Origin of the sequence: Bacillus sp. R86525 (assembly GCF_042466195.1) — a bacterium.
Classification (GTDB): Bacteria; Bacillota; Bacilli; order Bacillales; family Bacillaceae_G; genus Bacillus_A; species Bacillus_A nitratireducens.
Map to the genome: position 1 here is coordinate 4,433,989 of NZ_JAXHPX010000007.1, position 57,671 is coordinate 4,491,659.

At 36.7% G+C, this 57,671-nt stretch carries 43 protein-coding genes and 4 pseudogenes (2 of these 47 only partly in view); 8 read left to right on the top strand and 39 right to left on the bottom strand.

Annotated elements, in window-relative coordinates; translation table 11 throughout:
* The 4 genes from SJY24_RS25670 to SJY24_RS25685 all read right to left on the bottom strand — a co-directional run.
* Window positions 1–378: the 5' portion of a PspA/IM30 family protein gene (locus SJY24_RS25670; protein WP_377866657.1), read on the bottom strand. 282 nt of this gene lie to the left of the window's left edge; the window shows 378 of its 660 coding nt (coding positions 1–378); the start codon lies at window positions 376–378; the stop codon falls past the left edge of the window.
* A 2-nt stretch (window positions 379–380) separates the two neighbouring features.
* Window positions 381–926 carry a hypothetical protein gene (locus SJY24_RS25675; protein WP_377866658.1) on the bottom strand — a complete coding sequence of 182 codons (546 nt, stop codon included), beginning with the start codon at window positions 924–926 and terminating at the stop codon, window positions 381–383.
* A gap of 382 nt (window positions 927–1,308) precedes the next feature.
* The gene (locus tag SJY24_RS25680; RefSeq protein WP_377866659.1) at window positions 1,309–2,739 is read right to left on the bottom strand and encodes a YfcC family protein; all 1,431 of its coding nucleotides are present in this window, start codon (window positions 2,737–2,739) and stop codon (window positions 1,309–1,311) included.
* 151 nt (window positions 2,740–2,890) lie between these two features.
* Complete coding sequence (locus tag SJY24_RS25685) at window positions 2,891–3,649, bottom strand: gamma-glutamyl-gamma-aminobutyrate hydrolase family protein (protein WP_377866661.1); 759 nt, start codon at window positions 3,647–3,649, stop codon at window positions 2,891–2,893.
* 327 nt (window positions 3,650–3,976) lie between these two features.
* Between SJY24_RS25685 and SJY24_RS25690 the strand changes: the two genes are divergently transcribed.
* Together SJY24_RS25690 and SJY24_RS25695 are read left to right on the top strand one after the other, a co-directional pair.
* Window positions 3,977–6,010 (top strand): sigma 54-interacting transcriptional regulator, encoded by a 2,034-nt coding sequence (locus tag SJY24_RS25690; protein ID WP_377866662.1) that lies wholly within the window; start codon window positions 3,977–3,979, stop codon window positions 6,008–6,010.
* 169 nt (window positions 6,011–6,179) lie between these two features.
* Window positions 6,180–7,067: a DMT family transporter gene (locus SJY24_RS25695; RefSeq protein WP_000776046.1), complete on the top strand. Its 888-nt coding sequence runs from the start codon at window positions 6,180–6,182 to the stop codon at window positions 7,065–7,067.
* 170 nt (window positions 7,068–7,237) lie between these two features.
* On the opposite strand, the pseudogene SJY24_RS25700 reads toward SJY24_RS25695, so the two are convergent.
* Window positions 7,238–8,006: pseudogene (locus SJY24_RS25700) on the bottom strand (TSUP family transporter).
* A 109-nt stretch (window positions 8,007–8,115) separates the two neighbouring features.
* Between SJY24_RS25700 and SJY24_RS25705 the strand changes: the two are divergent.
* Window positions 8,116–8,901, top strand: a complete 786-nt coding sequence (locus SJY24_RS25705; RefSeq protein WP_097865309.1) for a TrmB family transcriptional regulator — start codon at window positions 8,116–8,118, stop codon at window positions 8,899–8,901.
* 88 nt (window positions 8,902–8,989) lie between these two features.
* On the opposite strand, the gene dnaB is transcribed toward SJY24_RS25705, so the two are convergent.
* From dnaB to SJY24_RS25775, 14 genes and pseudogenes are all read right to left on the bottom strand, one after another.
* Window positions 8,990–10,276, bottom strand: coding sequence for a replicative DNA helicase (gene dnaB, locus SJY24_RS25710; RefSeq protein ID WP_377866663.1), 1,287 nt, complete (start codon window positions 10,274–10,276; stop codon window positions 8,990–8,992).
* Entirely contained in the window at window positions 10,273–11,136 is an 864-nt protein-coding gene (locus SJY24_RS25715) for a DnaD domain-containing protein (RefSeq protein WP_377866664.1), read from the bottom strand. Before SJY24_RS25715 ends, dnaB begins: the two co-directional genes overlap by 4 nt.
* Window positions 11,137–11,318: 182 nt before the next feature.
* A complete protein-coding gene (locus SJY24_RS25720) occupies window positions 11,319–11,645 on the bottom strand; it encodes a nucleoside triphosphate pyrophosphohydrolase (RefSeq protein ID WP_377866665.1) in 327 nt (108 codons plus the stop codon).
* Window positions 11,646–11,747: 102 nt separating this feature from the next.
* Window positions 11,748–15,080, bottom strand: coding sequence for a DEAD/DEAH box helicase family protein (locus SJY24_RS25725; protein ID WP_377866666.1), 3,333 nt, complete (start codon window positions 15,078–15,080; stop codon window positions 11,748–11,750).
* Between the two features lie 26 nt (window positions 15,081–15,106).
* Window positions 15,107–16,267 carry a restriction endonuclease subunit S gene (locus SJY24_RS25730; protein ID WP_377866668.1) on the bottom strand — a complete coding sequence of 387 codons (1,161 nt, stop codon included), beginning with the start codon at window positions 16,265–16,267 and terminating at the stop codon, window positions 15,107–15,109.
* 1 nt (window position 16,268) lies between these two features.
* Window positions 16,269–17,735 (bottom strand): type I restriction-modification system subunit M, encoded by a 1,467-nt coding sequence (locus SJY24_RS25735; protein ID WP_377866670.1) that lies wholly within the window; start codon window positions 17,733–17,735, stop codon window positions 16,269–16,271.
* 57 nt (window positions 17,736–17,792) lie between these two features.
* Window positions 17,793–19,646, bottom strand: coding sequence for an N-6 DNA methylase (locus SJY24_RS25740; RefSeq protein WP_377866671.1), 1,854 nt, complete (start codon window positions 19,644–19,646; stop codon window positions 17,793–17,795).
* Between the two features lie 247 nt (window positions 19,647–19,893).
* Window positions 19,894–22,332 (bottom strand): DUF2357 domain-containing protein, encoded by a 2,439-nt coding sequence (locus SJY24_RS25745; protein ID WP_377867312.1) that lies wholly within the window; start codon window positions 22,330–22,332, stop codon window positions 19,894–19,896.
* Window positions 22,307–24,609, bottom strand: a pseudogene (locus SJY24_RS25750) (MrcB family domain-containing protein); the annotation flags it as partial. The pseudogene SJY24_RS25750 and the gene SJY24_RS25745, both read right to left, overlap by 26 nt.
* A 698-nt stretch (window positions 24,610–25,307) precedes the next feature.
* On the bottom strand, window positions 25,308–26,792 hold the full coding sequence (locus SJY24_RS25755; RefSeq protein ID WP_377866672.1) for a reverse transcriptase domain-containing protein: 1,485 nt from the start codon (window positions 26,790–26,792) through the stop codon (window positions 25,308–25,310).
* A gap of 364 nt (window positions 26,793–27,156) precedes the next feature.
* Window positions 27,157–27,471, bottom strand: a complete 315-nt coding sequence (locus tag SJY24_RS25760) for a hypothetical protein (protein ID WP_377866673.1) — start codon at window positions 27,469–27,471, stop codon at window positions 27,157–27,159.
* 303 nt (window positions 27,472–27,774) lie between these two features.
* Window positions 27,775–28,728: a tripartite tricarboxylate transporter substrate binding protein gene (locus tag SJY24_RS25765; RefSeq protein ID WP_377866674.1), complete on the bottom strand. Its 954-nt coding sequence runs from the start codon at window positions 28,726–28,728 to the stop codon at window positions 27,775–27,777.
* Window positions 28,725–29,402: a response regulator gene (locus tag SJY24_RS25770; RefSeq protein WP_377866675.1), complete on the bottom strand. Its 678-nt coding sequence runs from the start codon at window positions 29,400–29,402 to the stop codon at window positions 28,725–28,727. The genes SJY24_RS25765 and SJY24_RS25770 overlap by 4 nt, the downstream gene beginning before the upstream one ends.
* Before the next feature lie 19 nt (window positions 29,403–29,421).
* Window positions 29,422–31,010 (bottom strand): annotated as a pseudogene (locus SJY24_RS25775) (ATP-binding protein).
* A 225-nt stretch (window positions 31,011–31,235) separates the two neighbouring features.
* Here SJY24_RS25775 and SJY24_RS25780 point away from each other — a divergent pair.
* The 4 genes and pseudogenes from SJY24_RS25780 (at window position 31,236) to blaIII (ending at window position 35,900) form a co-directional block, all read left to right on the top strand.
* Window positions 31,236–32,558 carry an MFS transporter gene (locus SJY24_RS25780; RefSeq protein WP_377866676.1) on the top strand — a complete coding sequence of 441 codons (1,323 nt, stop codon included), beginning with the start codon at window positions 31,236–31,238 and terminating at the stop codon, window positions 32,556–32,558.
* 193 nt (window positions 32,559–32,751) lie between these two features.
* A pseudogene (tnpA, locus tag SJY24_RS25785) lies at window positions 32,752–33,051 on the top strand (IS200/IS605 family transposase); the annotation flags it as partial.
* Window positions 33,052–33,056: 5 nt separating this feature from the next.
* Window positions 33,057–34,136: an RNA-guided endonuclease InsQ/TnpB family protein gene (locus tag SJY24_RS25790; protein ID WP_377866677.1), complete on the top strand. Its 1,080-nt coding sequence runs from the start codon at window positions 33,057–33,059 to the stop codon at window positions 34,134–34,136.
* Window positions 34,137–34,952: 816 nt separating this feature from the next.
* Window positions 34,953–35,900, top strand: a complete 948-nt coding sequence (gene blaIII, locus SJY24_RS25795) for a class A beta-lactamase BlaIII (protein ID WP_377866678.1) — start codon at window positions 34,953–34,955, stop codon at window positions 35,898–35,900.
* Window positions 35,901–36,117: 217 nt separating this feature from the next.
* On the opposite strand, the gene SJY24_RS25800 is transcribed toward blaIII, so the two are convergent.
* The 17 genes from SJY24_RS25800 to SJY24_RS25880 all read right to left on the bottom strand — a co-directional run bounded on the left by SJY24_RS25800 (window position 36,118) and on the right by SJY24_RS25880 (window position 53,689).
* Window positions 36,118–36,276 carry a hypothetical protein gene (locus SJY24_RS25800; protein WP_002087303.1) on the bottom strand — a complete coding sequence of 53 codons (159 nt, stop codon included), beginning with the start codon at window positions 36,274–36,276 and terminating at the stop codon, window positions 36,118–36,120.
* Window positions 36,277–36,420: 144 nt separating this feature from the next.
* The gene (locus SJY24_RS25805; RefSeq protein ID WP_002150223.1) at window positions 36,421–36,582 is read right to left on the bottom strand and encodes a hypothetical protein; all 162 of its coding nucleotides are present in this window, start codon (window positions 36,580–36,582) and stop codon (window positions 36,421–36,423) included.
* 288 nt (window positions 36,583–36,870) lie between these two features.
* A complete protein-coding gene (locus SJY24_RS25810) occupies window positions 36,871–37,395 on the bottom strand; it encodes a hypothetical protein (protein WP_212089386.1) in 525 nt (174 codons plus the stop codon).
* Between the two features lie 269 nt (window positions 37,396–37,664).
* Window positions 37,665–38,636 carry an ABC transporter ATP-binding protein gene (locus SJY24_RS25815; RefSeq protein WP_377866679.1) on the bottom strand — a complete coding sequence of 324 codons (972 nt, stop codon included), beginning with the start codon at window positions 38,634–38,636 and terminating at the stop codon, window positions 37,665–37,667.
* Window positions 38,629–39,621 (bottom strand): ABC transporter ATP-binding protein, encoded by a 993-nt coding sequence (locus SJY24_RS25820; RefSeq protein WP_377866680.1) that lies wholly within the window; start codon window positions 39,619–39,621, stop codon window positions 38,629–38,631. Before SJY24_RS25820 ends, SJY24_RS25815 begins: the two co-directional genes overlap by 8 nt.
* Window positions 39,622–39,648: 27 nt before the next feature.
* Window positions 39,649–40,500 carry an ABC transporter permease gene (locus tag SJY24_RS25825; RefSeq protein ID WP_001065299.1) on the bottom strand — a complete coding sequence of 284 codons (852 nt, stop codon included), beginning with the start codon at window positions 40,498–40,500 and terminating at the stop codon, window positions 39,649–39,651.
* Between the two features lie 6 nt (window positions 40,501–40,506).
* The gene (locus SJY24_RS25830; RefSeq protein WP_377866681.1) at window positions 40,507–41,457 is read right to left on the bottom strand and encodes an ABC transporter permease; all 951 of its coding nucleotides are present in this window, start codon (window positions 41,455–41,457) and stop codon (window positions 40,507–40,509) included.
* A 181-nt stretch (window positions 41,458–41,638) separates the two neighbouring features.
* Complete coding sequence (locus SJY24_RS25835) at window positions 41,639–43,228, bottom strand: ABC transporter substrate-binding protein (protein WP_377866682.1); 1,590 nt, start codon at window positions 43,226–43,228, stop codon at window positions 41,639–41,641.
* A 202-nt stretch (window positions 43,229–43,430) separates the two neighbouring features.
* On the bottom strand, window positions 43,431–44,408 hold the full coding sequence (locus SJY24_RS25840) for an ornithine cyclodeaminase family protein (RefSeq protein WP_377866683.1): 978 nt from the start codon (window positions 44,406–44,408) through the stop codon (window positions 43,431–43,433).
* Between the two features lie 19 nt (window positions 44,409–44,427).
* Complete coding sequence (locus SJY24_RS25845) at window positions 44,428–45,480, bottom strand: proline racemase family protein (protein WP_377866684.1); 1,053 nt, start codon at window positions 45,478–45,480, stop codon at window positions 44,428–44,430.
* A 254-nt stretch (window positions 45,481–45,734) separates the two neighbouring features.
* The gene (locus SJY24_RS25850) at window positions 45,735–46,196 is read right to left on the bottom strand and encodes a VOC family protein (protein ID WP_000483908.1); all 462 of its coding nucleotides are present in this window, start codon (window positions 46,194–46,196) and stop codon (window positions 45,735–45,737) included.
* Between the two features lie 142 nt (window positions 46,197–46,338).
* Window positions 46,339–47,541, bottom strand: coding sequence for an L-2-hydroxyglutarate oxidase (gene lhgO, locus SJY24_RS25855; RefSeq protein ID WP_377866685.1), 1,203 nt, complete (start codon window positions 47,539–47,541; stop codon window positions 46,339–46,341).
* 57 nt (window positions 47,542–47,598) lie between these two features.
* Entirely contained in the window at window positions 47,599–48,537 is a 939-nt protein-coding gene (gene glaH, locus SJY24_RS25860; protein WP_377866686.1) for a glutarate dioxygenase GlaH, read from the bottom strand.
* Between the two features lie 531 nt (window positions 48,538–49,068).
* Window positions 49,069–49,422 (bottom strand): DUF3870 domain-containing protein, encoded by a 354-nt coding sequence (locus SJY24_RS25865; protein ID WP_377866687.1) that lies wholly within the window; start codon window positions 49,420–49,422, stop codon window positions 49,069–49,071.
* Window positions 49,423–49,454: 32 nt separating this feature from the next.
* Entirely contained in the window at window positions 49,455–50,897 is a 1,443-nt protein-coding gene (locus tag SJY24_RS25870; RefSeq protein WP_377866688.1) for an aldehyde dehydrogenase family protein, read from the bottom strand.
* Between the two features lie 21 nt (window positions 50,898–50,918).
* Window positions 50,919–52,247 (bottom strand): 4-aminobutyrate--2-oxoglutarate transaminase, encoded by a 1,329-nt coding sequence (gene gabT, locus SJY24_RS25875; protein ID WP_377866689.1) that lies wholly within the window; start codon window positions 52,245–52,247, stop codon window positions 50,919–50,921.
* A gap of 17 nt (window positions 52,248–52,264) precedes the next feature.
* Complete coding sequence (locus SJY24_RS25880) at window positions 52,265–53,689, bottom strand: amino acid permease (RefSeq protein WP_377866690.1); 1,425 nt, start codon at window positions 53,687–53,689, stop codon at window positions 52,265–52,267.
* A gap of 321 nt (window positions 53,690–54,010) precedes the next feature.
* On the opposite strand from SJY24_RS25880, the gene SJY24_RS25885 reads away from it, so the two are divergent.
* A complete protein-coding gene (locus SJY24_RS25885) occupies window positions 54,011–54,226 on the top strand; it encodes a YflJ family protein (protein ID WP_001036193.1) in 216 nt (71 codons plus the stop codon).
* A gap of 145 nt (window positions 54,227–54,371) precedes the next feature.
* On the opposite strand, the gene SJY24_RS25890 is transcribed toward SJY24_RS25885, so the two are convergent.
* The 3 genes from SJY24_RS25890 to SJY24_RS25900 form a co-directional block, all read right to left on the bottom strand.
* The gene (locus tag SJY24_RS25890; RefSeq protein WP_377866691.1) at window positions 54,372–55,325 is read right to left on the bottom strand and encodes a TRM11 family SAM-dependent methyltransferase; all 954 of its coding nucleotides are present in this window, start codon (window positions 55,323–55,325) and stop codon (window positions 54,372–54,374) included.
* Window positions 55,326–55,485: 160 nt separating this feature from the next.
* Entirely contained in the window at window positions 55,486–57,075 is a 1,590-nt protein-coding gene (locus SJY24_RS25895) for an N-acetylmuramoyl-L-alanine amidase (RefSeq protein ID WP_377866692.1), read from the bottom strand.
* A gap of 221 nt (window positions 57,076–57,296) precedes the next feature.
* Window positions 57,297–57,671 carry the end of a M42 family metallopeptidase gene (locus SJY24_RS25900; protein ID WP_377866693.1) on the bottom strand. The gene runs 675 nt beyond the window's last position, so the window shows 375 of its 1,050 coding nt (coding positions 676–1,050); the start codon falls outside the window, past its right edge — the gene reads right to left on this strand; it ends in the stop codon at window positions 57,297–57,299.

Consider the following 57,671-nt stretch of genomic DNA (forward strand, 5'->3'; position numbering starts at 1 on the left):
TTGCAGTTTGTCAATTTGTTCATAAAGCGTCGCTGTTTGCTCTTTTGTTATTTCGTACTGCTGGCGGTATAACTCCGCTTTTTTCTCATTCACAATTTTTTCTTGCAAAGCTAACTGCGCCATATGATCTTCTTCACGTGATACGGCAAGTTCCGCTTGGCGCGTTCTCTTCGCGATAAGAGCATTCGTTTCTGAAATTAATGCTTCATATTTCTTTTCTAAATAATATTGATGCGAAAGTGCTTTTTCCGCCTTCGTAATTTGCTGTTCTGTCTCGCGAAGATATTGCTTTAACATACTAACCGGATTTTCTATCTTATCCAACGTTTGATTTACATCCGCCACTACAATATTTTTAATACGTTTTAAAATACCCATTATTACTTCTCCTCCTTACGAATACTTCTTTCCCATTGATCTAAAATATCTACTTGTTGGTGCACTTGAAAATCGCTGTATACATCTATATGAGTTGCTAATCTTTTTTCTTTTAATTTTTTATATGTCCAACCAATTATCGCAACAACTGCAAGCACCGGAAGAACTGGTAATACACCAATAACTAGGAGCAATATGCCTGTCCACTTTTTAACCATATTCACTTCAGACTTACGAAGCATGTACCAGCCGAAAAGAACAAATCCAAACGCTAATAAGAATGGTATAAAGAATAAACCTTCAAACTCTTTTTCATGGTGTTTTTCATGATGCTGATCTCGATCAAAGTTGTTAAATTTTTCTTTTTGCGTAACGAAAGCTTCTCTTTCTTTATCGTGAGAAACTGTATATGCTGCTTGCTTATGTTTCTCATGACCCCACCTTTCAAACTTCATACTATGTAATCCAAACAATAGTAATCCCAGAAGTAACGGAAGGATCAAAACCCATTTTAACCAACGCAATTTTTTACGTTTATTCTTTTTCATCTGTTCACCACCATCTATCCTTCGCTTTGAAATAAGTAAAAAATGTATGACCTCCCTTTACCTTTGATACATACGATTGTAAAACGTAGACGTGAGAAGAAAATGAAGGAAGCATGATGAATATATGAGAAATATATAAGAAATTTCTCATAATGATTTCAAAACGAAAAAACCTAACTTCTCCATATTAAAATAGAGAAATTAGGTTCTTTTTCATTCTTTCTATTCCCTTTCAAAAATCACTTCCCAATCTTCTTCAAATCCGAACTCTCAATAATCGAATGAGCATATCCATCTTTCCCAACTCGCACCATCGCTCTTCCTAATTGTTCTGAAGTAATTCTGCTTCCGAGTCTCTTCAATTTTATATTTATAGTCTTTATTAAGATGGACCATAACCGATAAGATGAGCAATTATAACTGCTATTAAACCGATTGAGTATTCAATTAGAATTAAAGGAAGAATCCACCTTGCCCACCTTGTCCATGAAATTCCTGCAATTGCTAATCCAGCCATTAGCGTACCACCTGTCGGAAAAATAATATTTCCAATACCATCGGCGAATGAAAAGGATAATACTGCTGTTTGGCGTGTAATGTCCAATAAATCTGCAAGTGGCGCCATGATAGGCATTGTCAACATCGCATGGCCACTACCTGATGCTAAAATAAAATGAATCGCTACTTGGAAGTTGTACATTCCAACAACACTTAAAAAAGGAGACACATGTTTCATTTCTTCCGATACTTGATACAGTAGCGGGTCTATAATATGCCCTTGATTCAATACAACTAAAATAGCGCGTGATACACCAATAATTAAAGCGCCACCGATTAACGATGCCGATCCTTGTGCGAAAGATTCTACAGTATCATCAAGAGATATCTTGCCAAGGATTGCAATTATTATAGTTAAAATAATAAATAAGGCTGCAATTTCTTTTATATACCACTCGTACTTAATAACACCGAATACAAGAATAATATAATTGATTAAAAAGGCCGTTAATATCCATTTATGTCTTTTTGTTAACTTTACTTTCGCTGTTAATAAGCTTTCTTGCTCATTTGTATCGAATTTTCCGTAAATTCCGTTTGCAGGATCCCTCTTTACTTTCATAGCATGACGATAGACGAATGTAACAGCAATTACATATATGACTACGAATAAAATGAGGCGGAATCCCATCCCCGAATACATAGGAAGACCCGCTATCCCTTGCGCAAGCCCAACTGTAAACGGATTCATAATTGCAGTTGTAAATCCGACGGACGCTCCTACTAGTACCATCGCGGTTCCTGTTATCGTATCAAATCCAACCGCAAGAGCTAGCGGGATGAATAGAGGTACATACACTAAAGCTTCCTCAGCCATTCCCATTAATGACCCGCCAAGTGCAAAGAACAGCATGATAATAGGAATCATTAACTTCTCACGATTAGCGAGTTTTTTTGCCATCGTTGAAACAAGAGCCTCAACCGTACCTGATGCCTTTAATACACCAAAAAACCCTCCGATAATAAGAATAAAAAAGATAATATTAGCAGCTTCTACCATCCCTGTAGGAATAGATTTTACTGTATCAAAAAATCCAAGTGGCGTTGATTCAATCCATTTAAATGAATTTGGATCTACTGTTGTATACCCATTTTTTTCAATCTGTTCATATTTTCCGGCCGGCAATATATGTGTAATAACAGCCGCAATAACTAACAAGACAAGTAACATTGCAAATACGTTTATTTTCCATTCTTTTTTTTCCTTTTTTTCTTCTGGCTCGAATGAAACTGCCTTCTCTGATACTTGACTCATATACCAATCCCCTTTGCAATAAAGTGAAACTTTAATCATTGGGGATTCGTTCATCCCCCAATGATTATTACTTTTACAAGCAGCCGGCAGTCTGGTTTCCCCACTACCATGACGTACCAAGCTATCCACCAATTCTTTTATTTATAACACGCTAGGATTTAACTACCTTTTTACTAATTTCATTTACAAATTGGTTAAATAAACGTTGCTGTAGAGCATCCCTTTCCGACATCATTTCTGGATGCCATTGAACCGCTGCTACATAACGATGAGCTTTGGATTCAATAGCCTCTATCACACCATCAAAGGACCATGCGCTCGCCTCAAAATCTTTCCCTAATGTTTTCACTGCTTGATGGTGAAAAGAATTAACCATTAAAGATTTTTGGCCAATAGCCTCATAAACTTTTCCCTCTTCCAAAAGATCTACGGAATGAGAGCCTTGCCATTTACGGAACTGTTCTCGAACATGGAAATATTCTGGCCCCATCTCGTGCTCTAAGTCTTGATAAAGAGATCCACCAGCTGCAACATTTAACACTTGTAATCCTCGGCAAATTCCTAGAATAGGAATATCTTTTTCTAAAGCCTGCTTTGCCAAATTTAATTCAAAATTATCTCGTTCTTCCTCTACAGTACCTATATACGATTTTGGAGTATCACCGTAATAAACCGGATTGATGTCCGCGCCACCAGCCAATAACAATCCATCTAATTGATTAAGTGTGGACTCAATTTGATCAACTTCCTCAATTGGAAGTAGAACAACCGTTGCACCTGCTCGTTGAATTGAACGAATATAGTCATAAGAAAAGATAGCCATATCTTGACCTGGTAGCCCTCGTAAGCCCTCCTTCCCTATTTCACTATGATCAACATAATACCCAGTAACACCAATTAGTGGTTTCATTTTCTCTCACCTCATAATTTAAATGGTTTCGTTGTCTTTCTCTGCTGAAATTGTATCCTCTTAACCTCCCTTTTCTAACAAGTGGTAAAGAATTAAATATGTAAATTACGACTCTACTCATTTCACTATTTCTTTACACACCATTGATATAAGCAAATATCATGCCAACATTAAAATTAAAGTGATTATTTACATATTTTTAAATATTTTGTCGTTTTATTGGTGTTTGCTGTGTTGAAATGTATTATAATTGGTTATTAATTGGTTACATAATAACCAATTAATAACCAACTTTAGACCAATTACATTCAACTAAAGAGGTGCTCTATGAACAAATTTGAAACCAACCACATTGTATTGATCACCGTTTTAAAAGAAACACGAAAAGCCCTACATCAACAACTAACGGAGATGGTAGGTGACCTCATAGATATCGAAAGTTTTTCTGTAGAAGAAAGTATTCCAAAAGTATTTCATTCTACATTAATTGTATTACCGAATACATTTACGATAGAAACGGTGAAAGACTTTATTGGGGAAAACTGCGAAGTAATAATAGCAAAACGAACATTAAATTATGAAAACGTGGACCAGCTTTTATTTTTACCAGAAGGAACACAAGCTCTATATGTGAATGATAATCATGAAACAGTATACGAATCAATTGAAACGATGCGTCAATTGGGGCTGAACCACATTGAATATGTCCCATACTATCCTGGAAAAACAAATATACAAATGATCAAGCTCGCAATTACACCTGGCGAACTTGAAATTATCCCTGACTTTGTAGAAAAAGTAATTAATATTGGTCATAGATTAATAGATATTACTACAATCATGTCTATTCTAGATCGATTTCATTTAATGGAGGAATCAGGTAACCACGTTTCTGAAAGATACTATCGAAAAATAGTGGATTTAACAAAGAATTTAGCTAAAGCTCATCGACAACTTCATCAAGTTATTGATGGTGTTGGTGACGGCATACTAGCTATTGATTATGAAGGAAGAATTGTTGTCTTTAATGAATTCTTGGAAAGCATGCTGAAAATAAAAAGCAAACATGCTATCGGTCATCCGATTGATGCCATTATTGATAATATTGATTTAGCAAACTTCATCCTTTCAAATAAGCAACAAGAAAGCGGAATATTTGTTGTAAACGGCTTGGATGTAATAGTGGAACGTCTACATATAAATGATCAATCGATTATTGTTACTTTTAGAAATGCCCTTAAGACTATCGGATTTGAACGGAAATTAAGAAAAGAATTTGTCAAAAAAGGTTATGTAGCAAAATACAATTTTCATAATATCGTTGGCATTAGCTCTCCGATCCAAGACACGAAACAAATTGCCAAAAGGTTAGCTAAGACGGATTTAACTGTATTAATTGAGGGTGAAAGTGGTACCGGAAAAGAGTTATTTGCAAGTGCTATTCATAACGCTTCCCAGCGAAATAGCGGCCCTTTTCTTGCTGTTAACTTTAGTGCTTTATCGGATGATTTAGTCGAGAGTGAATTATTTGGTTATGAAGACGGAGCGTTTACCGGAGCAAAAAAGGGCGGAAAAATGGGATTATTTGAACAAGCAAATGGCGGCACTATTTTTTTAGATGAGATTGGAGATATTAGCCTGAAACTCCAAGCACGACTACTTCGAGTATTGCAGGAAAAAGAGATCATGCGCGTTGGCGGAAGCCAAATTATCCCGATAGACGTCCGGATTATTGCAGCAACCAATAAAGATCTACTAAAAATGATTCAAGAAAATGTGTTTAGAGAAGACTTATACCATAGGCTTAAAGTACTCTTTATACACCTTCCCGAATTAAGGGCGCGCCGAAATGACATTGAATTATTGGCTAAACATTTTGTTGCGCTATCCGATCCTAAAGTCAAAATTGAACAAGAATTAATTCAAGAACTTCAAGGATATCCATGGTACGGAAATGTAAGAGAACTTAAAAATACGATAGATTATATGCTTGCTGTCCGTACCGGAAACCAAATAACAAAAAATGATTTACCTAATCAACATTATTTCCAAAAGCCTCCACATCAGAAAACAGATAGCGACCAAGCCGAGAGTATACCGTCCTCTTCTTCAAGTTCAAACGCTCTTGATCAAGAATCACTTTTCATCCTTACCCTCATCATGAATTATGAAGAAAAAGGAAAGGCAATTGGACGAAGAATTATTTCTGAAAAGAGCCAAGAATTCGAAATAAACTTATCTGAAGCACAAGTGAGACACCGATTGAACTTCCTAAAAATGAAAGGATATGTGCAAATAAAAAGAGGTAGAGCAGGAATTAATTTAACAGGAAAAGGTTTGGAGATTCTACGTAATCTTTAGTCAAGGTTCAGATTTTCAGATACATAAAGGCTGTTTTATAAACAGCCTTTTTTTTGATGGAATAAAACGTCGATAAATTTAAGTTACAAATATTCAGAATTAATATTAAAATGAAGAATGGGGATAGGGGTATGGGATTTAAAATTTTATACATAACGAGGGAATAGAAATGAAACTACAATTAAAAGCGGATTTAGGACTACTACTAGTTACATTCTTTTGGGGTGCATCCATCTTACTTACAAAGGTTGGACTCGAAGGCATAGAAGAATACAATTTAATCGCATTACGATTTATTATCGCCTTTCTTTTATCAGGTTTAATATTTTACAAACATTTATTCAAAATCGATTTTAAAACTGTAAAATATGCATTTATACTCGCTTCTGTCTTATTTATCGTTTACATTTTCGCGACTTTCGGCACAAAGTACACAAGTGTTTCTAATGCTGGATTCTTACTATGTCTCACAGTCATTTTCATTCCGATATTATCAGCTATATTTTTAAAACACATTCCAGAAAAGAAAGTGATAGTAGGAATCATTTTAACGATAATAGGAATCGGCTTATTAACATTAACGAGCGAATTCAAGATCGGTAACGGCGATATATTTTGCATACTGTCTGCCTTATTTTATGCCATTCACGTCATCATCACTGGCAGCGTAACGAAACATGTGAACTCCATTGCACTTGGCGTCATCCAACTCGGTTTCGTCGGCCTATTTAGTCTTATTTTTTCATTCATTATAGAAACACCAAAGCTTCCTAGCACAACCAACTCATGGCTCATCATCTTAGCCTTAAGCATATTTTGCACCGCAGTTGCTTTCATCGTACAAGTTATCGCCCAGCAATACACGACGCCTACACATACCGGACTTATCTTCTCATTAGAACCTGTCTTTTCCGCAGGCTTCGCTTTCGTTTTCACCGGTGAAACACTTACCGGAAAAGGATACTTAGGCGCGACGCTTATATTAGTGAGTGTGTTGATTGCTGAGGTTGATTTTAAGAGTGTATTGCGGCCTAATTATAAGAAAAATATGGAATAGTTATTTCGCTACAGTACATAAACATACCCCGAAAATATTCGTTTGTATTATTTTCATCCTCTTACCTTAATTTTTTTAGATGCTATCTTCGAATAAGGTAGCATCTAAAAAAATGTTACAAGGAACTATTATATTTTTGTAGCCTGCATAGTTAACCTTTTCTACATTACTTACTGCACATAGTCATACAGATTTTTCGCTAACAATAAACAAGTTACTGTAATGAAAAGAGCACGAACATACCCGCTACCTTTTTTTATAGCAAATTTGGAGCCAACAATCCCTCCAGCAATTTGAGCAATCCCCATTATAAAACCATACGCATAGTTTACTTGTCCTACACACATAAACATCAGCAATGCCCCAATATCACTTCCTAAATTAAGAAACTTCGCATTACCTGCTGCTTTTAAAAAATCATACCCAATAAACAAAAGAGCAAACATTAAAAATGAACCTGTGCCAGGACCTAGAAATCCATCATAAAAACCAATAACAAAAACAAAAAAAATAAAAATAATGAAGTGTCGACCAGAACAATTTCTTATGAGTGGAAATACTGCCCCAATCCTTTTTGAATATCGTATAAATAGCAACCACTCCAAGCATTATCAGCATCAATGGCTTCAGTACTTCTGGGTTCATTAAATGAACGGTCCATGCCCCTATTATGGAACCGATGAAAGTGAGTGGAACTAATTTAAACGCCGATTTCAAATCAAGGTTACCAGAACGATAAAACACAATATTACTAGTTGCACACCCCATTGTCGACGCTAGTTTATTCGTAGCTACTGCACTTGCTGGATTCAGTCCTGTAAATAATAAAGCTGGTAAAGCAATCAGTCCACCACCGCCTACAACTGAATCAATAAATGAAGCTAAAAATCCAAAAACAATCAAAATAATTAATACTGATGGGTCTAAATAAAAATCCATATTATCAACCTTTCTTTAGTCACTATTGGAATAGTAACTAATAATTTGCTAAATGTAAAGAGTTATTGTAACGTTGAAATATAAAAACAAACATCGGAGGACAAAAAAAGTGGACTACATAGTGCAACAGCTTAAGAAAATGGGTTTTAATGAATATGAAGCTAAATCTTATGTATCTCTTGTTAAACAGGGGCCTGTCACAGCCTACCAAGTGAGTAAGGATTCAGGTGTCCCAAGAGCACGAATTTATGAGATTTTAGGTAACCTTGTAGAAAAAGGAATTGTCATGAAAGAAGAAATAAATGACACCACTCGCTATTCACCTCTACCTGTTGAAATCTTTTTACAAAAGGCTCAATCTGAATGGCAGTCTACTTATGAAGGAATCAGTGACTCATTAAAAAAACTAGAAACTTCCGAGGAAAAAACGGATAATCGAGTGATTACTTTAAAAGACAAAAAAACAATCATTAGCTATTGTCAGACATTAATAAAAAAAGCAGAACAACGTATTGTCATTTCAATGTGGGATGAGATGTATGAAGCATTAAAAGAGGAACTATCTGCGGTATCTGATAAAGTTACAGTACAAGGTATTACCCTGCATGTTGAAAATCCAATTAAAAATTTAGAAGCCCATCGTATCACACCCTATACAGAAACTTGCTCTACAGAACATTGGTTTATTTTATCCATAGATTCTAAAGAGATGATTTATGGACCATCACTTGAAGAGCGTAACGTTGCTTTTTATACAGATGATCCAGTTCATATATATCTATTAGAGGATTATGTATGGCATGATGTGCTAGTGAATCGACTTGTCCAACGTAGCCAAGACGATTTGGAACAATGGATTACTACAGAGAGAAAATCCTTTTTTATGGGGAAATAACAAATATATTCAAAAAATAAAGCATAAGTGAATTCAATGGAAAACTTATGCTTTATTTTATATGCAAAGTAATACTCAAGTCTTTTCACTATTTCCCCTCTACAAACCGCCCAAACTCCTTCAAAAATCTCAACTTAAAACTTCCCACAGGCCCATTCCGGTGCTTCGCCACATGAATCTCCGTCATCTCTTTCTGCATCGTTTCCTTATCATAATAATCTTCACGATACATAAGCATAATGACATCCGCATCTTGCTCAATTTGTCCCGTCTCTCTTAAATCAGATAAAAGAGGTCGCTTATCTTGACGTGCTTCTACCGAGCGAGACAACTGCGACAACGCTACTACACAAACATTTAATTCACGCGACAATACCTTAAGCTTACGAGAAATTTCACTAATCTCTTGAAATCGATTGCCCTTATGCTTCGGATCACCCGTAATAAGCTGCAAGTAATCTACAATAACTAAAACCTTCTTATCAACATGCTTCCTCTTTAACTTACGAGTTTGCATCCAAATATCTTGCACTGAAATGCCTGCGTTATCGTAAATTTCAAATGGTAATTCCCCGATTTCCGCAAACGCCTTACTCACCTTTTCCCAGTCCTCTATCGCAAAACGATGCTTCGGATTTTTCAGCCTACCTCCTGACACTTCACCTACGCAAGACGCCATTCTTTTCAGCAATTGCTTACTACTCATCTCTAACGAAAACAATCCAACCGCCGCTCCAGACTTCGCCGCATGCATTCCAACATTTAGCGCAAACGCAGTCTTCCCCATAGAAGGACGCGCACCAAGAACGACAAAATCACCTTCCTGCAATCCGCACGTCATTTTATTTAGCGATGTATAACCAGTCTCAATACCAGTAATCTCTTTCGCATCTTGATGAAGCTCTTCATATAAATCAACTAGCGCATCCTTCAAATCAAACTCACATACACAGTCCTTTTCCTCTAACTCACAAAGTGCCGTAATCGTCTCACCAATAATTTTCTCATTCTTCTCCGCAATAAGACGCTCTCCCATCTTGTGCCCGAGAACACCCGCCTGATACATTTTCCAGGCACCACGAACAAGCCCCTCATAATAAGAGAAATTGGCAGTTGTAGGCACACCATCCATTAACCCTATAAAATACTCCATTCCCCCGATCCCCTCTAAAAACTTCGGATCTACCCTAGAAATGAACGTCACAAGATCAATCGGTTGCCCCTCTTCTTCCATTTTTCGCATTAACTGAAATATAGACTTATGCACCGACAGAGAAAAATACTGCTCCGTCAAACGGCACTCCTTAATAAGCTCTCCATCAATTAATAGAGAACCTAATACCGTCTTTTCCGCCTCCACATTTTGAATACTCATGGCCGCCACCCGCGCTCCGCTAAAAAGCGCTGCAACTCTTCCTCAGATGGCGCATTCTTCTCCCACTCCTCACACCTCGCCAAAAACTCCTCCGTCTCCCCCGTACTAACAGACGAATCCTTCTTCCTAAAGCTCGCCGTATCCGCCTCAACCTCAGAAACTTTCGTAAATCCTTTCCCGTGCCACCCTCTCAAAATCCCCTTCACATAAGCAACCGTCCGCTTATTATTCTCAAACGCAATTTGAAGAGCCTTCAGCACAAGATCCTCTGACAAATCTTCCATCCATGCACTTAATTCCTCCACAGTATGCGGAGACAAACTACCGAAATGTTGCTCATAAAAAGAAAACACGCGACTTCCCGTCTCTTCCTCTATAACCTCTTCTCCCGCCTCTGTCTCCTCGCAAACTGGTTCTACATCATCCACAGCCAAATCACTCGGCATACCGAAATGCGCTAAAAGCATCGGAACATTCAGCTCCTCCTCTACGCACTTCTGAAGAAACATATGTACAAACTCCTTATTCTTCACACCCTTCAGCTCACGAAGAACGCACTTCTCCACATTCGTATTCGTCACCGGATTATAACGAAGCCAATTCAAAACGAATAACTCCCGCGTATCCGCATCATAAAGAATCTTCCCATAATCAATGAAGCGCTGCACAAGCTTATCAACAGTCTCCCGATTATAACCCGTCTCCATCTCAGCTAACCGCTTCGGAAAAGGAAAAATCCCACACTGCGTCGTCTTCGAACAAGTTAACAAATACACATAAAAATACCGCTCCTCCGGCGTCAAATCCAAAACAAAATCATCCTGCCAAAAATTCACCTGCACAGTACGATACACCGCCATCCCAATTCCTCCCGTCTCCGTTCAAAAATGAAAACCTCTTCATAATATATATGGGAGGATGGCCGGGTTTTTGGCGTGTTATTTCAAAATTTTTTTCGACTCCTACTACGGTGTTTGTTGGTGTTTTTGTTTTGTTGTGTTTTTTCTTAGTGATTTATTACTTGGTAGGGGCTTGTAAGGGGCTAGTTATCGGTTACTTCCATTAGAAAGACTCGATCTGAAAAGCCGCCTCGTTCTTCTGCTTTCTTTTTACGGATGTTGTTTATTTCTTCTAGTGTTGTGCCTTCGTGTTCGGCTAGGGCGTTTATTAGTTCTAGTAGGTCGGAGAGTTCTTCTAGTTTATCGGGTTTTGTTTTTGCTTCTAGGTATTCGGTTAGTTCTTCTTGTGTTTTCTTGCAGAGTTCCTCTATGTATTCATCTTCGTTTAAGATTCTTGTTGTGGGTGTTTTTCCGTTGGATTTTATTATTTGTGGGATATTGTTTCGGATTAGTTTGTTGTAGGTTGGCATGGGATTTTCCCTCCGTTTGGTTTTTCTTCTATTATAATGGAAAAGCAGTTTAACTAGGTGTTAAACTGCTGGATTGCTTCTTTTATATAGTTTTCATTATATTTATGAAATAAACTCCGAGTTCTTGTTAATCCGATCAATAACACTAATAATTTTCTTAACATCCCCCATATTGCTTTTAAATAATGAAGTAATACTTCCTAGTGTTCTAAATGGATCCTCCTGAAGTACTTGTTTATCAAGTATCCCATTTTTCACAACATAATCCACAATTAATTCAACAAATCTTGCTTGTTGAATATTCAAACGCTCCTCAGATAAAAACTCCGAAAACTCTTCCATTGCCGCCTGCCTATCTAATCCAACAATATTACGAACTAATCTTGTAATTGGTGTATTTCCAAAATCTTTTACATATTGTTCTTTTGAACCTAAATCGTGCCATAAGATCTCTTCTAATGTTTCAACATCTCGCTGCGTTAGTTCTTTATTATGACGCAATTTATAAATGGCTATTTGATCCTGATGTTCCTTTAGATAATATTCTACTTTCTGACGATAGCTTTGTAAATCATTCACATCTAATATAGAACTATTTTCGGTCTGTTCAATAATTTCATCTTTGAAGTCTGTATAATAAATTTTTTGTTGTTCTCTCTCAATAAATTTGATTAAATCTCGTAATGCCTCACGCACTTCTTCCAAATCTCGAAGGGAAGCTTCTTGCCAAAAAGTTTCATCTTTGACCTTTTGAATGATACCTCTTTGTTCTACTACTTGCGGGATTGAACCTAATTTCGATAATGCTTCTGCTGTACTCATTACTCGTACAATCGGCTTTGTTGCATTACTTGAATTTAATTTGGCTATTTCAATTGTATACATTAATAAATCAAATCGTTTAGCTAACTCATCATCATCATACGGCGTAACTAAAGGAGATACATGCTCTTTAATCTCATTTGTTTGAACAGCAGATAACGCGTTCCAATTTTTCTTTTCCTTGTACTTATGAATATATTGGATATGTTGACGTACTCGAAAATTCTCATCGTTTAACGCTTTTACATCTGTAACTAATTGCTCTACCGTTCCCTGTCTAAATTCTTTATACGGACTAACTTGATATTCAACATCTTGCAATTCGCGCACAATATCGACTTTTGAATTAAATAATTTTTCTGTTAAAGTTTTCGATAGTTTCGCCTCTGTCCCGTGTTGATTAGCACGAAAATACTCAAAATTACTACACCAATCAAATATTAAAAAATTCTCTTTATCTTGCCCTAACCCAAATAAATCCTCACATAATCGTGTGCCTCGCCCAATCATTTGCCAGAACTTTGTTTTCGAGCGAACTTTTTTAAAGAACACTAGATTGACAACTTCCGGGACATCAATTCCTGTATCTAACATATCGACAGAAATAGCAATCTGCGGCATTTTTGAAGTCACTGAAAAATCATCAATTAACGATTGATAGTACTTCACACTATAATCAATGACCTCTGCGAAGTTACCACCATACTCAGGGAACTTCAAATCAAATCTTTCTTTAATTGCTAGCGCATGCTGATGATTTTTAGCAAAGATAATGGTTTTCCCGATTTTATCTCCACCCTCTATATGGATACCATTCGCCATTAAGCTTTCTAGAACCATATCAATCGTATTTGCATTAAACAACCAATTATTTAACGCTGAACTGTCAATATCACGTGCATTATACTCATCTTCAAAAACATCTTCAAATTCAGCCTTTTCCTCGTCAGAAAGATCGTCATACACAATACCTTCTTCTAAAAATTTGGTTTTCGTTTCCAATGTTTTGTAGTCCACTAAAAACTTTCCTTTAACTGCTTCTGATAATTCATAAGCATATGTTGGAGTTCCATTTTCCAAATTAAAAATGGAATATGTATTCTTATCGACTTCATTTTTTGGTGTTGCTGTTAATCCAACTAACATGCCATCAAAATAATCAAAAATACTACGATACTTTTGATAAATACTTCGGTGGGATTCATCAATAATAATCAAATCGAAATGGCCTACTGTAAATAAACGTTTGCCGTCTTTTGTTTTTGTTTCATCAATCGCGTTCATCATCGTAGCGTATGTTGAAAAAATCATTCGGCTTTCTTCTGGATTCGCTTTATTTTCAAGTAAATTACATAACGATAAATTTGGCATTAGAGCATTAAAGTTACGCATTGCTTGTTTGACTAAAGCTGTACGGTCCGCTAAAAATAAAATATTTTTCACCCAATTATGCTTTGTTAAAACATCAACAAGTGAAATAACTGTACGCGTTTTCCCACTTCCCGTTGCCATGACAAGCAGCGCTTTTCTTTGATTACGTTCAAACTCTTCACAAACGGAAAGAATAGCTTCTTTTTGATAATGGCGATTGGTAATAACATCACTGATTGCAATATCTTTCAATGGTTTACGTAATACACGGCGATCAATAAGTAATTGTACTTCTTCTTTGTTATAAAAACCGGATGTTTTTCTTGCACTATAATGATCATGCCAAATATAGGTTTCATAGCCATTCGTATAGAATATAACTGGTCGTAATCCCTGCTCTTCTTCAATACAATCTGCATAGAGCTTGGCTTGTTGACGCCCCTCTTTCGGATCTTTCGACGTCCGCTTTGCCTCTATAAGTGCAATAATTTTACCGTTTTCACCACGCAGTACATAATCAACAAAGCCTTCACCTGTCTTGTTTGGCATACCTTTTACTGGATACTCTTCATCAATATCTTGATTAAACTGCCAACCTGCTAATTTTAAATCTAAATCAATATACATTTTACGTGTATCATATTCACTGATTTCATCCAACGCAAATTCTGTTTCTTTTGTATGCTCAACACGTTTAGCCGTGAACTGACTGCGTAGCGTTGCATTCTCTTTACGTAATTCTTCTAAATCTTTATCTTTCGCACTTAAACGCTCATATAAATTTTGTAGTTCTTCTGGGCGATCACGTTTTTCTAAACTTGTATGTAGAAGCACTTCATTAAAAATTGGTGCTGTATATTCATCAGCATAGCAATAGTCAATCCATGACACAAATTGATGAAGATGATGAAGCGACAGTACTGCTTCATCATGTGTAATATTGGCATTCGTATGAATTGCTGTATTCCCTAGCTTCACCACATATTTCATCATTGGTAATAACTCTTCATCAATGATACCTAGGAAGTTACGATCATGAATTAAACTTGATAAATTATCACGATACGGTACAGCGACATCATTATCAACTTGATATACCCATTTCACAGCAAGTTCAAGCGCACGACGTGTCAAAATAGCACACGTCGCAGGGCTTATAAGCATTGCATTTTCTGCTTCTGCACAAGCTTTCGCAAAACTCGTAAACTGTTCTTTTTCTTTTAGAAACCCAAAGTTCATCATTAACTTATCCCCTTACTGCTAATTTTTTATGTTTGTTCTTGAAAAAGTTCACCCTTAAAAACTTTTGATAATAGGCTTTCATACTGATCATGTAATAACTCTAAACTTTCTTTTAGTAAAACCTCTTGCTTGTTCACCCTAATTATAAATTTTTCAAATTCTTGTTGTAATTCTAAAGGAGGAATAGGAATATCTAAACTTTTTATATCATCGTTTGATATATTAGCCTGTCGGACTCCTCTACTTAGTTTTGTTAGTTGATTTTTATATTTTTTGTTCTTAAAACAATATTTTAAGTATTCTTTACTTAAATTAGTTCTTATTTCCAACTTTGCAACTCGCTGATTTAATAGGTATCTAGAATACTCATCTGGTATTTCACATATATTCCCATAATCATCTTTTCCTACAGTGCCAGTTAAGGTAATCAATAAATCTTTTGGATATACAAAAAATTTATTGTATTTATCCGTAAATTCAGCAGGTAAAAATGCTAGTGTTTTCGAGTCAAAATATCCCTTATTAACAGTCCCTATTTTAATTACAGGAATTCCTTCTGCTACAAAATCTTTACTTTTGAATGCGTACCCTCCTATAACATCAATAACACTTCCTAATTTTGAATGACTAAATTTTTTTGTATTAGTAACTGGGTCCCCAAACATTTCTAAAAACACACTTTTTTTTAATTCATCTAATGCTGCAATTTGGAATTGGCGTTTTTTTATTAAATCTAGAGAACTATTGATTACTTTTACTATTTTTTTTTGAATTTCTATATCTATTACAGGTAAATCAATATCTTCTAATGCTTTTCTGGAAATATGAGGAATCGTTGCTCCGGTAGCCGTTTGTTGAAAGTAATCAAATTTCGACTGTAAAAGTATTGCCACAAAAGGTGCTAATAATTTATCTGTTTTTAAAGTCATTTTTGCAAGCGTACTTCCTACCGCACCAACTAATCCTGCTCCAACCGTTCCTGCATTAGCCCCATCCCAAGCAATCAAAATATCTTCTTCTTCTGCCACAACATTTTTTTCATTGGGCAAACAATACTTTAACATATCATTATGTCGTAAATCCTCTATTTGAATACAACGAATACTGTTTTTTTGATATTCCGAAATTTGTTCTATTTTCTTCCCTTTTTGTATTGTAAAAACATCTTTTAATTTGATGTATTGCATCTTAATGCTCCTTCTTTAACATTCTTTTTAATCCCTCTAATTGAACTAAAATTTCGGCTTCTAGTTGCTCCATATCACTAATAATTTCTAATGGCTCTCTATATTCAATTTCCTCATACTCAATCTCTTTATATTTATTAATTGAAAGGTCCCAATCCTTTTCTTTAATTTCTTTAAATGGCACAAAGAATGACTTTTCTGTGCGCTTACGCTCTTTTTCGGTTTCTAAATTATTGTAACGTTTAATTATATCTGGGATATCGTTCACTTCGATTTCGTTACGTTTATCATCTAATGAATAGCCATCTGCTTTCATATCATAAAACCATACGTTATCCGTACCACCAGCATTCGTTTTTGTAAAAATCATAATCGCTGTCGATACCCCTGCATAAGGCTTGAACACACCACTTGGCATCGAAATAATTGCTTCTAATTTATTATTCTCAATAATTTCTTTTCGAATTTCTTTATGAGCTTTTGAACTACCAAATAACACGCCGTCTGGTACAATTACTGCTGCACGGCCACCTGGTTTTAAAATACGTAAGAATAATGTCAAGAATAACAATTCGGTTTTCTTTGTTTTTGCTACGGCTAGTAAATCATTTGAAACGGCTTCATAATCTAATGAACCTTTAAATGGCGGATTCGCTAATACTAATGTATATTTCACTTTCTCCTTATTGTCTTCCGAAAGTGAGTCACGATACGAGATATTTGGTGCATCTACCCCATGTAGCATCATATTCATTGCACCGATACGTAACATTGTTGTATCCATATCATTACCATGGAACATATCGTGATGAAAATGTTCTTTTAAGCCCTGTACAAGGAATAAATCATTGTGATTTTTACGTAAGTATTCACTTGCTGCAACTAAAAACCCTGCCGATCCCATTGCTGGGTCAATAATTACATCTTCTGGAGTAGGCTTCATTAGCTCCACCATCATTTTAATGATATGACGCGGTGTACGGAATTGACCGTTTGTGCCAGAAGTTGCTAATTTTGATAATAGGTACTCATATACATCACCTTGTGTATCCCGATCTTCCATTTGGATACCATCAATGGCTGATACAACACGTTGCAAAGTAGATGGTTTGTTAATTTGAAAAATAGCATCTTTCATATAAGTAGAAAATGCGGATTCATCTTGTCCACCAAGCTCTTTGATGAATGGGAAAATTTCTTGCACCATCTTATTGTACATATCTTCCGCATCACCTAAATTTTTAAATACATTCCACCGAAGATACGGCTTACCTTTTGGAAAAATTCCATCATGTTCTAACCTTAACAGCTCAGCATCTTGTTCTTTTGCTAATTCTCCCTCATCTAAACCCTTCATAAATAACAAGTATGTTACTTGCTCAATGTTTGTTAAAGGGTTAGTACTGCCCTCAGTCCAAAGGGTTGTCCAAATTCCATCAATTTTATTTTTCAATTCACCTGTAATCATGTCATTCCCGCCTTTTATCAATTAATAATATAGTACACTGTACATTTGAAATCAGATTTATAGAATTTCAAATGTATCTTGTAAGCCCATTTTCTGAAATGCTTCAAGCTTTAACTGCTTTTGACGTTTTTCCAATTCTTCTATTTTTTTAGTAATATTGATAGTTTCTTCTTCATATTTCCTAACAATCTCTTCTTGTTCCTCAATGGATAACACTGGAACTAGAAGATTATTTATATCTTTTATTGGTAAATTTGGAACTGTAGACCCTACCATATGCTTAACAAAATAAAATTGTACAATTGGTGACTCTAAGTATAATTTCAAAAACATCGGAAGTAACGAGTTACTGCAACGAATACCAACAAAATTTTGGGACATTAATACATCAGCTCTATTTGATTTGAATATCGCCACTTTACGATTCACACCACGAATTGATAATAAGACATCATCATTTACAATACGATTATTATCAATTTTAGCATTATTTCGGATATTATATTTATTCAATTTATCAAATTGAATATCACCATTTACAATATCTGAAATCTTTAATACTCCATATTCTCCATTTTCGCTTTCATCTTTCGGTGAAACATTATATCCTCTGTACAACTGCGCCATATCTTTTAGAGGTGATGTTTTAACATCATTTAAAGCATCTAGATTCAACTTAACATTTCCGAATTCTTCAAGCTCTATTTCTTCTTTGTACACATAAGTTTCTGGTGATAATTGCGCGTTTTTCACTTCATTATTCATTACAAATTTACTGAATGATTGTTTCTCTAAACCTTGATTTATAATATCATCTAGCAATTGTAAATTAGCATCATCAATGTAAGTTTCTCTTCGACTTGAAGTACCAAGTTCACTTGCATTAATCATCAAGATTTTCTCCTTACGATTTGCCGTCTTATCCTTGTTACAAAGTAACAAGACAGACTCAATCGAAGAATATGAAGCTAATAGATTACCTGGCAATAAAACAATTGCTTCAATTAAATCTAAATCAATTAATCGCTGACGTATTTTTTGTTCTGGACCACTTCTAAATAAAGTTCCAGCTGGCAACCAAAACGCTGCTTTCCCTGTTGATTTTGTCGCACTTAAACCACAACTCACAAACGCAAGATCTCCTTGCGAACGAGATGGAATACCATATACATAACGTTTAAATGGATCATTGTTCATTGCTGATATTTGTACTTCAGATAATTTTAATCCCCAAGGGGGTGACATCGATACAAAATCAAATTGCTGCATCTGATTTCTTTCTTTTTTCATGGGTTCTTCTAGCACATCCGCCACAGTGATATTTGCCTCAACATTTAGCAAGTGCAATCTAATCTCTAAAATAGCTGCAGTTTCCAAGCTCACCTCCTGTAAATTCAATTCAACGTTTGGATATTTCTTCATGAGTGAAGTTGCTGAGATACCGTACCCAGCGGTTCCATCATAAAACGTCAAAAAATCTTGATAATTCGATTTAAAATAATTCTCCACAATATGATTAGTACTACGAGGTGTTGGAAGAAACATGGAATGGGTATGGTTATCTAAACAAATACATGCATCCATTATCTCATACACCTTATTATTAATTATCCCTTTATCTAAAAGAAGTAAAATATCACTTATATGTCTAGAAGATACGTGTTGAATCCATGTATGTACTCGATCCCACATACATTTTTTCATATGCTCTTCAAAACCTAATTGCTCGATAAATTCTTTTATTTCATCCTCCATATTTTGACTTTGTACTAGCTGCTTTAAAGTATGTGTTTTTTGTTTTTCCATCATTAATAAAACACCTATTGTAATAGATGATTCACTGAAAAACTGGTGCCCTACTGTACCTCGTAATATATCTGATATAGAAGAAATAATCTCTTCTTTCTGCATACCATATCTCCTTAAACATCATTTTCATTTATAAAATAAATATAATACATAAAGTTAGTATAATCAATACTAACTTTATGTATTATCCTGTTTATCATTTTTCATAGGAACAGTTTCTTGTTATTCACTAAATTAATTTTAAACAAAAGTTATCCCTACTACATAATCATGTTTACTATCTCCCAATAAATAACTCTATACTAACCACCTCACTATTTACTTGTAACTGCTAATTCCATTTATCCCCTCATTTGGTCCGCACTTCTAAAACCTCCCTAAACAACACTGATCCCCTACCAACAACCAACTCCAAAGGAACCTCCTTAACACGCCCATCTCTCCCCACCATAACAACCCCACTCTCATAATCGACCCAAATCTGAACATCCTGCACATAATAATTCTTAACAGAAGAAGCCTCATCTAAATTGTTATGATCCAGCTCAACCTTAACTTGCTTCGTAAAACGGCGCAGCGTTTTCCAAAGAACTCGTTCTTCTTTTGATTTCATGAAGAGTTCTGGGAGTTCTTGTACTTCTTTTAATAACGACATAGTTGTTATTGTATATGTTTGAATGCCATATCCTACTGGACGGATGAGGTGGTCTAGTTTTTTCCATGGTTCTAGTTCGAAATATATATATTCGTCGTTTTGTTGCATTCGAATATGCTTGATTTTGGCTATGTATTGAATTCCACCTTTTTCTCCACGCCATTTTTTCGGTGCATATAATGCTATGTACTTTGCTTCTTGCCATCCTGGTTTTAACTGTGTGACTGGTAACTGGTATAAGCCTTCTTTTCTATATGCTTCATAGTTGGCTTCAGTTTTCACACTGCCCACCAATACTTTTTCTTCTAGCGAGGAGTGCCATTCTTCTTTTGCGCCCCTTGGAAGGATGCCTTCTCTTATAATTTCTTCTGGGCTTTTTTCAATGAGATGGTCTAGAAATTGTTCGACTAGTCTTGTTGCGTTTGGTAAGAATGGAAAGCCACCGATATTTACTTTTTCGATACTTCTATAAAATGGATGGTTCTCGTACGCTTCCTCTTGGTTCCACGGGAATAGTACGTACGCTCCGTAAGCTGTTCGCTCAAAAGGCCCCTCTTGTTCGACTACTAGTGCGTCTCTGTAACGATGCATTGTGTTAATATCTTCTTCCATTGGACCAGGGGCGCCATACTTCCTTTTATAATGAGAGCTTTCAGCAAAGTCAATTCGATATTTCGCATCAAAAATGTATTGATATTGATAGTTCTTTCCCTTTTTCTCAATAGCAAGCATCGTATCTGGCTTTTGTGTAACTGTTGGCAGTTCACTGTTTCGTTTCTGGAAGTAAAGTTCGATTACCTCCTCTGTTTCTGGATGTTTGAACGTTCTTTTCGCAGTTTTACTTTCGTCTAGCGTTACATATAAACCATCTTGTTTAACTTGAATAACATCTTGATGAAGCGGTATATATTTTTCCGATAAAATTTGTCCAAGCTTTAAATACGTCCAATACTCGTATAACCTTGCGACATCTTTTACTGACATTTTGAAAATTTGTCCTCTTAATGTTAAACCTCGCGATAGCATTAAGAAGATTTGATACGCATCTCTATAGCCTGTAGCCATTTGGATAACGAGCGAAAAGACTGAGCGATCTAATTTTCCAATCCCTCTCCAAAATGGATCATTCAATTCATTTTTCATTCGATACTTCATATTTTTTACACGCTCTAGCAAATCTTCATCAGTTACACCACGTGTATATCTAGACTTTGGCTCTAGCGCCTTAAGTAAATCATCTATTTTATGTACGACTCTTTGAATCATCCATTTAACAAATCGATTTTCCAGCGTATCATAAGAAATTTCCTTATAAGCTGTAATCCCTTTAGTCGGTATACTTTTTTCTCCTTGCAGCAAGTATGGTCGCTTTCGCAAATAGTTCATTCCGACAGAATCCAATTTACGAATTTTTTCGTGTCGTACAAGTTGATGCCTAATCATAAGCGTATGATGTGGTTGTCTTTTTATATGAGAGATTGACTTCATAAATCGCTCAAAGGAATCATTTAAAATACGATAGAATTCACTCTTCGATGGATTTGTAACGTAAATTGCAGATGCTCCTAAGTAAGTTCTCTTTAGTAAATGAAACGCTAAATTATAAATTTCATCATTTACCTCATCTAATAAGGCTCTATAATCATCCTTATAATCAAGTTTTGCCGGAAAAACTTCAAATGTAATAGTTAATAAAGTATCTTGCTCGTTTTTAATTTCAAATGTTGTATTTCCTACTTCATTTGGGAATGAAAGATTCCCCATTAACACATGAAGTGACCCCATTTGAATAGAACTAACTTGTTTTCGAAAACCCGGATGTTCATGATAAAATGAAAGCTGTTGGTTCTTTTTCGGAACAACAACAAGCTGATAACTTCTATTTTCAAAAAAGATTGGCGGGTGTTCGTTCCATTCGTCTAGCCTCTGCAATCTCGCATCAAATACAGAAACGGATTCCGTCTTCCCATCTACATGAAAATACATCATTTCATCTGCATTCATAGCGTGATATTCTTTTAAACTCTCGTATTTTTCATGATAAGGATTTCCCTTAATCGTCAATGATAACTCCTCTGTTTCAATCTTAACTAGCTCTATTTCATTATTAGATCCAGAAAGAGGTGAAACCATCATACTCGAACCTCCTTAACATATGAGACAACTTGTTAGCTGAACGAGGATACTTAGCATAGGAATCGTCATTATTGCCACTATCATATTCTTCATTTGCACATAAGACATACAACTGCTTTAATACCTCTTCTGTTCTTCCATCGCTCCCTGCAAGACGCGGTAAAACCTTTTGATATATTTGATAATCAAGTGCTTCATCGAATGACAATAACTTCCCTTGTTCGTTATATGCCATATAGAAACAAATTTCATCTCGTATACGATATCCAACTTGAGCTCCAACTGATTCAAGTATTTTATTTATTTCTATTAAAATGTTTGATATATTTCTCACAAGATCTTCATTTTCTTTAAAACATTCTTTCAGATGAAGATACTCAGTTTCTAAAGAGCGATTTGAAGCAATTTCAGCTTCCTTCTCTTCTATATCCATTAAGAAATTAAAATAATCTAAGTTAACGGTATTAAACTCAATTGTATTCGCACGATCTAATACTTTCTTACTTAACGGATGTGTCGTTTCATCCATATTTACCGTCCCGATAATATATACATTTGATGGAATCGTAATATGCTTATTCGTAATTGATTCTGGAAGTACTGGTGACGTAACAATTTTTCCATCTTTCCATTTACGGCTTTCAATCACACTTAAAAAATCACTAAAGTAGTATTCCACTCGAGCTAAATTCATCTCGTCTAACACTAAAAAATACGGCCTATTTGGATTTGCATCTGCATTTTCAAGAACTTTAATTAACGGTCTTTCTTGAAACTCGCCTTGAAGATTCACATAGCCAAGCAAATCAGAACTATCACTCCAATCAGGTCTAACCGGAATAAGCGTAAATTGTCCATTTTCTTCCGTAGCCCCTAAACTCTCCGCAAACCACTGAACAATTTTCGTTTTCCCTGTACCTGAAATACCTGACAAAATCACAAACGGCTTCGCCTTTAATGAAAGGAAGAAATTAACAAGATCCTTTTTCTCATAAAAGAAACCTTTACTTTGAATATAAGAAGACACGTGATCGATAATTGATTGCTGATCTAAATACACTTCTTTCCTCTCATAAATCATTTCATATTTCGTCCCTTTCTCTTTGTAAGCAATAAATCCCTCATAATAACGAAGCATTTCTTCTAGATCTTCTACTAACTCTTTTTCACTTGGCATTTTATTAGCATCGTACGCAATATAAGCCGCTGTTGAATTCGCATATCCTTTTGCTTTTGGGCTTGTCCCTAGGAAAATCTCATCATCTTTTTTCACCTTTTGGGACATATGTATTTGCTCGCGAATCTCTTCTTTAATTTTATCCAATTCATCTTTATCCGTTTTAGTTACCCCTTGTGCTATCGTTAAATATAATTGCTCCATATCTTCACTAAATAAATAAACGATATAATAACCACTCTGCGTAGATTTCGTAATGTCTTTATTCATGATCGCAAGCCATGGAACAGCAGCCCAATTTCCTTGTCCAACTGATCCTGTGACAACGTACTGACTATGATCAATAAATGGTAATCTCGTTATTTCGGTTGTCATTTCATTCCTAACAACTGATCCCATTTTATGACCCGCAAATCTTTCTGTTCTTGCCTGTAAATATTCATTCATAACCGTTAAAAACTTTTCACGCAAATTACTGTTCATATTACCGCTCTCTTCTCCATCATCTTTTTCATATTGTTCAACAGGAATCCATTCATCATTAATTAGTCCTACTTGTTCCAGCCAATCCAGTAAGTTACCCGTACGCCTCTTCGCCACTGATTCAACCATTAAATTATCTCCTAATGAATTTCGAACAATCGTCATTCCAAAATCAACTAGAGCGGCTTTCTTTTTATCCTTTGAATACTTCTCTAACATTCCAAGAACAAATAAAGCATGTCGGAAATATTCCTGCTTTAAAACTAACTGGGCGATGTAGACATTTTTATCTTCCGATTGAACATATTCATTTAATGGTAGCTTATTTATTTCATGAGATTCATTCAAAAAACCCAATAACCTCAAATCCTGGCGTGCACTAGATTTCACTCTATATAAATTTCCATCCGTTTGTCACGTAACGTACTTGGATTATATGTCCCATTCATTATCTCTTCTAAAAAGAGTATGACTTTATCGTATTTTTCACTTGGTAGATTATCAGTTTGGAACTCTTTAAATGCAATGGCATTTTCTCCATTAATCTTTGTTACCTTTACAAAAGGTAATGCTGCAAATAGCGATATTAGAAAAGCATTCCGTTCCTCTTGTTGTACAAAATCGTTAACATTAACTAATTGAACATTTATTAAGTCTCGCCAAATTTGTTGAATCTCTTCACCATTCACACTAAATTCTAAATCCAACTCTTCTTCTATTCCAAATTCCCTTTCTACATATACTTCATTATTTTTTATCGTCGTAATCCAATTACATTTACTATCAATGATATGAGTAATTCAGTGCTTTACTTTAATAAATTCGATCATTATTTTATCTAGCATCTCTCCCCCCCCCCCCCGTAGCTACAATTAATTACAATTACTGTTATTTTATCAAACTACCCTCAAGAGAAAAAACATCTGAATAAAATAATATCATTTATTCCATAAATCTATCCTCAAATAAAAAGAACCCCTTATCACCTTATACTACAGGCACAATAAGAGGTTCTTCAATTTTTGTTACCCATTCACTTCCAAATAAACTTCATTCATCATATCTTCCATTAGAGTAAAGCACTCAATTTTTTTACAATTGTTTTTGCAGCGTACATATCTTGAAGCAACAACATTTTTACGTGCTCATTTTATATATTTTTCATATACAAAAAATAGGCCTCCCCTTAGATAGTGCAGCCTGAATTACATATAATTTTCTGATAAACATTACTAAAATTTATATTTTGACAGCGATTTAAAAAATCTATCTAGGCGATTTTTTGAACCCTTCTACATTCTGCATGTAGAATTTAATAATTATAAAACAGCAGTTTATGCAGCAGATATTCTCTGCTTTTCCTTGCATCTAAAGGCTTGCAGTAACATGTCCGTATTACCTGCTGTTCAGATTGTTTCTCAGCCAATTTTACTATTTTTTCTTCTGCTTTAATCTTTCTATAAATATCTTCCAGCCTTAAAAGCCCTAACGATCTAAGAGTTTTAGCGTTTAGGCGTTTTCCAGTTGATATATAATACCACCTATAGATACTTTTCCTTACCCAGGTATCTATTGCCCTTAGTTGTTGTACATCATTGATAACCAAAAAGTAGCTTAGCCAACTTCTCCGACTCTCATACATGCCACAATTACTACACCTTTGTAGACCAACAGCTTCATTTCCTAAGTATTTAAATGTTAGCCTGGTAATTAAAAATTTCAAACTATTTGTCGACTCATTTATATGAGTTCTACTTAAAACATCTATTACTCCCAACTTAAATTTCCTTATATTCTCTTGTTTAATCCTTACCCCCGTCTTAGACACTGCAAATCCCACATATTCAACATATGTCGCTTCTTGTAACAGATCGATTTTTGTTTCGGTTTTACCCCAATTTATATTTAGTCCCATACTTTCCAGTTTACTGTTAACTTCCGCTTTAATTCTTCCCTCAATATTCTCACTCTTATATAAAATTAAAAAGTCATCTGCATACCGCATATACTTAATGTCATATTTAGATCCTAAATTCTCCAAAACCCATTGATCAAACTCATGCATATAAATATTAGCTATAAGCCCTGAAAATACCCCCCCTTGAGGAATTCCAGCTTTTCTGCGAGTTCGACTTGGCTTTTGATATTTAAAAATATTTTCTCTTCCCTCCAAGTGTACATACGACTCAGCCAATACTCTATCCACCGATACAAATCTTTTTAAATATCTATAAATTAATGTATCTTCTCCGCCTGCAAAAGTTGATAATTTCTCTTTTAATAATGAGTGTGGAATTGTATCAAAAAACTTCTCTATATCCGCATCAAAAACATAATTATATCCTTCTTTTATATATCTATACAGGTACTTTACAGCCAAAGGGGCTGAATATCCTTCACGATAGGCAAAACTTGCGTTTGATAACTTTCTAAACTTTACCTCTGCCGTGGGATATATACACTTATGAATCAATTTTTGAACTAACATATCACTAATGCTCGCAATTGAAATTAATCTATGCTCCCCTTTTTTACCTCCCTTTTTTTGTATAGCTACTTCTCGAAACGGTTTAAAGAAATACTTTCCAGAAATAATACGATCAGCAATACTTTTACAATGGTGATCTAGATTAGCCCTAAAAGATTTCCAATCTATACCATCTACACCCATTTGCACTTTTACCTTAGGAGGGAAATACATCGTGTCTGTCTTTGCTTGTTCATACTCTAAATATATTTGTCTAATGTTTTCTAATGTGGCAAATTCTTTCAATACATCATCTAAATTTCTGTCCAACACTTATCACCTCAATAAAAAAAGCCCTCTCCTTGATTTATGCGGCGTTAGGAGAGGGAATGTCGAACCGCTTCTCTAATTTATTTAGAGTAAACTCTACACAAGATAAGTTACCTAAGAATAATTCCTTAGGCTACTAATCTTTGAGAGACGAAACTGCAAGTATAATTTCAATAATTTGTTGCAAGATAATCGCCTCCATATTCGTATCAGTGTTTGATGGTATAATATAAGTATACATCATTTGCACTGAAACTAGTGACCTCAATAGAGGCAATGTAACTAACACTACATTGGACCCTAACCCTATGTTAGCATGCTCACATACTATAATTATAGCAGTTTATACTAAATAAACCAAAAATTATTGACCTAATGTTACATTTTCTATAAAACTGAATTTATGAATAACTAAATTAGCCTTGCTACCATCTAAACGAATATTATATTCCATTTGATACTTACCTGGTAATTCGGCTGATTTAAATTCTTCAAACTTTTCAAATCCTGTGAACCAACGTTCAGCTGGAAGATAACCTTTCGATGTGTTTTGAATCAGTTCATCTTTATCAGCTAAGTATACTTTCGTCCCTTCAACTTTCTTACCATCTTTCTCAAAACTTACTTTTTTCACTCCTATAACTACTACTTCTGTTGATTGCACTGTTTTTGTATTCAAGTAAATCTCCTCCATTTAAATAAGCCCCATCTATTAGATACTAGGGTTCTAGATAAAAATCCATAAATGTATTATACATCATTAATACCATAAAAATACATCATTATCCATATTATTCATGATCAATAAACATTTTGCGCTTTTAAAGCAAGAGACCCTTCCCAGCATTCTCTCAATTCAATATCAAAGTCTATCTATATACTTCAAGTACAACTAATCATCCCCTTCATTTTTCGGATTTAATCCCTTAGTAATAAATACTTTACAGAGTTATTTCTAGCAAAATCAAAAGAGAGTAGCTTATTACCGAAACCCATACCAACCACTACTCTCCTCCAAAAACACCCTCGTCTCCCCACTATCCTTATAATAAGAATTCCACCCTCTCTCCCTCAAAATCCCCTTCCAACTATCACTCTCAACCATCTTCTTAATAACACTATCCCAATAAGCAACCTCTTCCTCCGTCATATCTTTTGGGCCCATAATTCCTTTCCAGTGCTGGAAGATGACGTTGATTCCTTGTTCTTTCCATGTTGGGATTTCTGGTAGGCGGTCTAGGCGTTTTGGTGCGGATACGGCTAGTATTTTTATTTTGCCGGCTTTGTATTGTTTTTCGGCTTCGGATAGGGTCATGGTTGCGGCGCCTATTTGTTTGTTCGTTAGAGCGTTTATGATTCTTTCTTTGTTTTCGTAGACGAAGAATTGTAGTTCGGCTGGTTTTATGCCGAATGCTTTGCTTACTTGTACGAAGGATAGGTGATCGTCGTTTCCTAGGCCGGGAGCAACTCCGATTTTGAAGTTTTTCTTGTCTTGTTTTAGTTGTTCCATGAGTTCGTTTGCGTTTTCTATGTTTGATTCTTTTGATACGACAACGACTTCCCAATCTGATGCGAGTGTTGCGAGCGGTGTGAAGTCTTTATATGTTAGTTTACTGTGGCCTAGTAGGTTGTTCGTTATGAGTAAGCTTGAGTTAATCGCCAGTACGTGACCGCCTTTTTGTTTCGTATATTTCCATCCGACATCACCGCTGCCACCTACTTTATTTGTGACAGTGATTGGTTTTGTGAAGATTTTTTCTTCTGTCAGTGTTTTTTGCATCGCCCGTGCTGTTAAGTCCCATCCTGCCCCTTGAACGTTTGGCGCAACGATTTCTACTTTGTCTATGTTTACTGTATTCGTTTGAGTTTTTTCTGAAGAACAACCAGTTATTACTCCTGTCATAATCCATATACATAGTAATAATCGCTTTTTCATAGTCCTCGTCCTATACAATATTTTCGTTCTGGTCGTCCTATAATGCCGTATGTGTACTCTACTGTGCATTCGTTTGTCGCTACTAAGTATTCTAAATATCTTCTTGCGGTTGTTCTGGAGGCTCCCATTTGTTCTCCCATTTCTTCTATTGTAATGCCCTCTTCGAATCCTTTTATAATCCCTTTCACTTTTTGCAGTGTTAACGGATCCACTCCTGTCGGTAAGTTTTTTATATCTTGTGTTTGCGAAATGCCGAAGAAGTTATCGATGAGTGTTTGATTCACTTCATTGTTACTATGTAATAATTGCTTCTTTCTTTTATAGTCTTCAATTGTGCGAACGAATTTTTCTAACGTGACCGGTTTTATAAGGTAGTTGCTTACGCCATTTCGAATTGCTTTTTCTAGCATATGGTTTTCATTTGCCGCAGTAACCATAATGACGTCAACGTTTGGAAAGTCAGCATGAATTTTCGGTAATAAGTCTGTTCCGATTCCGTCTGGTAAATAATTATCTAATAGAAGCAAATCGATTTCTTCCCTTTGTAGTAGTTCCATCGTTTCTTTCGCGTTCAATGCTTTTCCAATCACTTTTACATCTTTTATTTTTAATAAAAACTCTTCCTGAATTTGTGCGACGCGGAAATCATCTTCTGCAATTGCAACCTTCAACATATGCCCATCCCCCTGTTTGTCATGTACTTTCTCTCAATGTTTTCGGAAGGTAAATTGTAAAAATAGCTCCCCCATTTTTCTCGTTTTGAATTTCAATTGTTCCCTCTAGTACATCTACCATTTCTTTCACGTTTGCTAGTCCGTAACCACGATCATTTCCTTTCGTTGAAAATCCTTTTTGAAAAATGGTCGTGTTTTTTTCAGCTGGTATTCCTGCTCCACTATCTATCACTTCAAACACAATATCATGTCCAATATCCGTAACAAAGAAGGAAACACTCTTTTCCTCTCGTTCGCTCACCGCATCAAATGCATTGTCAATTATATTTCCAAGGATCGTAATAAGGTGCGATACTTTTATATGATCTGGTAACGGATGAAGCGCACTATCTCCTTCAATATGAAAATCAATTTTCTTCTCCGATGCTGTTCCAATTTTCCCTAATAAAATAGCTTGTACTTTCGCATCATGAATTTGATGGAATAAAATATGATTTTGACTTTGATGAATATTAGATTCTTGCTGGATAAATTCAATTGCTTCTTTGTAATGCCCTAACTGAAGTAATCCCGATAAGACGAAAAGCTTATTTGTAAATTCATGCGTTTGAGCGCGTAAGTCCTCGGAATACTTTCTTACCTCAGATATTGTGTTCACAAGGTTTTGCAGTTCTGTTTTATCTCTAAAACTACATACAACGCCTACCGTACTGTTATTTTCGCGTATCGGCGTCATGTTTAAAATAAACACTTTATCTTGAAACGCAATTTCTTGATCGTTTTCTAGCACTCTCTCCATATTAAATTCCGGTAAAACTTTTGAAATGTGTTGCTGCATATAATCATCATTTACATGTAGCATCTCTTCTGCCGACGTATTCATCATTGTAATAAAACCATTTTGATCAATGGCGATAATCCCTTCTTTTATAGATAGTAGTATTGCGCTTCGTTCCCGGTATAACGCTGCGATTTCATTCGGTTCCAGACCGAGTGTATCTTTGCGAATACTACGCGCTAAAAGAATGCCACCAACAATTCCAACTAGTAACACCGCTAAGGAAAAGAGGATAATTTCTTTCGTTCTGCTCAGTATGTTCGATTCAATACCTTTTATTAAAAACTCTACTGTCACAACACCTACTACTTGATCGTAGTCTCCGTTATGAACAATAATAGGTGCTTTCGCCATTAAGGCCGGCCACTTGCACCATTTCCTTCGAGTGTATAATAGCCACCAAAAGTAAGTGCTTCATAGTTATATAAATTGTTACTCTTTGTTCCAATCAACTCAGAATTAGAATGTGAATACATAACCCCATAACGATCTTCCACAATTACATAATCTGCACCAGCTTGCTCACGAACTTGTTCCGCAATGGATTGAATAGTACTTTTATGCTCGTTATATTGAAAAGCATCTTTTATAGCTGGCATAAAAGAAAGAGATTTAGCTGTTTGTAGTGCTAGCTGCTCCACTTGGCGCTTCGTATCAACGGACTGAATGTAAACAAATATTCCCGCTAATAGAAGAACAACAAATAAAATTAACGTAATAATTAAGCTTACTATTTTCGTTTGTAATGACACCTTGCGTGATTTCTTCATACTCCATATCCTTTGATAAAATATTCAAAACTATCAATCTCCTTTTTCTATTATTATGACAAAACTAATAATGAAGCAACTATTAAAACTCTCCATGTACATAAAGTACAAAAAGAATAAAATTATCATAATATTGAGATTTCAATTAAAGAACAGTACAATTCAACTACATTGAACACGCTTTCATAATTATCATTTTATTTATAAGCAAGAGGAGGAATTATTATGGCTCAAGCAAAATCAAACCGAGTCGCCGGCAATATCTTTAAAGGTTCCGTCGGCAATTTAATTGAATGGTACGACTGGTACGTTTACTCTGCTTTCGCTGTTTACTTCTCAGCAGAGTTCTTTCCTAAAGGAGATCCAACGAGTCAGTTATTGAACACAGCAGCTATTTTCGCAGTCGGATTTTTAATGCGCCCTATCGGAAGTTTATTAATGGGACGCTATGCAGATCGGCACGGACGCCGGGCAGCATTAACTCTTTCCATTACAGTTATGGCCGGTGGTTCTTTAATTATCGCCTGTACACCTAGTTACGAAAGCATCGGTATTATGGCGCCAATTATTTTAGTTCTTGCTCGTTTACTGCAAGGGTTATCACTTGGCGGAGAGTATGGAACTTCCGCAACATATTTATCTGAGATGGCTAGTAGTGGACGCCGTGGTTTTTATTCAAGTTTTCAATATGTAACGCTCGTTGCTGGACAGATGGTTGCGTTAGGCGTTCAAATTGTTCTTCAGCAATTACTAAGCGAACCAGATATGAAAGCTTGGGGATGGCGTATTCCATTCATTATTGGTGCGATGGGAGCAGTAGCTGTATTATGGCTTCGACGTACAATGGATGAATCAGAGCAGTTCTCAAATATGGAATCGAAAAACCGCGAAAGCGCAGGAACCGTTCGCGCTCTTATGAAACACCCGAAAGCAGTATTAACAGTAGTCGGCCTAACACTAGGAGGCACTGTTGCATTCTATACGTACACAACATATTTACAAAAATTCATGGTAAACACAGTCGGTCTTCCGAAAGAAGTTGTAAGCTGGATTAACTTTGCCGCACTACTTATATTCGTTGTACTTCAACCAATTGCAGGGCTATTATCCGATAAAATTGGACGCCGCCCACTATTAATGGCTTTCGGTATTCTCGGAACTTTACTAACAGCACCAATCTTCTTCTTTATGGAAAAAACGACAGAACCAATGGTAGCATTCTTACTCATGATGGTCGGTCTCATTATCGTTACTGGTTACACATCCATTAACGCCATTGTAAAAGCAGAACTCTTCCCAACTGAAATTCGCGCACTTGGCGTCGGTTTACCATATGCACTAACTGTTGCGATATTTGGCGGAACAGCCGAGTTCATCGCTTTATGGCTAAAAAGTATCGGGATGGAATCACTATTCTACTTCTACGTAGCTGGATGTATCGCGATCAGCTTCATTACGTATTGGCGTATGGATGAGTCATCGAAGACTTCGCAGATTGAGGCGGAGCTTAGTGGTGGGGATACATTAGTTAATAATAAATCTAGTTAAAATTACAGCCCTTTCCGAACGAGAGAGCCCATTGCCTTTAGGCATGGGATGAAAGTGAGGTTGGATACGGAGTACCACTAAAATCCGTAAGGTTCGTGGTACTTTAAGTATCCAAAGTATAGGTAGTTTCTTTGGGTCTGTTTGTTGTAATTTTTCGAAAATAAATGATACATTGTAACTATGATAAATGATTATAGAAGAACGTTTCAAAGTGTTGGTTGAAGAGATATGTAACGAACTTGATATTGTTAGTATCGCAATGGAATAGGATACCAACCACGTTCATTTGTTTTTAAATACACTGTCAACACTTAGTCCTGCTGATACAATGGCAAAAATAAAAGGAGTGACATCAAAGCGTTTGAGAGAAGAATGCCCTCATCACATGCACTTGCAAAGTTTATAGACGCGTTCCCATTTTGTTTCTACTGCTGGAAATGTATCAAATGAGACAATAAAACAGTATGTTGAGAATCAAAAAACAAAGGGGTGAAACGTATGTCACAGACCCTAACAGTGAAAGTGAAATTGCTCCCCACAAAAGAACAAATTCGTTTATTGGAACAAAGTAGCCGAGAGTACATTAAACTCATAAATACACTTATATCTGAAATGGTTGAAGCAAAGGAAAGTACGAAAAAAAGTACGAAAGATATTGAAGCGAATATACCAAGTGCGGTGAAGAATCAAGCAATTAAAGACGCGAAAAGTTTATTTGCTACAAAAGTAAAGAAAAGCAAGTATAAAATCATTCCGATTTTAAAGAGACCTGTTTGTGTATGGAACAATCAAAATTATTCATTTGACTCCACTCATATTTCAATCCCGTTTAAGGTAAAAGGAAAGTCAATTCGTTTAAAGGTCCGTGCTTTATTAATCGATAAAAAAAATCGCAATTTGGATTTGTTAAAACATAAGTTAGGTACACTTCGTATCACAAAGAAATCGAATAAGTGGATGGCCCAAATATCTGTCACACTTCCTACAAATGAAAGAGCAGGGACGAAAATTTTAGGAGTAGACCTAGGTCTCAAAGTCCCTGCGGTAGCAATCACAGACGATGACAAGGTTCGTTTCTTTGGGAATGGTAGGCAAAATAAATATAGGAAGCGTAAGTTTCGTAGTGTTCGTAAGAAGTTAGGAAAAGACAAAAAAGTGAATGCGATTCGGCGATTTGATGATAAAGAACAAAGATGGATGCAAGATAAAGATCACAAAATAAGTCGTGAAATCATTGATTTTGCGATTGCTAATCATATTTCTGTCATTCGTTTAGAACAACTAACGAATATAAGACAGACGGCAAGAACAAGCCGTAAAAACGAAAAGAACCTACACACTTGGTCATTCTATCGTTTGTCACGATTTATTGCGTATAAAGCAACATTAGTTGGTATTCAGGTTGAATATGTAAATCCGGCTTATACAAGTCAAAGCTGTCCGAAATGTGCTGAAAAGAATAAGGTACAAGACAGAAAATACAAGTGTCCATGTGGGTTTGGGACACATCGTGATATCGTTGGGGCGATGAATATTCGCTACGCAACTGTGATTGATGGTAACAGTCAATCAGCCTAAGCACCTATATGGTCTGGTTTAGGAGGGGCAATGAGATGCCCTCATCTTGAAGGCTGTTTAAAACAGAAATGGACTGCGAACGTTTAGTCATTCAAGAATCCCACCCGTAAATCCGTAAGGATTCGGGCTTGCGACTTTAGTCGTGGGAGTCTCAACTGAATTCGATTTGCTTTATCTAAAAAAGCATAATTCATTAATATACAATTTAAAAACCTCTACTTATATGTAGAGGTTTTTGTATGACGAAAAAACGCGTAGTTCCATTGTTATTTTACAAACCCCAAATTCTTCCTCATCTTAAAGTGGAACAAATTTATCCCTTAGAGTGTCTAATAAGTGTATTTCTAATACTAGTTGTCCAGATTGGATACAACATATCCCGTTCGACATCTATTTTTATGTATTACAAAAAAAAGAAAGGACTTATTATTCCCAAAAGTAAAAAGTATATATTGTAATACTTTCACAGGTGAGCCATTACAAGTGAAAACAAAAAAGAAATAACCCAAACCGTGACTTATCAATCATATAAAGTGAAACTTTAATCAGTGGGGGTTTTGTTCATCTCCCACTGATTATCAGCCCTCACCAATCGGGCTTTTACGGTCAGCCCGACCCCCACCTAACTTCTTTGCTTCCGCTGAATTTTGAGATGGGGGTCTTACTGCCCGTTAATGCGGGATAAACGTTTTGGATGTCCTTTAACCTGTGAAATTTTAGCTGCAGTAGTATTGTTACCCTATGCCATCTTTAATTGCATTGGTATTTAGAATACCTAGACAAAATCCATATATTCTTGAAAGAGGTTGAAAATTTATGTTCGTTTTAAACAAGTTCTTTAACATTTTACATTACAAAAAGATTGTGCCTGTAGTATTACTTTCATGTGTATCACTTATAGGCTGTTCCAATAGTAATACTCAATCTGAACCACCTAAACAAACGAATCAAGCTAATCAAATTAAACAAGAAAATACAGGTAATCAATCTTTCGCTAAACTTGAAAAAGAATATGATGCTAAGCTTGGTATTTATGCACTGGACACAGGTACAAATCAAACTGTTGCCTATCATTCAGATGATCGTTTTGCATTTGCATCTACATCTAAATCATTAGCTGTGGGTGCTCTTTTACGCAAGAACTCATTAGAAGCTCTTGATCAAAGGATTACGTATACTCATGAAGATCTTTCTAATTATAATCCAATTACTGAAAAGCATGTTGATACAGGAATGACGTTAAAAGAACTTGCAGATGCTTCCGTTCGATATAGTGACAGCACAGCACATAATTTGATTCTTAAACAGTTAGGGGGGCCCTCTGAATTTGAAAAAATCTTGAGAGAAATGGGAGATACTGTTACTACTTCAGAACGATTTGAACCTGAATTAAATGAAGTGAATCCAGGAGAAACACATGATACCAGTACACCAGAAGCGATAGCTAAGACACTTCAATCATTTACATTAGGAACTGCACTTCCAATAGAAAAACGTGAACTATTAGTAGATTGGATGAAGAGAAATACAACTGGAGATAAATTGATTCGTGCGGGCGTACCAAAAGGATGGGAAGTAGCTGATAAAACAGGCGCGGGATCTTACGGAACAAGAAATGATATCGCAATTATTTGGCCACCAAATAAAAAGCCGATTGTTCTTGCTATACTTTCTAATCATGATAAAGAAGATGCTAAATACGATGATAAACTTATTGCAGACGCAACCAAAGTCGTGTTAAATACCTTAAAAGCTACGGAATAAATGATAATAGGTTAAAAGTTTTCTATTTTAGGTGGGTGTTTTCATCAACTAAAAATTTAATAGTGTCCCAAAAACGAAATTTGGTGCTAACTTGCAATAAAAAGCTAATTTTTATTGTTTGGGGATAAATCGTTTTTTAAGCTTGATAGCGATTTGGTGCTATCCCTAAAACATCTGGACTTTAATAGCCAACTAAAAAATGCAAACAAAAAGACCTTTAATCAGTCGTTTTGTTTGCATTTCCTTTTTCTAAAACCACAGAAAAAATAAGTACTATAGTTAACACCATAATAAACCTTACTTCACTTCCATCACTTACAAAAAATGAATACAAAGTATAAATTAAAATTAATATTCCATAAATAACTTTGTGCAATGAACTCCCCCCTTTTTGCCGTATATATTTTAGTGTGAAAATTTAATTCAAGCCCTATATCAAAATGAAAAGCACCTGTGATATACACAAAGTGCTTTTCTCTTGTCAATTTATCTATTTTCACTATATTTATCTATTTTCTTTTTATAACTCAAATTTCTTCGAATCGTACTTTTCTAGAGTTTGCTGCAATTCATTTTGTTCATATGGAATATGTTTATCTGTCTGTACATCTTCAACATTTTCTCCACCTGTTAATAATCTCCTGTACTTAAAAGAGTGCCCTGTTAATACTGTTGTAATCATTTTGTATTGCCCTCCTTTTGTTTGATTACTTGTATCATAAAACAAGTATCTGAAGTTGATATGTAGTCTATCTAGAGTGTATGTAAATTTAAAAAATCTCTAATAAAATGTTTATGTTGTAACGTTACCACCAAAACTAGTGCTTCAAACACCATAATTTGAAGAGACAGTAACCCATATTCTAGTTTGAATTCCTCCTACAGTTCTATATTGAGTAAAACTAGTTAATCCCTATAATATAAAAAGAGCACCACTTTTTGGATGCTCTTCGTTATAACTATATATTATTTAATTTCCTTCTTTTGTTGGTACCATTTTTCCTTCTTGAGAGTCTGTACCCTCTGTTCTTTCAACAGTTTTTGCATGTTCTGGTTTTTCAGGGGCTCCCATTTCAAATCCAGGCTGAGAATCTGTACCTTCTTTTGTTGGTACCATTTTTCCTTCTTGAGAGTCTGTACCTTCTGTTCTTTCAACAGTTTTTGCATGTTCTGATTTTTCAGGGGCTCCCATTTCAAATCCAGATTGAGAATCTGTACCTTCTTTTGTTGGTACCATTTTTCCTTCTTGAGAACCTGTACCTTCTGTTCTTTCAACAGTTTTTGCGTCTCCTTTAGGAGTTGCTGGCACTGCATCTTTAGGTAAATCAAAGTTTTGTGAGAAAGACGTTGTTCCATCTGCACTCTGTGTAATTACTTGATTTGAACTACCTTCATTTGATTTTAAATTGTCCATTTTCGCATCATCTGCACCTACTGCACCTCCCGCTACCAATCCTGTACTTAAAAGTGCTCCTGCTAATAATGTTTTAATCATTTTTCATTACCTCCTGTTTATTTGTAATATTCATCAAAAAAGTATCTAGAGTTAATGCTTTAGTCATTATCTTTATCTACTTGCTTTTTGATTACATTTAGCATAAGACAAGAATCTATAGTTGATATGGACTGTATCTGGAGATTATGTAAAGAAAAATAGATGATCAATTGTTTATTGTTTATTATATAAATTATTTAACGCTACAAGCCATACCAGCTATCATATTACCAACTGAAATACCACCAGGTTCCCCCGATGCTCTCCCTCTAAAACAAATGACAAGCCACCTCATGCCCCTTCGCAATCTCAACCATCTTCGGTACTTCTTGCGCGCATTTTTCAGTGGCGAATTTGCAGCGCGTTCTGAATTTGCAGCCGGATGGTGAGTTGAGTGGGCTTGGTACTTCTCCCTCTAGAATGATCCGGTCTTTTCCTGTGTTTGTTGGATCTGGTTCTGGCATGGATGAGAGTAGTGCTTGTGTGTATGGATGTGCCGGTTTTGTGTATAGGTCTTCGCTGTCGGCAATTTCTACTATGTTTCCTAAGTACATGACTCCGATTCTATCTGATATGTGTCTTACCATGGATAGGTCATGTGCGATGAATAAGTATGTGACGCCTGTTTCTTCTTGAATATCCTGCAGCATGTTTACGACTTGTGCTTGGACTGAGACATCTAGTGCTGAGATTGGTTCGTCACATAGGATGAAGTCCGGTTTTACAGATAGTGCGCGCGCGATGCTGATGCGCTGTCTTTGGCCTCCACTAAATTCGTGCGGGTAGCGATATAGATGTTCTTCTTTTAAGCCTACTTTTTTGAGAAGGTCTAGAATGATTTCTTTTCTTTCTTCCGCTGTATGAGATCCGTGAATGTTCATCGGTTCGCTAATAATTTGGAATACGTTCATTGCCGGGTTTAATGATGCGTATGGGTCTTGGAAAATGATTTGCATTCGTTTTCGATATTCTTTTAGTTCACTTTCTTTTAGGTCCGCGATATCTTTTCCATCAAATAGAATGTTACCTGAAGTGACATCGTGTAAGCGAATGATGCTTCTTCCTGTCGTTGATTTTCCGCAGCCCGATTCTCCTACTAGCCCAAATGTTTCACCCTTTTTAATTGTGAAGCTTAGGTCATCGACTGCTTTTAATTGCTCTGTTTTTCTGCCGAATAGTCCTTTTTTAATAGGAAAATACTTTTTTAAGTTCCGAACTTCAATTAAGTTTTCTTCATGCATGGGAATCACCTACTATTTCATCGTTTAGCCAGCACATAGAGCGTCTTCCGTTTCCAATTTCAAAATATGGTGGACGTTCTTTTTCACAAATGTCCATTTTATGTGGGCAACGCTCTGCGAATGGGCAACCTTTCGGCGGGTGTAGTAAGTTTGGCGTTACACCTTGAATTGGCGCTAGTCTTTCTTTTACGCCGTTCGATATTTTTGGCAGAGAGTTTAATAGCCCTTTCGTGTATGGATGATTCGGCGATTGGAAAATATCAAGTACATGTCCTTCTTCCATAATAAGCCCGCCGTACATAACGATGACGCGTGTACAGTTTTGCGCAACAATTCCAAGATCATGCGTGATGAGCAATAACGACATATTCGTTTCGTTTTTTAAGTTTTTCATTAAGTCTAGTATTTGCGCTTGTATCGTTACATCAAGCGCTGTCGTCGGTTCGTCCGCAATGAGAAGATCTGGATTACAAGACATCGCCATCGCAATCATAACCCGTTGTTTCATACCACCACTTAGTTCATGTGGATATTGTTTTACCCTTTCTTCCGGTGAAGAAAGACCAACTTGTTTTAACAAGCTGACCGCGATATTTTGTGCTTCTTTCTTTTTCACTTTTTGATGCCGAATAATTACTTCCGTCATTTGCTTTCCAATTTTCACAACTGGGTTTAATGCCGACATTGGATCTTGGGAGATAAGTGAAATTTGATTTCCTCTAATAGAGCGTAATTCTTTTTCCGATTTAGAAAGTACGTTTTCATTTTGAAAAAGAATCTCTCCTTCTTTCACTTTCCCTGGCGACGTAACAAGAGCCATAACGGATTTCGCCATAACGCTCTTTCCGCTCCCCGATTCGCCAACAATCCCGACGACTTCACCCTTTTTCAGACTAAATGAAACGCCACGAACCGCTTCTACTTCGCCGTCTTCTATGAAAAAAGAAGTCTTTAAATTTTTTACTTCTAATAGTTTTTCAGACACGCTTTTCACTCCCCCTCACTTAAAGCATTAGTTCTCATGATGAGCCCCTTTTGGTGCGAAAGCTTTTTTCAACGCTTCACCGATTACGTTAAAACTTAGTACTGTTAATAAAATAAGGAACCCTGGGAAGAGTGTTAAATACCAAGCTTCACCTATGTATCCTTGCGCATTATTTAGCATGCTGCCCCAAGAAGAATCTGGTTCTCTAATACCTAATCCTAAGAAGCTAAGTGATGATTCCATTAAAATAGATGTCGCAATTGTTAATGTCGCTGCGATTATAATGGTTGATAAAATGTTAGGAATGATGTGTCTTATAATAATCATGAGTGATTTTTGTCCAGATACTTTTGCATATAAAACGTACTCACGCTCTTTTACAGATAACGTTTCTGCCCTTACGATACGCGCGGTGTCCATCCACGTTAATAATCCGATAATAAGAACAAGCGTTGTAATTCCTGGTTTTAAATACGCATTTAATAACAGCATTAAAAAGAATGATGGAATCGACATAAGAACTTCAACAATTCGCATTAAGAAGTTATCTAACTTTCCGCCAAAATATCCGCTAATTGTTCCTACTGCGGTCCCGATTGTAATAGAAACAACCATCGCTAGAAAACCAACCGCAAGCGAAACTCTTCCGCCATATAACGCCCTCGTTAAGTAATCCCTTCCGTAATCATCCGTGCCGAAAGGATGACTTAAACTTGGTTCTTGTAAACGATCTGGAATCGACATTTTACTAGGATCATACGGTGATACGAATGCGAAAAGAGACGCTATTGTTAAAACCGCAAGTATAATAACTCCCATTAGTACAAACTTATTTTTCGTAAAACTATTTTTTATCGTTTGAAATCTCCTATTATTCATTCCAAATCACCCCCTCATTCGAATGCGCGGATCTACTACGCCATATAAAATATCAGCAATTAAATTACCGAGAATTAACATGAACGATGATAATAATGTGATTGCCATAATAATTGGATAATCAAATCTAAAAATAGCATTCACCCCGAGCGAACCAAGTCCCGGCCATGAGAATACGGTTTCCGTAATGAACGCTCCGCCTACTAAACTTGGAATGGATAATCCGAAAATTGTAATGATCGGTATTAATACGTTTCGAAGTACGTGATTAAATAAAACTGTTTTCTTTGAAGCACCGTACGCATATTGAATTTGTACGTAATCTTCTTCTAATTGCTGGATTGTGCTTGAACGAATATATCTCATATAGACAGAGATATTTTGGAACGCAAGCACCATGCAAGGTAAAATGCCGTGCTGGACAATATCCAAGAAGGAATCTTGACCGACTGTGCGCATACCCATACTCGGAAGCAGGTTCAACTTTAAAGAGAATAAGTAGATTAATAGTAACGCGAACCAAAAGACTGGCATTGAGATTCCCACATAGGAGATAAAGTTCACAATGCGATCAAAAATAGAATTCTTTTTCACCCCTGTAAATAGTCCAAGTGGTATTGCGATTACAAATGAAACGAGTAAAGATGATCCCATTAACCCGATTGTTGCGGGTAATCTTTCTGTGATAAGTTCTAAAACAGGACGGTGATTTTGAAGTGAGTATCCAAAATTCCCTGTTAAAATATTTTTTAACCATAAAATATATTGCATGTAAATCGGTTGATCTAGTCCTAAACTTTTGCGAATACGCTCGACGTCAATCGGACTCATATTCGGCGTTACAAAGTTTCGAACGGGATCGCCCGGCGCTAGTTTTATTAATAGAAAAGAAATAATAGAAATAACAAATAAAAGCGGAATTGCATTTAAAAGCCTCTTTGCAATTACTTTATACACAAACTTCCCCCCTCAAGATAAAGTGAAACTTTAATCAGTGGGGGGGTTCATCCCCCACTGATTATTAGTTGAACCAATCGGGCTTTTACGGGCAGTCCGACTCCGACCTCGCAGGTCGGAGTCTTATTGCCCGTTAAAGCGGGATAAAGAAGCTGATTTCCACCAGCTTCTTCATAGTTTCTTATTTCACTTCATAAATCTTCGATAGATCTTCAAACATTGTGACTGGAATTGCTTTTGCTTCTTTTAATCCATCAAACTTTTTATCTACTGCAATAACTGCTTTCGGATATGCGATTGGAAGATAAGGTAAGTCTTCTCTCGCTGTATCTTGAATTTTATGGTATAGCTCTGCGCGTTTCGTTTTATCTGTTTCAACTGCAGCTTCTTCCCATAACTTATCGAAGTCAGCATTTTTATAACGTGCATAATTGTATTCTGCATTGCTTAAGAATAAGCTCTTATATGAATCTGGCTCTGGTCCCATTATGTAACCACCGAATGTAATGTCATATTCTTTATTTTCTTTATCTAAGCCTTTTTCACTTGCCGCACTAGCATCTAATGCATTCAGTTCAACTTGTAAGCCAACTTCTTTTAATTTTTGCTGTGTATAAAGTGCTAGACTTTCCATAATTTTATTATTCGTTACATACATAACGCGTATTTTTTCTTTATCTTTTACACCAGCTTTTGCTAGTAAATCTTTCGCTTCTTTTTGATCATACTTATACTCTTTAATATCTTTCGCATAATACATAGCGTCTGGCGTTAAGATTGAATTTGCCGGTTCTGCAAATTGACTAGAAACGAACGCCGAGTTAATCATTTCTTTCTTATCTAATGCATGCGCAATTGCTTGGCGCACTTCTTTTTTCTTCATAAGGTCTGTATTAAAGTTATAAGCTAAGTAGAATAATCTACCTTCAGGGAATGTCACCATTGAGAAGTTCCCCGTGCTATCCAATTTCTTAAAGTCTTGCGGTTCAATCATCTTCATATTAATTTGACCATTTTGCAATGAAACGTTTGCCGTGTTACGGTCTTTTACAACGCGGTACACGATAGAATCTAATTTCGCTTTACCAGCAAAATAATCATCGAATCGCTCTAAAGCAACATATTCATCTGATTTAAACTCTTTTAATTTAAATGGACCTGATCCTACAGGTTGTAGGTTTTTCTTACTCTTCACTAAATCTGCTTCACCTTCAAATACATGTTTCGGAATTGGGAAGAAATCGTTCATAACCCCTTCGAAAGATGCACTTACTTGTGGTAAAACGAATTGAGTCGTTAGCTCATCCACTTTTTTCACCTCAAGCGGCTTTCCTTTAAAAATAAAGTTTTCACGGCTTGAACTATTTTGCTTCTCATCTAAAATAGATTGGAATGTAAATACAATATCGTCTGATGTAATTTTCTTACCATCATGCCATTTCAAATTATCTTTTAGTTTTAAAGTCCATGTTAATTGATCCTCTGAAGGCGTAAAGCTCTCCGCAAGAACAAACTTTTTCTTACCGTCTTCCATATGATACAGCGGTGCATATAAAGCTTGCTGTATCGTTAACGACACACGATCATTCGCATAAAGCGGGTTCATCGTATCTGGATTATCACTAACACCAACTGTTAACGTTCCTCCATCTTTCGGAGTCCCTGATTTACTAGTTCCTGCTTGCTTCGAAGAATCTTTCTCCCCTGAGCAAGCCGCTAATGCAATAAGTAATAGTAGGACAAATGGTAATGCAAACAACTTCTTCTTCATATTTCGACCCCTATCGACTATTTACACCTATAAGAAAACTCGGAATTAATACCGAGTTTTCTTATAGGTTTTAAATTACCACTACCCGTATATATTGTCAAACTTTTTCGCGAAGGTAGAAAGTTTAAAATCTATTAATGAATTCTTGCGATAAACTATATTTATGCGGAGGGTAAAATAAAAAGACCACCCAAAGGCAGCCTCACAACTGAATCGTAGTACCCACTCCGCGCTCCACCGCTTTCTCATACAAATACTTCGCAACAATAATATCTACTACTGCTAAACCTACTGATTTGAAAATAGTAATCTCTTCATCGTTCTCTCTACCAGCTTTTTCCCCGCTTATAATTTGACCAAGTTCGGCGTGGATGTCGCTCGCTTCAAATAACCCTTCTTTTATCGGAACTTGAAGGTCGCCTGTTTCTTCTAGTGCTGCTTCTTTTGATTCGACTACTACTTTGCTTGCGTTAGCGATGGCGTGAGATGGTAGTTCTTGCATGCTCGGTCTGAATGAGCCGACGGCGTTTATGTGGACGCCTTTTTGTAGTTTTTCTGAGAAGACTGGTGTGGATGCATTCGTTGTTGTGACGATGATGTCCGCTTCGCTTATTGCTTCATTTTGATCTCTGTAGACGTACGCTGGTTTGTTAAATTTCTCTTGTATATATTGCGCGAATGCATAGGCTTTTTCTTCCGTTCGGTTGTATAAAATTACTTTTTCAATATCTCTAACCGCGAATACAGCTTCTGCAATTCCTTTCGCTTGTTCACCAGTACCGATAATGCATAAGGTTTTTGCATTATGACGAGCTAAATGTTTTGTTGCTACTCCTGATAGAGCCCCTGTTCGAATCATCGTTAAGTACGATCCTTCTAAAAGTGCGAGTGGTTCTCCCGTTTGAAAGTCTGATAGCATAACGATCCCGTTTATCGTTTTCTTTCCTATCTTTTTATTATGCGGAGCTACCGTTACTACTTTTAAACCGAGCGCTTCGAGTCCTTCCGCTACCGAAGGCATAATTAATGCGGTATTTTGCTCGTTTGCAAATGGTAATGAGCCACGAATTGGTGTGATCGTTCTTTCTGCTGAAAATTCTTTTAAAGCAAGCGCAGCGTATTCAATGACTTCCTTCATATTTACTAAGTTTCGTTGTTCGTTCGCGCTTATGACTAGCATATCTTTCCACCTCCTCCTTCTATCCTAACAAAAATCCCCGATTCAAATCATCCCTTGGATCTATAACAAACTGATGGAACCCTGTAATAAACGCATTCCCCGTTACTTTCGGAACGACAGCTTCATATGTATCTACCGCTGTTACGGATAATACTTCCCCCTCAAATTGGCCGTCAGTAATGCATTCGTGGATGAAAATCTCTCCTTTTTGTAAGGCATCTTTTTCAAAGAGAGTTGCGATTCTTGCGGAAGTTCCTGTGCCGCAAGGGGAACGGTCTACTTGTCCGTCAGCGAAGATCGTTACATTTCTTAAGCTAGCGTCTTTTCCTTTCGATTCATCTGAGAAAATAACGCCGTATATTCCTTTTAAATCTTCTTCAAGTGGATGTTTTACTTCCATTTGGCTTTCAATGTAGTGTTTAATTTTACCGCCCCACGTTTGAATTGCAGCTAAGTCTTTGAAATCGACTTTCAAACCAAATTCTTTACTATCTACTACCGCATAAAAAGCTCCGCCAAACGCGATATCTACTTGAAATTCATAGTTATCTATTTTAATAGGAACATCTTTCTTATATACAAATGAAGGAACATTTTCAAATGATACGGACTCTACTTCACTCCCGTTATATGTTGCATACGCAATCACTTCCCCAGCAGGGCTATCAATAATGAACTTTTGTTTCTCACCTTTCACTTCAAACATACCCGTTTCAATTCCTACTGTAATAACAGCAATAATGCCATGACCACACATCGTACTCCAGCCTTCATTGTGCATAAATAATACGCCAAAATCAGCATGAGGACTTGCGGGCGGAGTAATGATACAACCGTACATTCCGTGATGTCCTCTCGGTTCATACATAAGAACCTCGCGAAGATGATCCAAATGTTCCATGCAGTATGCGCGTCTTTCTAGTTGCGTTTCTCCCTTTATCTCTGGCACTCCGCCCGTAATAATTCGAAGCGGCTCCCCAGCTACGTGAGCATCAATTGTTGTGTATATTTTACTAACCTTCATTTCTATCTCTCCCCTATATGTTAATACTATTTTCATTGCAAGTATCATGCCAACGCATAGAGTATAAAGTGAAACTTTAATCAGTGGGGGGCTTCATCCCCCACTGATTATTAGCCCACACCAATCGGGCTTTTACGGGCAGTTAATGCGGGATAAATCTGTATACATTTTTTGAAAAATACACACCACTGTCTACTTTTTTATACAGTAGGTGATTATTAGCCCCAAAACAAAAAAATCCCCCGAAAACTCAGGGGGTGATTTAAGCCATAGATTTGCGGGATTTGAGTTAAAAATCGAATTTATTCTTCACTCCCCAAGCTTTCCCACTCACTCAAATACATGACGTCTTGTTTTACTTTTTTCTTTTCAGGAAGTAAACATAGAAATTCTAAAGAATTGCCGTCAGGATCGTAAAAATAAAGATTTGCACTAGGTGTCCAAGTTTGAACCATAGGCTCGGAAGGTTCAAGACCGAAAGCGCCTCTTGGGTTTATTCCTTTATTAAGAAGCCATTCTCTTGCATGAATGATTTCTTCATAGTTAACCTTGAATGCAAAGTGACTTGTATGGAATGCTTCTTCTGATACTTCCCAAACGCCCAGCATTTGTTCCTTCTTATTTTCTTTATCAAACCAAAAGAATGCTACACGGCGTTCTTCAATAGTGCGAGCATGAAATAATCCAAGTTTAGTATAAAACTCTTTTGCCACTTCTAAATTTTTTGTTTTAACATGTGTTTCATATAAAGTACCTGGAAACAAAGCATATCCCTCCTTTATATTTTTAGAAATTCTTATTATAAATCCTATTTTAATAAACTAGAAATAGAAGTGATGTCGTATTTTCTTTAAATAGTTTTCAATTTCGTAGCCCTAATACTAAAGAAAAATCACCCTGACCCAATCAAACCCTAACCGCCACCACATCCGGCACTTGCTTAGCAATCTCCTCACCAATCTTTATACTAGCCGTTGCCGCTGGAGATGGCGCATTACAAATATGCAGAGAATTGATGCCAGGGATAATACAAAAGTCATCAACCATATTTCCGTTTGATAAAATGGCTTGTGCCCTTACACCTGCATGAGTTGGCACGATATCTTTTTCTGTAAGTTCTGGAATTAGGCGCTGTAAGCTTTTTAGGAATGATTGTTTACTAAATGAGCGCACCATTTCTTTTATGCCTTCTTTCATATTTGGCATCGCCATTTTCCAAAAGCCTGTGTATGTCATTGTTTCCATGAAGTCTTTTATATTAAAGTCTGTTTTCGTATAGCCTTCTCGCTTAAAGCTTAATACTGCGTTTGGTCCTGCATGTACGTCTCCATTTATCATTCTTGTGAAATGAACACCTAAAAACGGGAATTCTGGATTTGGAACTGGGTAGATTAAATGTTTTACAAGATGGCGTTTTTCTGGGACAAGTTCATAATATTCACCACGAAACGGAACAATTTTCATATCCGTTAATATGCCTGTCTTTTTCGCAATGCGATCACTATGTAATCCGGCGCAGTTAATGAGAAATTTCGTTTTAAATACACCTTGATTTGTCTCAATTGTTACAGCGTCTTTCTTCTCAGTAATACGCTCCGCCGCTGTTCCTAAATGTACTTCTCCCCCGCTTTCCTGAATTAAGCGAGCAAATGCATAACTTACTCCTTTATAATCAGCAATCCCGCAAGAAGGAACACGGATTGCGCCAAGTCCTTTTACATGCGGTTCAATTTCAGCTAATTCTTCCTTATCTATTTTTTCAATATGTAAATCGTTTTGTAAGCCTCTTTCATATAAGTTATGTAAAAGAGGAAGTTCGTCCTTTTCTGTAGCGACAATTACTTTTCCGCACATGTCATAAGCGATGTCATTTTCTTTACAAAATTGAACCATAGCTGCGTTTCCTTCTTTGGCAAACTTCGCTTTATAACTCCCTGGTTTATAATAAATTCCAGAGTGAATTACTCCGCTATTATGTCCAGTTTGATGATGTGCAAGTTCCTTTTCTTTTTCAATGATCGCGATTTTCGCACGAGGGAATTTTTTCGTTAAAGCCCTTCCTGTTGAAAGCCCAACAATTCCTCCGCCAATAATTATAAAGTCATACATCCTATTTCCCCCTTAATATGATGAAAGGCAGGCCTTTTTAAGACCCGCCGTACAAACTTATTTAGAAAAACAACCACGTTGACGCATTAGTTCTCTATATAAATCTTTATTTTTCTCAAATGCAGCTCTTCCGTGCATCCAAAATAAGTTGTTTAAAAGAACTAAGTCACCAATTGGTAATTTTAGTGCATGTGTTGCTGGTGAATTTTCAACAGAATATGATAAGTCTTTCAAATAGTTTGCTTGCTCAATATTATCTGGATAAGCGAACTGATCAATAAAGCAAATACACGGTGCGTTATTTACGTCAAAAAATGTTTCACGATAGACGATTTCTTGCGAATTTTTACTTGGTGGTGCTTTATACGTAATTTTAACAGATGCGAGTGAATGCTCTCTAAATTTCTGAAGGTCTTCCCAATCGTCTAAATGTAGTAAACGAGATTCTCCGCCTACTGCATTTTGCTCTTCAATTTTCATCATAAGAAGCCAATCTGTCGGCTCATCAACGAATGTACCGTCTGTATGCAGTGTAAACAATCGGTACGCTTGACGAAGGTAAGAATCACTACTATCTGTATCTTTTACATTAAATCTAGCATAATATGTTCCTGTCATTGCATCAAAGTTTGGCTCCCCGATTAAATGTGTTAATGCTGTTGCAAATTTCACGTAGTCTGCTGGATCTGATGTTTCACCTTGTACCCCAATTGTAAATCCGCCCGTTTCACGGTCATGAATAATGCCGCGAATGTTATCCATAAATGATTGCCCAAAAATCTTTCTCATTCCATCCGCAAGATTAAATCGAGAATAAGGAATGTATTGCAGTGATTGCTCTGAATGCTCTTTTACCTCTTCAAAAAACTGCTTAAGCAATTGCTGGTTTAGCGTAATATGATATAAACGTTTATGCTCTGGATGAGGAGCAATTTCATACCCCTCATATTTCTTTGCAAATTTCATCTTCGTACTTTGTTCTGTAATAATCGACATTTTAATTCCTCCCTAATTTAAATATGAAGAACGTATTGACGCTTTTTACAGACAGTTATCCTTATCTTCTTATACTGAGATTCGGTCTTACTGTCCTAACAACGAAAAAGCCAGTTATACGCATACCACGACATAAAATCGTAGAAACGTACAACTGGCTCATAATTACGAATGTTCTTTAATCTCTTAAAGTACAATAATAATAGACAGTTTTTATGAAAATATTTGTAAAACAGGAAAGCAAGATCGGATATAGAGAAGGCTAATTTCTCGTATGGATCTTATTAATTAAATAATAATTCAAAATATTCTAACTGTCAATTCGTTTTTTACTATTTTCTCGACATACTTTACACATTTTACAACTCCCTTTACTTTCCCTACATCCTCTTTTTTTCGTCTCTAGTTTTACAACTTGAACTTCATTTAATTTTTTCATCTTTCTTACCTCCCAAATAAAATAAGCCAGTCGTATCCCGTTAACGGAAATACAACTGGCTCTCGTTTATGGCTATATAAACTAGACAGTTTTTATGGTGTTGTTTCCTCGTACTCTCCTCTGGGCTGTTCATCATTTAAATAACTTACGTATTGGCGATGTAAATCCTTTACCGCACTAACGATAGCATTTTGCGCTTTTCCTTGATAATGGTCCATAATATCTTGAACGATTTCTTCAATACCATCTTGCAAACTATGTCCTCTCAAAATTTGAGCGACGAAGTCTCTACCATGCTCTGTCGCAAGCGTACATGATGCTTCAATAATGACATGATATTTATGATCTGCCTCAATTGTAATTGTTAATGTTTCATACATACTGCGAACAGCCATCCCTTTCGGAAGCCTCGAATGTCCTGCCATAAAAAATGTCCCTTTACGCATATTTCATCCTCCGTTACTATGTTTTTTAGTATTTATACTTGATCTACGTATACTGTCTTTATTCTCGTATAAAATTCTTTCGCCGCTTTTCCTTGTTCACGCGGTCCAGCACTAGAGTTTTTCATTCCGCCAAACGGAACTTGTGGTTCTGCTCCTGCAGTTTCTGAATTCACATGAACCATTCCAACTTCCATATCATCAATAAACCGTTGCGACAAACTTAAATTATTCGTACAAATCGATGCACTTAGTCCGTATTCTGTATCATTCGCTAAAGAAACTGCTTCTTCATAACTATTCACTTTAAATAAACAAATAACCGGGCCGAAAATTTCTTCTTTTGCAATGCGTGCATCTTTATCGACATTTTCAAAAATAGTCGGTAAAACATAACACCCTCGCTGCAGTTCAGCTTCGTCTGGTACGCTGCCTCCATACAGTAAGGAAGCCTCTCCTTTTCCTACTTCAATCATCGATAAAACAGATTGCTGCTGCCCCTTTGACACGCATGGTCCCATAAATGTATCAGGATCTAACGGGTTCCCAACTGTAAGAGCCTCAGTACGCTGCAATAGTCGATCACGGAACGCTTCATAAATTTCCTCTTCGACTATTACTCTACTTGTTGCGGTACATTTTTGCCCCGTTGACATAAACGCACCTTTTATCGCAATATTTACCGCCTTTTCAATATCGGCATCTTTTAATACAACTAACGGATTTTTTCCGCCCATCTCTAATTGCACTTTTTTCCGTGTTTCAACGGCTGCTTTCTGAATGATATTTCCAACTTGATTAGAGCCAGTAAAGGATACCGCTTTTATATCAGGGTTTCCCGTTAATTCTGCTCCAACTTCAGATCCTTTTCCGAATACACAATTGATAACGCCCGCCGGAATGCCAGCTTCATGAAACGCATTCACAAGATGGTACACCGATTTTGGCGTAACTTCAGCTGGCTTAATGACAATCGTATTTCCGTAAATAAGTGCCGGCGCCATTTTCCACGCTGGAATCGCAATTGGAAAATTCCACGGCATAATTAATCCGACTGGTCCTACTGCCACACGTTTACTATAGAGCATTGTACTTTCATTAGCAGACGGGATGATCTCTCCGATCGGCTGATTTGCTTCCCCGGCATAATATTCAAGAATGCTAATCGCTCGCTTCGTCTCTCCTATTCCTTCTGCAATCGTCTTTCCTTCTTCATTCGTTACATCCCGGCCAACTTCATTTACCTTTTCTTTTAAAATAGCTGCCGCTTTCCATAAATAGCTTGCTCTTTCGTGAAACGATAACTTTTGCCATTTATGAAAAGCTTCTTTCGCTGATGCGATTGCAACTCGTGTATCTTCTACTGAACTAAACGGGAATTCACCTAACACTTCCCCGTTATGTGGATTATAATTTTTAACGTATACATTCGTGGAAGGTTCTCTCCACTCACCGTTTATATAATTGAAAAACTTCATTCCCCTGCCCCCACCATTTTTTTATTTTGATAGTTTCGCAATAGCAGCTTCTAAAATAGCAAGCCCTTCTTCAAGCTGTTCATCCGTTATAACAAGAGGCGGCAAGAAGCGAAGTACGTTACTATAAATACCGGCGCTTATCGTAATAACCCCTTTACTATGCGTTTCCTTCATAATCGCTTTAACTTCTTCCGCTGCTGGCTCTTTCGTCTCTTTATTTTTTACAAGCTCGATTGCAGTCATAGCACCAAGGCCCCTGACATCGCCAATTAGTTCGTATTTCTCTTTCCAGCTATTAAACACTTCCATCATACGCTCGCCAATTTCTACAGCGCGATTTACTAAATTCTCTTCTTCGATTACATCTAAAACAGCTAATGCAGCCGCGCAAGCAGCTGGACTTCCTGAGAAAGTACCACCTAATTGACCTGGTCCAGGTGCATCCATCAAATCCGTTCTTCCTGTTATCGCGCTCAGCGGCATGCCAGCTGCGATCGATTTTGAGAAAGTCATTAAATCAGGAGCTACGCCGAAATGATCCATTGCAAATAAGCTGCCCGTACGAGCGAAACCAGTTTGAATTTCATCCGCAATCATAATGATTCCGTACTTATCACAAATATTCCGGACACCTTGCATGAACGTAGTCGTCGGAACGATAAATCCGCCTTCCCCTTGAAGCGGTTCCAAAATAATCGCAGCGATATTATCACTTGCTACTTCCTCTAACATAAAGCGTTCGAAATACGCTAAAATTTGCGCGTCTACTTCTTCTTGTGTTAGCCCTTCGTCAGCACGGTAATAATACGGATATAGTAATTTGTATACTTCTGATGCAAACGGTCCAAATCCATGTTTGTACGGTTTCACCTTACTTGTCAGTGACATCGCCAAAAGTGTACGCCCGTGATATGCACGCTCAAACGAAACGATCGCGCTTCTTCCAGTTGCTTTTCTAGCAATCTTCACCGCATTTTCTACTGCTTCAGCTCCGCTATTCGCAAACATCGTTTTTTTCTTGAAATCACCTGGCGTTAACTCATTCAGTCTTTCCGCCAGTGTAATATAACTTTCATACGGCGCTACATGAAAACAACTATGAATAGAAGATTCCACTTGATCTTGAATCGCCTTTACTACTTTCGGATGACAATGCCCGACGTTTTGCATGCCAATTCCGCCTGCAAAATCAATTAGTTCATTGCCATCTACATCCGTAATAATCGCGCCTTTTGCTGATTGCACATACAACTCTGTAATATTGTAAGGCCCTTCTGGCACCGCATTTTTTCTTCTTTCATGTAATATGCTAGATTTTGTAGTTGTAATATCCTTCTTCTCTTTCAACATGGTACATACCCCTTTTCTTATTTTTCTTCTAAACTAACTTCCGAATCTTTTATCATCGTAAAATCATTCAACTTTTGCTCATCTAACTTTCTAACTCTTAGAAAATAACTTATTATTACTAGAATCGTAGCTAGTAATGTCATGTAAAACTGTATACGCATATCTGCTATAAATGCTTGTGAAACAAAGATCGTAACAATCATTAAAAGCGTTGCATATGTGAGATAAGGGAATAACCACATTTTCACTTTCAGCTTTCCAGCCCCTTCTCTTTCCCTTTCTCGTCTTAACTTGACATGTGAAACGGCAACGAACATATACATAAGCATCGTCACCCCGCCTGAACTATTCGCTAAAAATGCGAACAATTTATCAGGAGATATAAATTTCAACATCGCACAAATAAATGCAAATACGATACTTGCATAGATCGCTACAACCGGTGTCCCTCTACTATTTAATCTTGAGAAACTAGCCGGAGCATCGCCTTTTTTAGCAAGTGAAAATAACATACGCGAACTCGTATATATACCTGAGTTCATAACGGAAAGTAGTGATAAGAATACAACACCATTCATAATTTCTGCGGCTGCAGGTACTCCTGCCATATTAAATAAACTTGCATACGGAAGTGTTAATAACTCCTTATCCGTCCACGGAATAAACGTAACTAAAATCGTTACCGAACCTACGAAGAAAAGCATAAGGCGCCATACAACACTATTAATAGCTCGTATAACATTCTTCTCTGGATTTTCCGATTCCCCGGCTGCAATCGCTGCCACTTCGCTTCCCGATAAAGAGAAAGAAATAAACACAACGCTCAGTAAGACAGGGACAATTCCATTCGGGAAGAAACCACCGTGCTCCGTAATAATAGCAAGACTCGGTCTCTCCACCCCTGGAACAAGACCAAAAAACATCGAAACGCCTAAAATTAAAAACGCAATAATCGCAATAACTTTAATAAACGCTAACCAATATTCAAACTCACCGTAGAGTTTTACTGAATATACATTCGTCATCGTCATTAAAAGAACCATACATAAACTCGCAATCCACGCTGGCACTGAAGGGAACCAATTGTTAATCATCACGCCTAAAAGCACCGCTTCGATTGCAATAATAATGACCCAGTTAAACCAATATAACCAACCAATCGTATAGCCTGCCCACGGCCCAATTGCTTTGTTTGCATACGTTGCGAAAGAACCGCTATCAGGATTTTCCGCTGCCATTTCTCCTAACATCCGCATCACGAGCACAACCATTAAAGCGCCAATAATATAGGACAAAATCGCTGCTGGACCCGTCGATTGAATAATCGTTCCACTTCCTACAAACAAACCGCCCCCGATAACCCCGCCAATCGAAATCATTGTTATATGCCGAGTCTTTAAATCCTTCTGTAACTCTTTTTTCTCTTTAGCCAAACACTTCACCAGCCCCTCCATTAGCGTGAACGCACACCATCTTCCCCCATTACCTATCAACCTTGGCAACGCTTTCTAAAAATCCCCTCCTACTTTAAGTAAAAAATAAAAAGAGCCAGAAAAACAACGCATACAACTGCATTGAATTTTACTGCCCCTATCCTTATGGCTCGTCCTCCTGCTAAGGAAGTTCAAGTGGAAAGAAGTTGTTCCTCTATTCATTTTCAAAAAGGCATTCGGGCTTACAGGGAGGCTAATCACTGTCATCCGATAATAAGTTAATCATAATACAAATAGACTGAATATTCAATGTTCAGTTCCGCAAATTTCATGAATAAAAAAAGAAAATTCTCTCGCCCAGGCACATATACTGTTCAAAAGAAAAAAGGAAGTGGTCTCATGTATTACGGAACAAAAGGCTGGTACGTAGCTGAACTAAAGAAATTAGGTGTTCGCTATCATGAAGGACGAAAACTCGAAAGTTACCGCGGACACGTGTTACGCAATTTACTAATTGCACAACAAGAGAAGACGAAGGAAGAGTAATCTACTATCGATTGATTCTCGGAATATATCGGCGATTCGACATGGAATATCGACTTATCGCCAAATCCATTCCACCAACCAATCACACATCATGCTAAGATAATGCAAACCAAAAAAGGTCACCCAAACGGGTGACCTTCCTTTCTTATTCACAAACAAGAATTTGTCTAGTAAATGATCCTTTTCTTGTAACACAGCGATCTGTAATTTCGAATCCTGCTTCATGGATCATGTCGTCCATTGTTTCCATCGTGACAACGACTACCTTTTTAGCGATGCGGCGCGCACTTGAAAGAATGGAGAACTGATCTTCTGGTGTTGCATGCGTAAATAGGTCGTACGGCATATCGATAATTGCAACGTCGTAGTTCTCAGTAATTTCCTCGATTGGACCTTTTGTTACTGTTCCTTCAAACCCGAAATGTGCAATGTTTTTTCTCGTTCCGAGCACCACAAGTGGATTTATATCTCTACCAACAATGTTAATCCCCATAGAAAGTGCTTCTACTACTACTGTTCCAATACCGCAGCACGGGTCAATTGCTCGTACTCCATCTGGATTTGGTACAGCAATATTGGCAACTGATCTCGCAACACGTGTGCTAAGAGATGTCGAATAGCTATGCGGTTTTTTTATGTGATGATACCAAACTGGTTCACTTTCTATATAGTGTCCGAAGTACCAGCGTCCTCCAAGAGGAACAATCCCGAATACGCGCTCTGGATTACGAACATCAGCTTCTCCTTCAATATGCATGCCGAGGTCCCGTTCAATCAGACGCCTTTCCCCATATTCAATTTTATTTTCTTTGCCAAGATCATTGATTTTAACGAAGATAACTTTAAATGTCGCCCCTGCCAAGTCAATTTGTTCCACTTGTTTCAAGATACTTTCTAAGTCGTCTCCTTCATACATAACCTCAACGCGCTCTTTAATAAACGCACTTCTACTCGGGTCAATTTTGACATCACTTTTCAAAATATTAACGTGAGATTCCATTCCAAAGAACGAGCGCATTTCCAAGTAACATAAAGCACGCTCCTCTTCACGAAATGCATACGTATATATACATGCAGGTGTTTTACTATGATTACTCAATCTATTATCATCCTTTATCGTTTAAAATTGTTATGATCACAATTACTCGAATACTTTTTCACGTAAAATTAAATGATATCACATGCCCGAAATAAAGAGAAACCTTTATAATTTGTTTTATAAATAAAAAGAGACTGCCTATGGCAATCTCTTTTATTTATTAACGGAAAGAAGATACGTTGTTACCCATTGCTTCGTAGTAATCTAAAATCCCTTGATAAATAGCTTCTGCTGCACTTTGTCTCTGTTCTGGTGTAGCAATTTTATCAGCATCGCTTTTATTATCTACAAATGCTAATTCTGCTAATACAGCTGGCATTGTATTTTCTCTAGTTACGTATAAGTCCTGATGTTTCGCACCACGATCTTTTGTTCCAAGTGCATTCACAAGACGTTTTTGAATTTTTTCTGCTAATAAACGACTCTCTTCTACATTTGGATTCGTTGCTCTTGCTCGTGCTGAATCATAATATAATGTTTCTGTGCCTTGTCCATTTTTCAAGTCAGAACCATTAGCATGGATACTTACAAAAATATCACCTTTATTTGCCTGAGCAAATTCTACACGTTTTTGTAAAGACTCAGCTGCAGTGTTTCCTGGACGTGTATCATTCTCACGAGTTAACAACACAGTAAACGGTGTCTTTTTCTCAAATATTTTCTGTAATCGTAATGATACATCTAATACGGTTTGACTTTCTTTCTCATAATAACCAGGATTCCCTGAGTCAATTCCCCCATGACCTGGATCAATAATAATCGCTTTACCTTCTAGGAAGTTACCTTGCTTCACTGGGTTTAATTGATTTTTATCCACCCATTGGAAACCAGCTCCCATACGGATACGAATCCAGCTATCTTTTTCTTCAATAACAGTTACTTGTTGTGCTTTATGTGTGCCTGCCACTGTAGACGTATGTGAAGCTTCTTGATATGTAGTGAATTCTTGATTAATAGACTCTGTTTTTTCTTGTAATGGTGTCCACTTCTCACCTTTACTTGTTACAACCTTCAACCAACCGTCCGCTCTTTGCTCTTTCACTTCAATCATTTGTGGCTTATGTTGAACGTCAGTAATACCAGATGATAACGATGCTTGATGATATGTAATAAAGTTTCTATTCATATACATTCTTTTCGATGTATTTGTTTTATTTTTATCTGCCATTGCGATGAACTGAGCTGCTTCAGCACGAGTTACAGTACCGTCAGGATTCCAGCCATTTCCTGTACCCATTGAAATCTCTAAAGCTACTAAAATATTAGCTTGTTTCTTACCCCAATGAGGTTCCAAATCTTTAAACTGCGTTGGAAGTTCTCCAATAATTTTCTTATCTAATGAATATGCTTGTACAAGCATAGATGCCATTGATGCACGGTTAATTTGGCTTGATGGATTGAATTTCCCAGTACCATCTCCATTAATTACACCTGCTTTTTCTACCGCAGCAATATATGGTGCTGCCCAATGATCTTGCGAATCTTTAAAAGACGGTTTCGCTTTTGGATCAATTGGTAAGCCAAGAACTGCTGCTAATATTTTTGCAGCTGATCCTTTATCTACTGCTTCAGATGGAGAAAACGTTCCATCTGGTTTTCCATCAAGCGCTTTTTTCCCTACTAAATAGTCAACGGATTCCTGCGCCCATGTAGGAACATCCGAAAACTTTTTCCCTGCTGCGAAACTACTAACTGGAGATGATAATAAACTTGCGGCTAAAATACCAGCCGCGACTGCACGATACTTCATAAATAATAATACTCCCCTCGAAAATGAATGTTTAAAAACGCGTAATCTTAATATATAAATTTCAGCAAAAACAAATTAAAAAAATTAGTGCGCCTCTATCATTCTATAATACTAGAATTCTATAGTAAACCTAATTTCTTAATATTGTAAAATACAATACAATTTAAGTAGTTTTTATGCAAAAAAAAAGTGGCTGATTCATAGAATCAACCACCCTCTCACTATTCTACTCTCATTTCTGATAACACATATGCATAAACAAGTGCTTCTGTATGTGCAATCGAGCTTTCATGCGTACGCTCAAATGCGTGAGAAGAATCAATACCAGCTCCAATTAATGCATGTTTCACATCAAATCCAGCGCGAATCGCCGCTGATGCGTCTGATCCGTAGTAGGGATAAATATCCACTTTATATTCAATAACATTCGCTTTCGCCAATTCAACTAAATGCTTACGTAAAGCGTAATGGTATGGACCGCTAGAGTCTTTCGCACAAATAGATACTGTATATTCATCAGATGCTTGTCCATCACCTAACGCTCCCATATCAACTGCTAAATATTCTACCGTCTCTTCTGGAATGTTTGAGTTACC

Bases quoted from the DNA above. Each gene is read 5' to 3' on its own strand.
- SJY24_RS25865 (WP_377866687.1), bottom strand. From the start codon at position 49,422: ATGCGTAAAGGGACATTTTTTATGGCAGGACATTCGAGGCTTCCGAAA.
- SJY24_RS25715 (WP_377866664.1), bottom strand. From the start codon at position 11,136: ATGGCGGTGTATCGTACTGTGCAGGTGAATTTTTGGCAGGATGATTTT.
- SJY24_RS25695 (WP_000776046.1), top strand. From the start codon at position 6,180: ATGAAACTACAATTAAAAGCGGATTTAGGACTACTACTAGTTACATTC.
- SJY24_RS25845 (WP_377866684.1), bottom strand. From the start codon at position 45,480: ATGATACTTGCAATGAAAATAGTATTAACATATAGGGGAGAGATAGAA.
- SJY24_RS25745 (WP_377867312.1), bottom strand. From the start codon at position 22,332: ATGGTTTCACCTCTTTCTGGATCTAATAATGAAATAGAGCTAGTTAAG.
- SJY24_RS25780 (WP_377866676.1), top strand. From the start codon at position 31,236: ATGGCTCAAGCAAAATCAAACCGAGTCGCCGGCAATATCTTTAAAGGT.
- SJY24_RS25840 (WP_377866683.1), bottom strand. From the start codon at position 44,408: ATGCTAGTCATAAGCGCGAACGAACAACGAAACTTAGTAAATATGAAG.
- SJY24_RS25675 (WP_377866658.1), bottom strand. From the start codon at position 926: ATGAAAAAGAATAAACGTAAAAAATTGCGTTGGTTAAAATGGGTTTTG.
- SJY24_RS25805 (WP_002150223.1), bottom strand. From the start codon at position 36,582: ATGATTACAACAGTATTAACAGGGCACTCTTTTAAGTACAGGAGATTA.
- SJY24_RS25740 (WP_377866671.1), bottom strand. From the start codon at position 19,646: ATGCAGAAAGAAGAGATTATTTCTTCTATATCAGATATATTACGAGGT.
- gabT (WP_377866689.1), bottom strand. From the start codon at position 52,247: ATGTTGAAAGAGAAGAAGGATATTACAACTACAAAATCTAGCATATTA.
- SJY24_RS25685 (WP_377866661.1), bottom strand. From the start codon at position 3,649: ATGAAACCACTAATTGGTGTTACTGGGTATTATGTTGATCATAGTGAA.
- SJY24_RS25680 (WP_377866659.1), bottom strand. From the start codon at position 2,739: ATGAGTCAAGTATCAGAGAAGGCAGTTTCATTCGAGCCAGAAGAAAAA.
- SJY24_RS25730 (WP_377866668.1), bottom strand. From the start codon at position 16,267: ATGCAATACATCAAATTAAAAGATGTTTTTACAATACAAAAAGGGAAG.
- SJY24_RS25870 (WP_377866688.1), bottom strand. From the start codon at position 50,897: ATGAAGTTTTTCAATTATATAAACGGTGAGTGGAGAGAACCTTCCACG.
- SJY24_RS25815 (WP_377866679.1), bottom strand. From the start codon at position 38,636: ATGCATGAAGAAAACTTAATTGAAGTTCGGAACTTAAAAAAGTATTTT.
- SJY24_RS25765 (WP_377866674.1), bottom strand. From the start codon at position 28,728: ATGAAAAAGCGATTATTACTATGTATATGGATTATGACAGGAGTAATA.
- SJY24_RS25895 (WP_377866692.1), bottom strand. From the start codon at position 57,075: ATGAAGTATCGTGCAGTCGCGGCTGGTATTTTAGCCGCAAGTTTATTA.
- SJY24_RS25725 (WP_377866666.1), bottom strand. From the start codon at position 15,080: ATGATGAACTTTGGGTTTCTAAAAGAAAAAGAACAGTTTACGAGTTTT.
- SJY24_RS25690 (WP_377866662.1), top strand. From the start codon at position 3,977: ATGAACAAATTTGAAACCAACCACATTGTATTGATCACCGTTTTAAAA.
- dnaB (WP_377866663.1), bottom strand. From the start codon at position 10,276: ATGAGTATTCAAAATGTGGAGGCGGAAAAGACGGTATTAGGTTCTCTA.
- SJY24_RS25720 (WP_377866665.1), bottom strand. From the start codon at position 11,645: ATGCCAACCTACAACAAACTAATCCGAAACAATATCCCACAAATAATA.
- SJY24_RS25885 (WP_001036193.1), top strand. From the start codon at position 54,011: ATGAATAAAAAAAGAAAATTCTCTCGCCCAGGCACATATACTGTTCAA.
- SJY24_RS25835 (WP_377866682.1), bottom strand. From the start codon at position 43,228: ATGAAGAAGAAGTTGTTTGCATTACCATTTGTCCTACTATTACTTATT.
- SJY24_RS25825 (WP_001065299.1), bottom strand. From the start codon at position 40,500: ATGAATAATAGGAGATTTCAAACGATAAAAAATAGTTTTACGAAAAAT.
- SJY24_RS25810 (WP_212089386.1), bottom strand. From the start codon at position 37,395: ATGATTAAAACATTATTAGCAGGAGCACTTTTAAGTACAGGATTGGTA.
- glaH (WP_377866686.1), bottom strand. From the start codon at position 48,537: ATGTCGATTATTACAGAACAAAGTACGAAGATGAAATTTGCAAAGAAA.
- blaIII (WP_377866678.1), top strand. From the start codon at position 34,953: ATGTTCGTTTTAAACAAGTTCTTTAACATTTTACATTACAAAAAGATT.
- SJY24_RS25735 (WP_377866670.1), bottom strand. From the start codon at position 17,735: ATGATTACAGGTGAATTGAAAAATAAAATTGATGGAATTTGGACAACC.
- SJY24_RS25790 (WP_377866677.1), top strand. From the start codon at position 33,057: ATGTCACAGACCCTAACAGTGAAAGTGAAATTGCTCCCCACAAAAGAA.
- SJY24_RS25770 (WP_377866675.1), bottom strand. From the start codon at position 29,402: ATGTTGAAGGTTGCAATTGCAGAAGATGATTTCCGCGTCGCACAAATT.
- lhgO (WP_377866685.1), bottom strand. From the start codon at position 47,541: ATGTATGACTTTATAATTATTGGCGGAGGAATTGTTGGGCTTTCAACA.